At 69.8% G+C, this 57,671-nt stretch carries 43 protein-coding genes and 3 pseudogenes (1 of these 46 running past the window's edge); 19 read left to right on the forward strand and 27 right to left on the reverse strand.

Annotation, left to right across the window (positions count from 1 at the left end):
* Both AB0333_RS07925 and AB0333_RS07930 read right to left on the reverse strand, forming a co-directional pair.
* A protein-coding gene (locus AB0333_RS07925) for an ABC-three component system protein (RefSeq protein ID WP_366218150.1) crosses the window boundary here: on the reverse strand, positions 1-493 show its 5' portion. It extends 476 nt beyond the left edge of the window; 493 of the gene's 969 nt are visible here — the first part of the coding sequence; it begins with the start codon at positions 491-493; its stop codon lies beyond the left edge, outside the window.
* A gap of 175 nt (positions 494-668) precedes the next feature.
* Positions 669-1,679 carry a DNA-processing protein DprA gene (locus AB0333_RS07930; protein ID WP_366218151.1) on the reverse strand — a complete coding sequence of 337 codons (1,011 nt, stop codon included), beginning with the start codon at positions 1,677-1,679 and terminating at the stop codon, positions 669-671.
* A gap of 206 nt (positions 1,680-1,885) precedes the next feature.
* On the opposite strand from AB0333_RS07930, the gene AB0333_RS07935 reads away from it, so the two are divergent.
* The 3 genes and pseudogenes from AB0333_RS07935 to AB0333_RS07945 all read left to right on the forward strand — a co-directional run bounded on the left by AB0333_RS07935 (position 1,886) and on the right by AB0333_RS07945 (position 2,672).
* Complete coding sequence (locus tag AB0333_RS07935; protein ID WP_059281023.1) at positions 1,886-2,257, forward strand: hypothetical protein; 372 nt, start codon at positions 1,886-1,888, stop codon at positions 2,255-2,257.
* A pseudogene (locus AB0333_RS07940) lies at positions 2,254-2,466 on the forward strand (recombinase family protein); the annotation flags it as partial. The gene AB0333_RS07935 and the pseudogene AB0333_RS07940, both read left to right, overlap by 4 nt.
* Before the next feature lie 17 nt (positions 2,467-2,483).
* Positions 2,484-2,672, forward strand: coding sequence for a hypothetical protein (locus AB0333_RS07945; protein ID WP_366218355.1), 189 nt, complete (start codon positions 2,484-2,486; stop codon positions 2,670-2,672).
* Positions 2,673-2,763: 91 nt separating this feature from the next.
* Here AB0333_RS07945 and AB0333_RS07950 read toward each other — a convergent pair whose 3' ends face one another.
* From AB0333_RS07950 to AB0333_RS07975, 6 genes and pseudogenes are all read right to left on the reverse strand, one after another.
* Positions 2,764-4,575 carry an ABC-F family ATP-binding cassette domain-containing protein gene (locus tag AB0333_RS07950; protein WP_366218152.1) on the reverse strand — a complete coding sequence of 604 codons (1,812 nt, stop codon included), beginning with the start codon at positions 4,573-4,575 and terminating at the stop codon, positions 2,764-2,766.
* 134 nt (positions 4,576-4,709) lie between these two features.
* A pseudogene (locus AB0333_RS07955) lies at positions 4,710-6,047 on the reverse strand (ABC-F family ATP-binding cassette domain-containing protein); the annotation flags it as partial.
* Positions 6,048-7,016 (reverse strand): 4-(cytidine 5'-diphospho)-2-C-methyl-D-erythritol kinase, encoded by a 969-nt coding sequence (locus tag AB0333_RS07960; protein WP_366218153.1) that lies wholly within the window; start codon positions 7,014-7,016, stop codon positions 6,048-6,050.
* Positions 7,013-7,936, reverse strand: coding sequence for a 16S rRNA (adenine(1518)-N(6)/adenine(1519)-N(6))-dimethyltransferase RsmA (gene rsmA / locus AB0333_RS07965; protein WP_366218154.1), 924 nt, complete (start codon positions 7,934-7,936; stop codon positions 7,013-7,015). The genes AB0333_RS07960 and rsmA overlap by 4 nt, the downstream gene beginning before the upstream one ends.
* A 104-nt stretch (positions 7,937-8,040) precedes the next feature.
* Positions 8,041-9,075: a transglycosylase family protein gene (locus AB0333_RS07970; protein ID WP_366218155.1), complete on the reverse strand. Its 1,035-nt coding sequence runs from the start codon at positions 9,073-9,075 to the stop codon at positions 8,041-8,043.
* A gap of 157 nt (positions 9,076-9,232) precedes the next feature.
* Positions 9,233-10,252 carry a TatD family hydrolase gene (locus tag AB0333_RS07975; protein WP_366218156.1) on the reverse strand — a complete coding sequence of 340 codons (1,020 nt, stop codon included), beginning with the start codon at positions 10,250-10,252 and terminating at the stop codon, positions 9,233-9,235.
* Between the two features lie 288 nt (positions 10,253-10,540).
* Between AB0333_RS07975 and AB0333_RS07980 the strand changes: the two genes are divergently transcribed.
* The 3 genes and pseudogenes from AB0333_RS07980 (at position 10,541) to AB0333_RS07990 (ending at position 17,001) form a co-directional block, all read left to right on the forward strand.
* The gene (locus tag AB0333_RS07980) at positions 10,541-11,053 is read left to right on the forward strand and encodes a recombinase family protein (protein ID WP_366218157.1); all 513 of its coding nucleotides are present in this window, start codon (positions 10,541-10,543) and stop codon (positions 11,051-11,053) included.
* An 86-nt stretch (positions 11,054-11,139) separates the two neighbouring features.
* Positions 11,140-14,619 carry a DEAD/DEAH box helicase gene (locus tag AB0333_RS07985; protein WP_366218158.1) on the forward strand — a complete coding sequence of 1,160 codons (3,480 nt, stop codon included), beginning with the start codon at positions 11,140-11,142 and terminating at the stop codon, positions 14,617-14,619.
* Positions 14,620-14,748: 129 nt separating this feature from the next.
* Positions 14,749-17,001 (forward strand): annotated as a pseudogene (locus AB0333_RS07990) (AAA family ATPase).
* A gap of 80 nt (positions 17,002-17,081) precedes the next feature.
* On the opposite strand, the gene AB0333_RS07995 reads toward AB0333_RS07990, so the two are convergent.
* The gene (locus AB0333_RS07995) at positions 17,082-17,459 is read right to left on the reverse strand and encodes a type II toxin-antitoxin system death-on-curing family toxin (RefSeq protein WP_366218159.1); all 378 of its coding nucleotides are present in this window, start codon (positions 17,457-17,459) and stop codon (positions 17,082-17,084) included.
* Positions 17,456-17,659 (reverse strand): hypothetical protein, encoded by a 204-nt coding sequence (locus AB0333_RS08000; protein WP_366218160.1) that lies wholly within the window; start codon positions 17,657-17,659, stop codon positions 17,456-17,458. Before AB0333_RS08000 ends, AB0333_RS07995 begins: the two co-directional genes overlap by 4 nt.
* A 391-nt stretch (positions 17,660-18,050) precedes the next feature.
* On the opposite strand from AB0333_RS08000, the gene AB0333_RS08005 reads away from it, so the two are divergent.
* A complete protein-coding gene (locus AB0333_RS08005) occupies positions 18,051-18,668 on the forward strand; it encodes a hypothetical protein (RefSeq protein ID WP_366218161.1) in 618 nt (205 codons plus the stop codon).
* Between the two features lie 13 nt (positions 18,669-18,681).
* Here AB0333_RS08005 and pth read toward each other — a convergent pair whose 3' ends face one another.
* Positions 18,682-19,254 carry an aminoacyl-tRNA hydrolase gene (gene pth, locus AB0333_RS08010; protein ID WP_366218340.1) on the reverse strand — a complete coding sequence of 191 codons (573 nt, stop codon included), beginning with the start codon at positions 19,252-19,254 and terminating at the stop codon, positions 18,682-18,684.
* A gap of 80 nt (positions 19,255-19,334) precedes the next feature.
* Positions 19,335-19,940: a 50S ribosomal protein L25/general stress protein Ctc gene (locus tag AB0333_RS08015; RefSeq protein ID WP_366218162.1), complete on the reverse strand. Its 606-nt coding sequence runs from the start codon at positions 19,938-19,940 to the stop codon at positions 19,335-19,337.
* A 301-nt stretch (positions 19,941-20,241) separates the two neighbouring features.
* Between AB0333_RS08015 and AB0333_RS08020 the strand changes: the two genes are divergently transcribed.
* The 5 genes from AB0333_RS08020 to AB0333_RS08040 all read left to right on the forward strand — a co-directional run bounded on the left by AB0333_RS08020 (position 20,242) and on the right by AB0333_RS08040 (position 25,479).
* Positions 20,242-21,186, forward strand: a complete 945-nt coding sequence (locus AB0333_RS08020; RefSeq protein WP_366218341.1) for a MoxR family ATPase — start codon at positions 20,242-20,244, stop codon at positions 21,184-21,186.
* Positions 21,187-21,567: 381 nt separating this feature from the next.
* Positions 21,568-22,398 carry a DUF58 domain-containing protein gene (locus AB0333_RS08025; RefSeq protein ID WP_366218163.1) on the forward strand — a complete coding sequence of 277 codons (831 nt, stop codon included), beginning with the start codon at positions 21,568-21,570 and terminating at the stop codon, positions 22,396-22,398.
* Positions 22,395-24,830 (forward strand): transglutaminaseTgpA domain-containing protein, encoded by a 2,436-nt coding sequence (locus AB0333_RS08030; protein WP_366218164.1) that lies wholly within the window; start codon positions 22,395-22,397, stop codon positions 24,828-24,830. Before AB0333_RS08025 ends, AB0333_RS08030 begins: the two co-directional genes overlap by 4 nt.
* Before the next feature lie 95 nt (positions 24,831-24,925).
* A complete protein-coding gene (locus AB0333_RS08035; RefSeq protein WP_366218165.1) occupies positions 24,926-25,210 on the forward strand; it encodes a type II toxin-antitoxin system Phd/YefM family antitoxin in 285 nt (94 codons plus the stop codon).
* Positions 25,207-25,479 (forward strand): type II toxin-antitoxin system RelE/ParE family toxin, encoded by a 273-nt coding sequence (locus AB0333_RS08040; protein WP_366218166.1) that lies wholly within the window; start codon positions 25,207-25,209, stop codon positions 25,477-25,479. The genes AB0333_RS08035 and AB0333_RS08040 overlap by 4 nt, the downstream gene beginning before the upstream one ends.
* Here the strand turns inward: AB0333_RS08040 and AB0333_RS08045 are convergent.
* The 7 genes from AB0333_RS08045 to rsmI form a co-directional block, all read right to left on the reverse strand.
* Positions 25,467-26,918, reverse strand: coding sequence for a TIGR02679 family protein (locus tag AB0333_RS08045; protein WP_366218167.1), 1,452 nt, complete (start codon positions 26,916-26,918; stop codon positions 25,467-25,469). The genes AB0333_RS08040 and AB0333_RS08045 overlap by 13 nt on opposite strands.
* Entirely contained in the window at positions 26,915-31,045 is a 4,131-nt protein-coding gene (locus AB0333_RS08050; RefSeq protein ID WP_366218168.1) for a TIGR02680 family protein, read from the reverse strand. The genes AB0333_RS08045 and AB0333_RS08050 overlap by 4 nt, the downstream gene beginning before the upstream one ends.
* Positions 31,042-32,289, reverse strand: coding sequence for a TIGR02678 family protein (locus AB0333_RS08055; protein WP_366218169.1), 1,248 nt, complete (start codon positions 32,287-32,289; stop codon positions 31,042-31,044). Before AB0333_RS08055 ends, AB0333_RS08050 begins: the two co-directional genes overlap by 4 nt.
* Positions 32,286-33,920, reverse strand: a complete 1,635-nt coding sequence (locus AB0333_RS08060) for a TIGR02677 family protein (protein WP_366218170.1) — start codon at positions 33,918-33,920, stop codon at positions 32,286-32,288. Before AB0333_RS08060 ends, AB0333_RS08055 begins: the two co-directional genes overlap by 4 nt.
* 177 nt (positions 33,921-34,097) lie before the next feature.
* A complete protein-coding gene (locus tag AB0333_RS08065) occupies positions 34,098-35,591 on the reverse strand; it encodes an NAD-dependent succinate-semialdehyde dehydrogenase (protein ID WP_366218171.1) in 1,494 nt (497 codons plus the stop codon).
* Between the two features lie 176 nt (positions 35,592-35,767).
* Positions 35,768-36,139, reverse strand: coding sequence for a VOC family protein (locus AB0333_RS08070; protein ID WP_366218172.1), 372 nt, complete (start codon positions 36,137-36,139; stop codon positions 35,768-35,770).
* 40 nt (positions 36,140-36,179) lie between these two features.
* A complete protein-coding gene (rsmI, locus tag AB0333_RS08075; protein WP_366218174.1) occupies positions 36,180-37,055 on the reverse strand; it encodes a 16S rRNA (cytidine(1402)-2'-O)-methyltransferase in 876 nt (291 codons plus the stop codon).
* A 441-nt stretch (positions 37,056-37,496) separates the two neighbouring features.
* Here rsmI and AB0333_RS08080 point away from each other — a divergent pair, with 441 nt between their 5' ends.
* Complete coding sequence (locus AB0333_RS08080; protein ID WP_366218175.1) at positions 37,497-38,795, forward strand: potassium transporter TrkG; 1,299 nt, start codon at positions 37,497-37,499, stop codon at positions 38,793-38,795.
* Positions 38,788-39,558, forward strand: a complete 771-nt coding sequence (locus AB0333_RS08085) for a TrkA family potassium uptake protein (RefSeq protein WP_366218176.1) — start codon at positions 38,788-38,790, stop codon at positions 39,556-39,558. Before AB0333_RS08080 ends, AB0333_RS08085 begins: the two co-directional genes overlap by 8 nt.
* A gap of 132 nt (positions 39,559-39,690) precedes the next feature.
* On the opposite strand, the gene AB0333_RS08090 is transcribed toward AB0333_RS08085, so the two are convergent.
* A complete protein-coding gene (locus tag AB0333_RS08090) occupies positions 39,691-40,086 on the reverse strand; it encodes a hypothetical protein (protein ID WP_366218177.1) in 396 nt (131 codons plus the stop codon).
* A gap of 389 nt (positions 40,087-40,475) precedes the next feature.
* Here AB0333_RS08090 and AB0333_RS08095 point away from each other — a divergent pair, with 389 nt between their 5' ends.
* Both AB0333_RS08095 and AB0333_RS08100 read left to right on the forward strand, forming a co-directional pair.
* Complete coding sequence (locus AB0333_RS08095; RefSeq protein ID WP_366218178.1) at positions 40,476-42,056, forward strand: phospholipid carrier-dependent glycosyltransferase; 1,581 nt, start codon at positions 40,476-40,478, stop codon at positions 42,054-42,056.
* A gap of 32 nt (positions 42,057-42,088) precedes the next feature.
* On the forward strand, positions 42,089-43,903 hold the full coding sequence (locus tag AB0333_RS08100; protein ID WP_366218342.1) for an AMP-dependent synthetase/ligase: 1,815 nt from the start codon (positions 42,089-42,091) through the stop codon (positions 43,901-43,903).
* A 136-nt stretch (positions 43,904-44,039) separates the two neighbouring features.
* Here the strand turns inward: AB0333_RS08100 and AB0333_RS08105 are convergent, their stop codons facing one another.
* Both AB0333_RS08105 and AB0333_RS08110 read right to left on the reverse strand, forming a co-directional pair.
* Positions 44,040-45,485, reverse strand: coding sequence for a TIGR01906 family membrane protein (locus AB0333_RS08105; protein WP_366218179.1), 1,446 nt, complete (start codon positions 45,483-45,485; stop codon positions 44,040-44,042).
* A 111-nt stretch (positions 45,486-45,596) separates the two neighbouring features.
* A complete protein-coding gene (locus AB0333_RS08110) occupies positions 45,597-46,589 on the reverse strand; it encodes a stage II sporulation protein M (RefSeq protein WP_366218180.1) in 993 nt (330 codons plus the stop codon).
* Between the two features lie 94 nt (positions 46,590-46,683).
* Between AB0333_RS08110 and AB0333_RS08115 the strand changes: the two genes are divergently transcribed.
* On the forward strand, positions 46,684-47,487 hold the full coding sequence (locus AB0333_RS08115; RefSeq protein ID WP_366218181.1) for an RDD family protein: 804 nt from the start codon (positions 46,684-46,686) through the stop codon (positions 47,485-47,487).
* A gap of 111 nt (positions 47,488-47,598) precedes the next feature.
* Here AB0333_RS08115 and ahcY read toward each other — a convergent pair whose 3' ends face one another.
* Positions 47,599-49,152, reverse strand: coding sequence for an adenosylhomocysteinase (gene ahcY / locus AB0333_RS08120; protein ID WP_366218182.1), 1,554 nt, complete (start codon positions 49,150-49,152; stop codon positions 47,599-47,601).
* Positions 49,153-49,244: 92 nt separating this feature from the next.
* Positions 49,245-49,685 carry a DUF3499 domain-containing protein gene (locus AB0333_RS08125; RefSeq protein WP_366218183.1) on the reverse strand — a complete coding sequence of 147 codons (441 nt, stop codon included), beginning with the start codon at positions 49,683-49,685 and terminating at the stop codon, positions 49,245-49,247.
* Between the two features lie 177 nt (positions 49,686-49,862).
* Here AB0333_RS08125 and AB0333_RS08130 point away from each other — a divergent pair, with 177 nt between their 5' ends.
* Positions 49,863-50,405 carry a metallopeptidase family protein gene (locus AB0333_RS08130; protein ID WP_366218184.1) on the forward strand — a complete coding sequence of 181 codons (543 nt, stop codon included), beginning with the start codon at positions 49,863-49,865 and terminating at the stop codon, positions 50,403-50,405.
* A gap of 73 nt (positions 50,406-50,478) precedes the next feature.
* On the opposite strand, the gene AB0333_RS08135 is transcribed toward AB0333_RS08130, so the two are convergent.
* The 3 genes from AB0333_RS08135 to AB0333_RS08145 are packed head-to-tail and all read right to left on the reverse strand — an operon-like array spanning position 50,479 to position 56,464.
* A complete protein-coding gene (locus AB0333_RS08135) occupies positions 50,479-52,218 on the reverse strand; it encodes a DUF5719 family protein (protein ID WP_366218185.1) in 1,740 nt (579 codons plus the stop codon).
* The gene (locus AB0333_RS08140) at positions 52,215-55,829 is read right to left on the reverse strand and encodes a glycosyltransferase (protein ID WP_366218343.1); all 3,615 of its coding nucleotides are present in this window, start codon (positions 55,827-55,829) and stop codon (positions 52,215-52,217) included. The genes AB0333_RS08135 and AB0333_RS08140 overlap by 4 nt, the downstream gene beginning before the upstream one ends.
* Positions 55,826-56,464 carry a WhiB family transcriptional regulator gene (locus AB0333_RS08145; protein ID WP_366218186.1) on the reverse strand — a complete coding sequence of 213 codons (639 nt, stop codon included), beginning with the start codon at positions 56,462-56,464 and terminating at the stop codon, positions 55,826-55,828. The genes AB0333_RS08140 and AB0333_RS08145 overlap by 4 nt, the downstream gene beginning before the upstream one ends.
* 340 nt (positions 56,465-56,804) lie before the next feature.
* On the opposite strand from AB0333_RS08145, the gene AB0333_RS08150 reads away from it, so the two are divergent.
* Positions 56,805-57,659 carry a TIGR03089 family protein gene (locus AB0333_RS08150; protein WP_366218187.1) on the forward strand — a complete coding sequence of 285 codons (855 nt, stop codon included), beginning with the start codon at positions 56,805-56,807 and terminating at the stop codon, positions 57,657-57,659.
* Positions 57,660-57,671 lie beyond the last annotated feature (12 nt).

Raw genomic sequence — 57,671 nt, forward strand, 5'->3', positions numbered from 1 at the left:
GGTTTACCCCGGCCAGTTGCGCCAGCCGTGGTTCCATTCGAAACGACTCGTCTAGAGCCTCGATTCCACAAAGATGCACGCTCTCACTGGGGATGCCCGTCTCAGCTGAGACCATCTCGATGATTCTTTCATTGGCGTTCGCTGTGAGATATCGGTTCGAGTAGAGCAGGTAGTTATTGAGCTTTCCGTTCTCGTAGAGCTTCTTGGCCCTCGGAAGCTCATTGGCCAGCACCGAACTGGCGGCTCCACCGCTAAAGTCAGAGTCGCTGAAATAGCCGTACGACATAGTGTGCTTGGCCTGGATGATAGAAATCCCGTCCCACGGTCGTGCCGCACTGGGGAAGCCGTCTGCAAGCCCCTCAAACCGAGCATCCCTGCCACCATCCACGCCTGTGGCAAACCCCTGAACACCCCTGCCCAGGAGTAGTTTCGCAGCCTGGACAACGAGGGCCTCAAATTGAGCCTCTGCTAGGTCTTCGTACGGATATCCCACACCTGATGGTACCAAGCGCGCCGCCTCCGATTGAAGGCTGACACGACGTCACAGTAGTTCCTTGTGCAGGTTGGACGCTCTCGGTGTCGGTTCCTGCCGTACACGCCGGGAGATGGCTCTCTGCTGACTTGTTCCTCCAAGTCTGAGCCCGAGCCCGTCAGGATCATGAGGCGCACTACAGGCGCGGCCCCTCCTGCGGCGCCGTGTTCTGCGGCAGGGTATCGAGCTGCCGGCCAGGTGTCTGGCGGTTCAGTAGCCGGTCCGGATCATGCAGCGAGTCCAGAAGGGCGGTCACGTCCGCGGTATCGGTGATGATCTCGGCGCGTCCGCGCTTGATGAGCTCATGCGGACCCGCACTCGCCGCCGACGTGACCGGGCCAGGGACCGCGCCGACGGCGCGGCTGTGCCGGTGCGCTTCTGTCGCCACCAGCAGCGATCCCGACCGGAAGCCCGCCTCCGGGATCACCGTCGCGCCCGAGAGCGCACCCAGCAGACGGGCGCGGGCCATGAACCGCCACCGGGTCGGCGTCGCCCCCGGAGGAGCCTCGCTGGCGAGCACCCCCAGATCACCGATCCGGGCCAGCAGATCAGAGTTGCCGCGCGGATAAGGGCGGTCAACGCCGCCGGCCAGCACCGCGATCGTGCTCCCGCCTGCGGTCAGCGCGGCGCGGTGTGCTGCGGCGTCGATGCCATAGGCGCCACCGGCGACGATCGTGCGCTCCTGCTGCGCGAGATCGCTCGCGAGGTGCCCGGCGACCTGCACGCCGTACTCGCTGGCGGCTCTGGAGCCGGTGATCGTGACCCGATCCGTGAGAGCACCGGAAAGGAACGATGTCGCCCCACGCGTCCACAGCAGGTACGGGGCGCGGGGGCCGAGGTCGTTGAGCGAGTGCGGCCAGTCCGTATCGGTCGGGATGAGCGTGGATATTCCGGCTCGTTCCGCATCCGCGACACGGGCGGGGATGTCGCCCTCAATGCGCGGGGCGACGCGGTTGCGCCAGGCGATCGCATCGGCGCGGTACATCTCCGGCACTGTGGCCTGGTCGTCTTCGAGCAGCCGCAGCGTCTCGACCCCGCCGACTCGGTGCAGGACGCGGCCGGTGGCCGCGTCGTCGGGCTCGGCGATCATCGACAGCATCATCCGCGCCTGCTGCTCACCCTTCGCCTGCTCTGCCAGCTTCGCCATGATCTGTGCCCCTTCCCAGACAGTCACGGGCAAGGTGCACCGCCAGCGACCGAGCACGGCCGACGGGGGCTACCGCGTGTCGTACGTGCGGCGTAGAGTGAGAAGCACCGAGGCAGATTCACCCCTCACCATGTAGGCCCCCCGGGGCCGTCCTCCGGGACACTCCACACGTACTGCCTCACCACAGTTACGTGCTTGGAGGCATCATGTTCCGACTCATCTGGTTCGCAAGCATCCACATCCGCATCTTCATGCGCCGATGGATGCCGACCAACATCGTGCTCGACAAGGTCCGCACCCGTCACGGCCTCAAGTGGGGCCTCCCGGCAATGCTGCTCGCGATCCCATACTTCTACACCGCGAGCCTGCTGACCGTCATCATCCGTGACGGCGGGCCGGGCTGGCTCAACCTCATCGTGCTCATCGCGATCTGGTCAGCGTTCAAGATGCTCTGGATCGGCCCCGTCAGCCTGGTCCTGCTCGCGCGCGTGCGCATCCACGAGCACACCGAGCGACGCCAGCGGCGCCAGGCACAGGGCGTCTCCTCCGCCCCGATCATGGCAGGGGGCGCGTCATGACCAAGGCGGTTCTCTACCTGCGCAGCGCGACCGGCAGCGAAGCGCAGACCAACCAGCAGGCAGAAGACTGCCGGGAGTATCTGCACGAGCGAGGCCTGACCGAGGACGGCGTGTTCACCGATGCCGGCCACACAGGCCCCGGTCTCGCCCAGCTCCTCGACCAGGCCGCGAAGGGCGAGGTCACCGACGTGATCGTCGCCGAGATATGGCGCCTCGGCCGAGCCCCGTGGCCAACCTGCGCACCGACGACGCTCTCGACCGAGCCGGGGTCACCGTCCACGTCGCCACAGGCATCCTCACCGGCCCCGTCCTCGACGACTGCGTGCGAGGGTCGATGTACGAGTTGAGCATCGCCGATGCCCGGCGCATCGACGGCGATGCCGAGACCGAGAAAGACGATCCGCCCTTCGACTAACCACCCGACCTTCCCCGATACACAGTTCGCGCCTGTCACTCACGAAGCGGCAGGCGCGAACCCATGTATGCGGGACGGAAGCCCTGGCCCGTCAGGAGATCGACTCGGACAGCTCCAGCCACCGCTCTTCGAGCTCGGCGACCTCGTCCTCTGCCTGGCGCAGCTCATCGGTATGGCCTTGCAAGCCCTCGTAGTCGCTCTGGTCGTGGTCGGCGAGACGCTGATGGATGCGCTCGATGCTTCCCGACAGCTTCTCCAGCCGGCGCTCGATCGCGCCGATTTCCTTCTGCACCGCCCGGCGCTCCGCCCCCGACAACTCCGAAGCCGAAGACGACGCCGCCGTCTTCTCCTCGCTGCTCTGAGCGCTCACCGGCGACGGGGTCACGGCCTGCTGCTCCTGTGCGGCTCGCAGCCGCAGATACTCATCCACCCCGCCGGGCACGTGCCGCAACCCGCCGTCGAGGATCGCATACTGCTGGTCGGTGACCCGCTCCAGCAGGTAGCGGTCGTGAGAGACCACGATCAACGTGCCAGGCCACGAGTCCAGCAGGTCCTCCAGCGCCGCGAGCATGTCCGCGTCAACATCGTTCGTCGGCTCATCGAGAAGCAGCAGGTTTGGCTCGCTGAGCAGCAGCATCAGCAGTTGCAGCCGCCGCTTCTGCCCGCCGGAGAGGTCATCGACCCGTGCCGAGAGGTGTTCGCGGGCGAAGCCGAGCCGTTCGAGCAGCTGCGCCGGCGTGAGGTCCTTGCCGTCGATCTGGAACGTGGTCTTGGTGCGTGCCAGGACCTCGCGCACCCGGTCGCCGCCGATGTCGGCGAGCTGGGAGAACTGCTGATCAAGGATGCCGACCTGCACCGTCTTGCCCCTCTTGACCCGACCCTCGGACGGCTCCAGAGTGCCGCAGATCAGCCCGAGCAGTGTGGACTTGCCCGCCCCGTTCGCGCCCAAGATGCCGGTGCGCTCACCCGGAGCGATCCGCCAGGTCACGTCATCGAGAATCTTCCGATCCCCGAAGCTCACGCTCACGTCCTCCAGGTCCACGACCTGCTTGCCCAGCCGGGCCACCGCGACCCGCTGCAGCTCGATGGGGTTGCGCACCGGCGGCACGTCAGCGATCAGCTCATTGGCCGCGTCGATCCGAAACTTCGGCTTCGACGTCCGCGCCGGAGCACCTCGGCGCAGCCAGGCCAGCTCCTTGCGCATCAGGTTCTGCCGCTTGCTCTCGGCCGCTGCCGCCATCCGGTCGCGCTCCACCCGCTGGAGCACGTACGCGGCATAGCCGCCCTCGAACGGCTCGACGGTGCCGTCATGCACCTCCCAGGTCTCGGTGCAGACCTCATCGAGGAACCAGCGATCGTGCGTGATGACCAGCAGCCCACCGGAGTTCTTGGGCCAGCGGCGCTTCATGTGCTCGGCCAGCCAGGCGATGCCCTCCACATCAAGATGGTTCGTAGGCTCATCTAGCGCGATGAGCTCGTAGTCACCCACCAGCAAGGCGGCGAGGGCTACGCGGCGCCGCTGACCTCCGCTGAGCCGGCCGATCACGGCATCCCAGGCGATGTCCGAGACCAGCCCGCCGATCACATCGCGGATGCGGGCATCGCTGGCCCACTCATGCTCCGGAGCGTCGCCGACGATCGAGTACCCGACCGTGGCCTCCGGATCGAGGTCGTCACTCTGACCGAGCACGCCGAACCGCACGCCGCCGCGCCGGGTGACCCGACCCGCCTGCGGCTCGATCTGCCCCGAGAGCATGCCCAGCAGGCTCGACTTGCCGTCACCGTTGCGGCCGACGATCCCGATCCGGTCGCCCTCCTCGATCCCGACCGAGAGCGAGTCGAAGACCACCCGCGTCGGGTACTCCAAGTGCAGCCCTTCGGCTCCCAGAAGCGGTGTAGCCATCAGCGACCACCCATCCCCGCCAGCGCAGCGCGGCATCGCACGCCAGACCGCCTCCCACGGGCCCGATGTCGAGCATCAGGGCGTGACGCCGCCCAACCACGACGGTAGAATCGAGGTGTCCGGAACGAACAACCCATCGAATTGTTGGGTTCGTCCAGCATGAGCACGTTCGGGGAGCCGACCATCAGGCGCAGCAGCTGCAACCGGCGGCGCTCGCCGCCGGAGAGGTCGGCCACCGGCGTCCACTGGCGGGAGGTGCCGAAGCCGAGCTGCTCCAGCAGCTGCCCCGGGGACAGGTCCTTGCCGCCCACCTGGAAGGAGTTGCCCTCCTGGGCCATGACCTCGGCCACGCGCAGGTGCCGCACCTCGTCGAGTTCCGTCACGTCCTGGGTGAGGATGGCCGTCTGCACGGTCTTGCCGCGGCGGATCCGCCCGGAGTCCGGGGTGAGCTGGCCGTCGAGCAGTTGCATCAGCGTGGACTTGCCGGCGCCGTTGACGCCCACGATCCCCACCCGCTCGCCGGGGGCCAGCCGCAGCGTGACGTCGTCGAACAGCGTGCGGCTCCCGCCGCCGTCGGGCACCGGGACGGAGTAGGTGACGTCCTCCAGGTCCAGCACGTCCTTGCCCAACCGGGCGGTGGCCATCTTGGAGAGGGAGACGGAGTCCCGGGGCTCGGGGACGTCCGCGATGACGGCATTGGCCGCCTCGATGCGGAACTTCGGCTTGGCGGTGCGGGCCGGGGCGCCGCGGCGCAGCCAGGCCAGCTCTTTCTTCACCAGTTGCTGGCGCTTGCCCTCGATCACGGCGGCGGCGCGGTCCCGTTCGGCGCGGGCGAGCATCCAGGCCGCGTAGCCGCCGTCGAAGGGCTCCACCGTGGCGTCATGGACCTCCCACGTGCGCGTGCAGACCTCGTCGAGGAACCAACGGTCGTGGGTGACCACGAGCAGTCCGCCGTCCGTGGCGCGCCAGCGGGTCTTGAGGTGTTCGGCCAGCCAGGCCACGCCCTCCACGTCCAGGTGGTTGGTGGGCTCGTCCAGGAAGATCAGGTCGTCGCTGCCGGCCAGCAGCCGGGCCAGGGCGGTGCGGCGGCGCTGGCCGCCGGAGAGGGTGCCGACGGTGCGGCCCCAGTCCAATCCTCCGAGCAGGCCGCCCATCACGTCCCGGATCTTGGGGTCCGAGGCCCATTCATGGTCCTCCGCGTCCCCGACGACGGCCCGCTGGACCGTGTCCTCGGGGTCCAGGTCGTCCCTCTGGTCCAGGACCCCCAGGGTGGTGCCACCGCGGCGGGTGACCCGGCCGTCGTCGGGATCCTGCTGGCCGGCGAGGATCCGCATCAGCGTGGACTTGCCGTCACCGTTGCGGCCGACGAGGCCGATCCGGTCCCCCTCGTCCACGCCGATCGAGACGGCGTCGAGGACGGTACGCGTGCCAAAGGAGATGCCGATGTTCTCGGCGCCGAGCAAATGAGCCATTTACAGCACTCTAGCCCCGTGGACCGGCCCGTGGACGGCCACGGCGGCCACCCCGGTGCGGTCCTCGATGCGGGCGGCCAGCTGGAAGCTCTCCTCGGCGCTGCGGGCCAGGAACATCACGGTCGGGCCCGAGCCGGAGACCTGGCCGGCCAGGGCCCCCTCCTCGAGACCGACGTCCAGCATCTCGGAGAGCTCCGGCACCAGGGTGGCGGCGGGGACCTGCAGGTCATTGGCGAGCAGCAGGGCCAGCTCCTCGGCGTCACCGGACGTCAGCGCCTGGACGAGGTGGGGGTCCACCTCCGGGTCAGCCCCGGGCTGCGGCAGTGCGCCCTCCTCGCGCAGCTGGTCCAGCAGCCCGTAGACCTGCGGGGTGGAGAGTCCGGTGGTGGCGGGCACCAGGACCAGGTGCACCGGGTGGCGGGCCAGCAGGGGCGTGAGCTCATCGCCCACCCCGAGCCCGACGGCGGCCCCACCCATCACGGCAAAGGGCACGTCCGCGCCCAACGGCGCGGCGATCTCGGCCAGGACCTGCCTGGACAGGCCGGCGTCCCACAGGGCCGCGCAGGCCAGCAGGGCGGCGGCGGCGTCCGCGGACCCGCCACCCATGCCCCCGGCCACCGGGACCTGCTTGGTGATCTCCAGGTGCACGCCGTGGGTCTGCGGGTCCCGGCCCAGGTGCTCCCGCAGGCGCAGCGCGGCCTGTGCGGCCAGGTTGGAGGTGTCCACGGGGATGGCGTCCGGGTCCACGAAGGCACTGGACTGCTCGGAGAGGGACACCGAGATCTCGCCGTCCTGGCGGGGGGTGGCCGTCACCTCCTCCAGCATCGAGACCGCGAGGTAGACGCTGGCCACCGGGTGGTAGCCGTCCGCGCGGGGGGCGCCCACGCGCAGGGAGAGGTTGACCTTGCCGGGGGCCTGCGCCGTCGCGTGACTGAAGAGCCGGGTGGTCGAGGGGGCAGGAAGGCTCACAGGCCGGCTCCTTCAGTGGGGGTCTCGGTGGCGGAGCGGTCCACCCGGTGGGCGGCGATGCGGGCGAAGTCCTCGATGCCGAGCACCTCACCGCGGGCCCGGGGGTCGACTCCGGCGGCCCGCAGGGTGGCCTCGGCGGCGGTGGGCGAACCGGCCCATCCGGACAGGGCCGCCCGCAGGGTCTTGCGGCGCTGCGCGAAGGCGGCGTCCACCACGGCGAAGACCTCCTGGCGGCTGGCCGTGGTCTCGGGCGGCTGCCGACGGGTGAAGGCCACGAGCCCGGACTGGATCTTGGGGGCCGGCCAGAACACGTTCTTGCCGATGGTGCCGGCCTTGCGGACGGAGGCGTACCAGGCCGCCTTGGCGGAGGGCACGCCGTACGTCTTGGAACCCGGTCCGGCGGCGAGCCGGTCCGCGACCTCCTCCTGGACCATGACCAGGCCGTGCTCCAGCGACGGCAGCTCGGCCAGCAGGTGCAGCAGCACGGGCACGGCCACGTTGTAGGGCAGGTTGGCGACCAGTGCGGTGGGAGGGCCGGAGGCCGCGGCGGGACGGGCAACCTCGAGCTCCGCGGCGGAGACGTGCATGGCGTCGGCCAGCACCACGGCCAGGCGAGGGCCGGCCTCCGGCCGGAATTCCCCGACGGTGCGGGCCAGCCGTCCGGCGGGCACGGGGTCGATCTCCACGGCGGTGACAGCCTCGGCCGCGTCCAGCAGCCCGAGGGTCAGCGATCCCAGGCCGGGACCGACCTCGAGGGCGTGCTCGCCGGCACCCGTGCCGGAGACGGCCGTGATCCGCCGGATGGTGTTGGGGTCGATCACGAAGTTCTGACCCAGGGTCTTGGTGGGCCGCAGGTCCAGCTCCGAGGCCAGGCGCCGGATGTCGGTGGCGGAAAGCAGGGGGGCGTCGGGTGCGGTCACACGGTCCATCCTACGGGTGGGAGAGACGCCAAGGGCCCGCCGAGGCGGGCCCTTGGGGATAACGGCGTCCTGCTGACGCCGGTGCGGCGGTGCGCGTCAGGCGCTCAGCGCAGGCCGAGCTGGGAGGAGCAGTGCGGCCAGTGGCCCCAGCCGCCGTTGGCCCGCAGTTTCTCTGCGGTGGCGATCTGCTCGGCCGGCGTGGCCTGGTGCGGCAGCGGCGCATACTGGGTGCCGCCGGCACCGGCCCACGAGGAGGCCGAGAACTGCAGGCCGCCGTAGTAGCCGTTGCCGGTGTTGATGGACCAGTTGCCGCCGGACTCGCACTCGGCCAGGGACTGCCACACGCCGGAGGTCGGGGCACTGGCCTGGGAGGCGGACGCGGTGCCGGACGAGTCAGACGGCTCAGACGAACCGGACGCACCGGCGGAGTCCGAGGAGGAGCTGGCGGAGGAGCGGGTCGGCTCCTGGGTCCCGACGGCGATGCGGCGCTCGGCCGGCTCGCGCACGGTCTCGGTGGACGCGACCTCGCGGTCCGTCTCCTCGCCGTCCACGGTGGTGATGGTCCAGGTGGTGGTCTTCTCGCCGGGGCTGCCGGCGGCCAGGACGGAGGTCTTGCCCTCGGCCAGGTCCTCGTCCTCGACCTCGACGGTCTCGAACGGCACCTCCTCGGAGGTGGTCTCGGTGCTGGTGTCCACCCGCTGGACGGTCACGTCCACGTCCTGGGTGATCTCGGTGTCCAAGGCCGGTGAGACCTGGTCGTCCGCATCGAAGGACACCTCGTTCTCCCGCAGGGCCTGTTCGATGGTCGCGGCCTGGGTGGCGAAGCTCGTGGTCTCCCCGCCGGCGGTCACGGTGACCACCTTCGGCAGGTCCACGGTCACCTGGGACGCGCGCTCCAGCTGGAGGACGGATTCGCCGAGGCCTTCACCCGGGGCGCCCGCGTCCTGGCCGGCGTCCCCGGCGGAGACCTGGCTGGCGGCCTGCTCCGAGGCGGTGACCTCGGCGCCACGCTGGGTGGCCACGAAGGCCACCAGTCCGCCGACCACCAGGGCCAGGGCTGCTACTTGGGCGATCACCTTGGCCAGGCGGCCCTTCATCACTCGTGCCATATCCGTCCAGACGTTGTCATCTCCGGTCACGGGGCTTCAGGGCCAATGGCACAGGCACGCTGAACGGCCCGATCCGGCCAATTGAGGGACAACAATAACGGCAAGATAACAAATATCTCAAATTGATCACGGCGAACGGGGGGTCCGGGGACGGCTCCGCTGTGCCGCAGCGAGGTGAAGGCGCTGGTCAGAAGCCCCCGTAGACGCGCCTCGTGTTGTTCGCCACAGCCGCGGCCAGCACGTCTGCGTCCAGCCCACGGGTCTCGGCCATGCCGCGCAGGGTCAGCGGCACCAGGTAGGGGGCGTTGGGCCGGCCGCGCCAGGGGTGCGGGGTCAGGAAAGGGGCGTCGGTCTCCACCAGGAGCAGGTCCTCGCGGGCCTCTGTCAGCGCCGCGCGCAGGCCGTCATTGGCCTTGAAGGTCACCGGACCGGCGAAGGACATGTACCAGCCGTGCTCGTTGCAGATCCGGGCCAGGTCCGCATCGCCGGAGAAGCAGTGGAACACCACCCGGTCCGGGCGCCGCGGGGTGTCCAGCAGGATCCGGACCACGTCGTCATGGGCGTCCCGATCGTGGATCTGCACGGCCTTGCCCAGCCGGTGCGCCAGGTCCAGGTGCCAGCGGAACGACTCCTGCTGGTCCTCCACCCCCTCGGGGCCCGTGCGGTAGTAGTCGAGGCCGGTCTCCCCCACGGCACGCACCCGGGGGTGGGCCGCGAGCGTCTCGATCTCCGCCAACGCGGCGTCCAGGTGGCCGCGGGAGGCCAGCCGGGCGGCGTCGTTGGGGTGGATGGCCACGGCCCCCAGCAACCGGGGCTCGGCCTCGATGGCCTCGATGGTGAAGCGCGCCGACTCCACGTCACAGCCCACCTGAATGGCCCCGGCGACCCCGGCGGCAGCCGCCGCGTCCATCGCCTGGTGCACGTCCACGGAGACCAGGCCGTCGCGGAAGTCCAGGTGGGTGTGGTTGTCCACCACGGGCACCCCCAGCGGCTCGGGCGCCGGCGGGTACTCCAGCCGGCGCTGACGCTTGGACTTCTCCTCGTGTGGTTCCCGACGCCGGCCGGCTCCCGAAACGTTCGTCTCGTCTGCGCCGGTGGGCGGGTCGCCGGGCAGGCCGAATGTCTCGTCGGCGGCCGGGGCCGGCCGGTAGGCCTCGGGGACGATGGACTCGGCATCGGCGGACGGTGTGGGTGCTTCGGAGACCATGTCCTCCATGCTGGCACATCGGGCGAGTCAGCCCTGTGTGATCAGCCCTGTGTGAGGGGGCATTCCGCCACGCAGTCTGCCGACGGCGCTAGACACGTCGTGAACGCCGAGGTGGCCGGTGTCCGTGCTGGTGTTGACCCAAGGCGACGCTTCGGTTGACGACGCCGATCACCTTCACTGGAAACTACGACGCCGGGAGAATATTGGACAGGACGTTGGCCTGAACTGCCAATCCGTCCCGCAATAGGATTCCCTTACAGCGTAGGTTCGACGTCCCCAAGTCGATCAGTGAAGACCACTTCCGACATCAGTGCTGTCGGCTTCCGAAAGCGACACCGGGAGGGTGACGATATCGTGGTGCACACCCTGGACAGGTTGGGCCGCACCGTACGGGACACGCTGATCCTCATCCACGACTTGGCCGACCGCGGTATCGGGGCGAAGAACCTGGCCGACCCCATCCGGGTGGACTCATCCAACCCCGACGACCCGATGTCCCAGTTGGCCGTGGTGATGCTCGCCCTCTTCGGTCAGATGGAACGCACATACGCCATCGAACGCGCCGCCCACGCCCGGGCCGTGACCACCGCCAAGGGTCGGCGGGTTGGTCGGCCCAGCGTGGTCAACCCCAGCAAACTGGCCTACGACGAGCACCTACGAAACGAGGACCACACCATCGCCCAGATCGTGGAGAAGACCGGCATTACCCGCACCACCCTGTACCGGCACCCCCCCCGCCCACCACAGCCCATCACGGCCGAGGACCAATGGAACAGCCAAGCCGAGATTCGGCAGGCGTGACCGGCGGGTTGAGCGGCGGTGAGCTGACGAATCTTCTTACGCGCGTGATGAGGCGTTGGTTAGTCATCGTGGCTTAGGACTGCCGCTTGCCACTGGCCAGCTGGAACTATTTATGTAATCTCGAAGGGGACGATAACCGCAAGTCATGCGTTATTTTCGAACGGCAAAGAACATCACTAGAACGATTCTTGGCGCTCAACGAAGAGGCCGATTCGACTGAGGAGACCGAGATGGCAGGCACCGGGTCAAACGAGATCGTTCTGACAGACGAGTTCAGGGCGGCGCTCTCGCTGCTTGAGCAAGGCGAGAGCATCTTCCTTACAGGTAAGGCCGGTACGGGTAAGTCGACGTTGATCCGTGAGTTCCTATCCCGGACGTCCAGGAACGCGGTAGTCGCCGCACCAACTGGCATCGCCGCATTGAATGTCGACGGATACACGATCCACCGATTGTTTTCCTTCACGACCACGGTGACTGTCGAACACGTTCGGTCCGAGGACTACTACCCGAGGAAATTCGGCAGGGTGCTGTCGAAGATCGACACACTGATCATCGACGAGGCGTCCATGGTGCGCGCCGACATTTTCGACTGCATGGCGACCGCCCTGGAGCGCTTCGGTCCTCGCCCAGGAGAACGCTTCGGCGGCGTACAGATCGTGCTCGTGGGCGACCTGTTCCAATTGCCTCCCGTGGTCACGGAACCAGAGAAACACTATTTCTCCGAGGTCTACGACTCACCCTTCTTCTTCTCGGCTCGAAACTACGAGCGTCACCGATTTCCGGTGGTGGAGCTGACAACGGTCTTCAGGCAGGTCGGCGACTGCCAATTGGTCGACATCCTCAACTCCGTCAGGGACGGATCTCTGGGCGACACGGATCGGGATGTGCTCAACCAAAGGGTGGACCCGGCGTTCGAACCGCCGCTGGACGAGTTCTGGCTGACCCTCACCACCACCAATCGGATTGCCACTGCCCGAAACAAAGCCATGCTTGACCAGCTTCCCACGAAGGAGGTGACCAGCCTCGCGGAGATCAACGGCGACCTGGATGGGTTCGAGATTCCCACTGACGAGAAACTGGTGTTCAAAGTTGGGGCCCAGATCATGCTCCTGACCAATGACAGTGGGAATCGTTGGGTCAACGGCAGTATCGGCAAGATTCTCGAGATTTCCTCTGAGGGAAAGGACCCGTCGGTCGTTGTTCAGTTGAACGACGGGGAGGTAGTCCAGGTTGATCGGCAGGTTTGGCAGGTCACCCGGCCTGTCGTACATGGTGTGCGTCTCGAGCATGAGGTGGTGGGGTCGTTTACTCAGCTGCCCTTTCGACTTGCGTGGGCCATCACCATCCATAAGAGCCAGGGGCAGACCTTGGATCGCTGCCGTGTCGACCTGGCGGGCGGTACTTTTGCGGACGGCCAACTCTACGTAGCACTGAGCCGGTGCACCTCGTTGAACGGCCTGGTGCTCTCCCGAGCCGTGGAACCAAAGCACCTTCGGGTCAACCAGCGGATTCGGCGTTTCCTTGATACGGGTGGCCGGTTGACGACCTCTCGGGGAGGGGCCTATCTCGGGGTGTCCTTCGTGGGCGATGTCGGCCGGCAGTGGAAGCCCCGAGTTATCGAACTCGCGGTGGTGACTGACGACGGGCACGAGGCCACGACCCTGGTGGCTCCGGGCCGGGACGTCGGAGACTCCCGCCAGGAGTACGGGATCACGGCAACGGACGTGCAATTGGCCCCGGCGCTTCCCCAAGCATGGAACGCGATCGCCCCGTTGCTGGAGGGCAGGACTCCGGTCGGTGTCCGAGTGGACGAGACCCTGGAGTACATCGACTTCGAGCTCAAGCGCGGAGGGATGGTCGCCCATATCCCCGTGGGCGATGACGTCGCAGAGCTGTTGCCCGACGAAGAAAGCGCGACCTTCGACTCGCTCTCGGCCCTCGAGAAGGCGAGAACCGTCCGGGAGCTGGCTATGAGGAGCGAGACTACGTCCTCATCGGACGTGTTCGCTCCAGCGAAACCGGCGGCCGGCTATCTCCTCGGCCGAAGCCGTAACGGCAAAGACTTCCAAGTCCGGTGCTCTGCGTCCGAGAATGCCACCACGGTTCTCGCTGAGCTGCTGAGCGAGCGGCCCCAGCTTGCCAGCAGTGGTGGGCCCGAAACCTTGGGAATCCTTCGGAAGCTTCAAGAAGAGTCAGGCGTCGCCCTCGTCGCCACGGCACAAGGCGACGTGGGGAAGGGCTCGATCTTGGAAGTACTTCAGCCGGGGACCCGGGTCTGTTTCACAGGAACGGCGACTGACGGCCTGGGAGGCCAGATCGATCGCGAGGATCTGAAGGGGCTAGCTTCCTCGAGAGGCCTGGAACCGGTGGAAACCGTCACGAAAACCAAATGCGACGTGCTCGTCGTGGCTGAGCGAGGAACCCAATCGGTTAAGGCTCGGCAGGCTGAGAAATTCCATAAGCCGATCTTCACCGTTGAGGAGTTCACTGACTGGCTAGAGGGAAACGTTGCTTCCCACGGGGTCCCGGCCGATGGCGCGATGCAGTTCATGGTGGAACGGTTATTCGCCCCAGAGATGGAACACCAGGAGTCCGCCCAAGGCACCTCCGGGTCCTTCGACGGGGACATCCCGGCCTCCCGCCCACTCGAGCCGGCCCACGCCACTCCACCGGCAGAGGAGCCACAGGCAACTACATCCTCTGAACAGGTCCCGTCGCAGACAACTACGCCCTTGGTTGAGAACAACACCGGGAACAGCGACCCTCTGACCGTTTCATACGCGATCGAAGAGCTGGGAGAACTTCTTCGACCGGGTTCGACGATCGCCTTCGCCGGAATCGTCACTTCTGCACGCACCGGAGACAGACTCACCCGGCCCCAGCTGGCCGCGCTGGTGGAACCCAAGGGATTCATCGTCGAGGCCGCAGTGACGAAGACAAGGACCGATGTCCTCATCGATGCCGGCGCCAGCCCAGATTCAGTCCAAATCCGGACAGCGATCAAGTATGACAAGCCGATAGTCCCGGTGGACGACTTCTTTGCGTGGCTGGAGCTCGCTGAACCAGGTTCGCCTGGCCAGCAAGACGTTCCAGATGTGGCTCTGGACGAACAAGAAGCTCCTTTAATGCCGTCCGCAGCGACGCAACTTGCGCCGAGGGCTAACTCGATCCCATCAATCGACCCCGCGCTCACAACTTTCTCTCGCGACCGCCTGCAGCCAACCCGAGCTGAATACACACGCGCAGCGGCCCAGCCTCAGCCCGATGAGCCACTCCGGCCGACTCCACAGGGGCCCCGACGCGCAGTTCGCCGTTTCCATCTGAAGATGCTCAGCCTCCTGCTTGTTCTGGTGGTCGCGCTGCCGTTCGTTGGTGCATTGACTGCCGTCACCATTCCTGCAACGGATACAGTCATGGCGATACTCGTCACCGTCTCGCTCCTGGCAGGCGTACTGTTCATTCCGGTGTGGATCATTCTGGCCATCAGCCGTGCACAGAAACGTCGTCAGCAACAATCCAAATCTCCACGCCAGCCTTCAGCGAACGGCGACAAACTGACTGACTAGGCCCTAGTCCTGTGCTTCTAGGACCAGGACCATCTCGTACAGTGGCGCCCTCATTATCAGCCGACTACAGCGTGACCATTAGCATCGAGACTGTGATTATCGTGAATGCCCTTGTGGCGGGAGAGTCTGGTGCTTGAGTCGCTACACCTGAGAGGTGCTCCCGCCTTTGACCCAAGCTTGGGAGTCACTATTGGTCCTCTGACGCCGGTCAACTTCTTCTTCGGCCCAAATGGCTCCGGTAAAACCACGATCAGCCGGGCACTCGAAGACCCGAATCGTTTCCCGGGTACCGCGCTCGTGTGGGCTTCGTCCAAAGGCGCTCTGGGCATCAAGGTCTACAACAGCGATTACGTCGCCGAAACGCTCAAGCAGGCGGCGAATCTTCCCGGAGTGTTCCTACTGGGCAAGAAGAACGCAGAGATCCAAAGTGAAATCGAGGAACTGGCTGGCCCTTCAGGATCGATTGCCGCACTGAATAAGCGCCTCGGATTTCTTCGCGAATCTCTTGATGAGAAATTGGCTGAAATTCGATCCACGCGGGACGAACTTAAGGAGGCGGCATGGGTTAAGCGTTCAGCGGTCCCGGTCGAACTCCAGGAAATGTTTCGCGGTGTCAATGCGGCAAAGGACAAACTCCTCCTTCGCCTCCTGGATGCTGCGGCCGCACATCCTGCGACCCCTGACGACTTCGATACCCTGGCGTCAGAAGCGGCGGCTGTACTGGCGGATGATGCCGTCGAACTGACGGAGCTTCCGCTCGGCCGATATATCCGCCTGGAGGACGCGCCCGGATTCGAACTGCTCGCTATCCCAGTCGTCGGCAGCGGTGACGTGAGGCTTGCAGCTCTAGTCGAACAGCTTGGGAACGCGGACTGGGTGCAACAGGGGAGGCACTACCTAGACCAGACCGGCCGGCTGTGTCCGTTCTGCCAGCAGCAGGCGCCGGAGGACCTCGTCGAGCAAATTGATGCTTACTTCGACAAACGATACACGCAACAGATCGAGCAGTTGAAGGAGCTTCAGGAGTACGTTCAATCCTGGGTAGAGGCCTGGCGTATCTACTTCGGCGAAATCTTCTCTCAGGCGGGGGCAACGGATCACCTCGACGCGGTGAAGTTTCAAGCGGCTCGACTGCAACTTGAGCAGGCCAGTGGGAAACTGACGTCGACCATCACGGCGAAGCTCGACAGGCCATCCACGATCTTTTCTGTCGAAGACCCGACCGCCCAAGTAGAGGCGGTGAACGCACTCGTGGTTGAGGCCAACGCCTCCATGAGGACGTTTAATCGACGGCTGAAGAATCGAGCCAGCGCCAAGAAAGCGTTGCTGGATCGCTGCTGGGCGTCCTTCGCTCGGCAGACCCTTGCAACCGAGGTGGGGCACTTCGAGGGTGCGCTGCCGGCCCTGGACAAGGGAAAGGCCAGTCTGGAAACTACGATCGAGACACATGCGTTGGAGTTGAAGGCGAAGGAAGTGCGTCTCCGGGAACTGCAGGCGCAGACAACCTCTAGTAAGCCAATCATCGCTACCATTAATCGCCTTTTGGACTCTGTCGGTTTCCATAGCTTTCGGCTAAAGGAGTCCACCGTCATGCCAGATGGTTATTCTCTGCTTCGCGAGAACGGTGAGATCGCGGCAGACACTCTTAGCGAAGGCGAGCGAACCTTCATCACGTTCCTATACTTCACGCAGTCCCTCCAGGGCACACCACAAGAGCGTGGCGAATTGAACGATCTCGTCGCGGTCATAGATGATCCGATCTCCAGCCTGGACAGCGATGTCCTCTACGCCGTGTCGACAATCGTGCGGCGCATCGTCGCAGATATTGCTGCCGGTGCCGGCTGAGTGCGACAGCTCCTGCTGTCCACCCACAACGCACACTTCCATAAGGAGGTCACATACCCGGCGCCGGGAGACAAGACAGGTGGGTGGCAATACGGCGTCGTCCGGAAGCGAAGCGGACTACCCAGCGAAGTCGTAATTACCAAGGACAACCCGATTCAGACTGCATATGCCGCTCTATGGGACGAGGTCAGGCGGGCGTCTGAAGACCCTTCGGCCTCAACAGTCAGCCTGCAGAACATCCTGCGCAGAATCCTCGAAACATACTTCAAGCTTCTCGGAGGCGTGGACAATGTTGACCTAATTGCTAAGTTTGACGGGGATGACCAGAACATCTGCCGAGCACTGTTCTCTTGGGTCAATGCTGGTTCACACTCGATCTTTGATGACCTGGATTACTCACCCACCCGCACAACAGTCGAAGCCAATCTCCGAGTGTTCCGTCAGATCTTGGAGGAACAGGACCAACTGGGCCACTACCTCATGATGATGGGCGATTCGGACGACGCTCCAGCTTCGGTAGGTGAGGCGGCTTCCTAGAGTTGCGGGCTGACACGTGGAGGCTTGTCCGATTGGGGATCCTCGTACGACGCCCCACGCAACCGCGGGACTCGGCGGGCCTATCGAGGGTGGCTCCCGCCCCGGATCTGTTCCGCGAGCTCGGAGATCTCATTGAGCTGACCCGTGACTACCGCCATGACCAGCTCGTACGCCTCGTCATTGGTGAGGCTGAGTCGCGCACCATTGATCCCGAGGAAGGCGATGGTGGCCGCCAGGGCCAGTCGCTTGTTCCCGTCCACCAGTGCGTGGTTACGCGCGAGCGAGTGCAGAAGAGCGGCGGCCTTCTCCTCGAGGCTGGGATATGCATCGCCCCCGAACACGGAGGCCTGCGGACGCGCCAGAGCAGACTGCAGCAGCCCGTGATCCCTGACGGGCGCCGCGCTGCCAAGAGTTCGCTCGGCGACGTGCAACAACTCAGCCAGCGTCAAATAGATCACTGACCGAGTCGCTCCAGAGCCTCTGCGTATCGGGGCAGTTCCTCGTCGAGAACCCGGTCGAGCAGCTCGGTGCGACTGTGGTTCTCGATGTATTCGCGTACCGCCTGCCGGGCGACGTCCTGCATCGAACGAGCCTCGCGTTCGGCGCGCAGACGCAACGCGTCGGCTTCGTTATCGGACAGTCGCAGAGTCATCGCCATGAACCCATGGTATCACCAGTGACACCACCAAGGGATCCTGCTTGAGGGTCCCGCGTCGGCTTGCGATGGTCACGCGGAGCGTTCCCGTATGAGGAACCCCCACCGGACACACCGTCCGCTCACCTGGAGAAACTGCAACGAGTCGTGCGGAGCGTGCCGTAGCACCCGTCCCATGATCTGTCCGGTGAGGGGGGTATCTGTCGAAATCCCACGCCGTGGTTGCCCTGCATGGATGGATACCCTCGCCCGAGAGAACCATGAATCTGGCCCTGTGGCACAGTGAGACCCTACTGGAAATCAATCCGCTGGATCAGGTGGATGCGAGGATATCCGCCCCGTTCACTACCATGGACAGTTGCACCCGTCACCTGCGAAAGGCCCCCTGAAGAGAATGACCGATCAGCAAGCCACGGTGCTCTTCGTGTGCACGGGCAACATCTGCCGCTCCGCCTACGGCCACCACATGCTGGCCCAGCGGCTGGAACAGGAGGCCCCCGGCCGCTACCGGGTCATCTCGGCGGGCACCCAGGTCAACCCCCGCCTCACGGTCCCGCAGCAGATCCACGGGCTTCCGGGCGCCTCCGGCCTTCTGACGCTGGGCGCCCACTCCCCCACAGCGCTCAATCCGAGGACGGTGCAGCGGGCGGATCTCATCCTCGCGGCCACCGAGGACCACATCGCCAGGATCCTGCGGGACACTCCGGGCGCGTTGAACCGGACCTTCACCATGACCGAGTTCGGTTCGTCCGCCGAGGCCCTGCAGAACGGGACCTTGCCGGCGTGGGGCGGGCCGTCGTCGGGCGCTGGGTCTTCCGAGGACCTGCCCGAGCGGGTCCGGTCCCTGGCACGACACCTGGCCCGGCACCGCGCGGTGGTCCGCGGCTCGCTGGAATCGCTCGACCTGCCGGACCCCTATGGCCGTGAGGATGCCGCCTACCCGGCCATGGCCGAGGTGCTGGAGCCGGCGGTCGGGCACATGGCTCAGTTGCTGGCGGACCTCGCCCGCTGACAGCGGGGCCGACTCAGCGCGTCGGCGCGGGGTGGAACTTCTGCTGGGCCTGCTCCAGGGACGCGGTGGCCAGGTCGACCACGGCGTCGGCGGCACGGTCCAGGTGCAGGGGCAGCAGCTCGCGTTCGGCGGCGCTGAAGGGCCGCAGGACGAAATCGGCGGCGGGCTGACGTCCCGGCGGCCGGCCCACGCCGACGCGGACGCGGAGGTAGTCCTTGGTGCCGAGCACCTGGGAGATGGACTTCAGCCCGTTGTGGCCGCCCTCGCTGCCACCGATCTTCAGTTTCAGCGCGTCGAAGGGGATGTCGAGCTCGTCGTGGACCACGATGATGTTCGCCGGGGCCACGGAGTAGAACCGGGCCAGGGCGCCCACGGGGCGCCCTGACACGTTCATGTAGCTGGCCGGCTTGGCCAGCAGCAGCTTGGGTCCGCCGGGTGCCGTGTGGGCGGTCCCGACGGCGGCGCCCGCCTTGTGTGCGGTCAGGCGCGTCCCGAAGCGGTCAGCCAGTTCGTCGATGACCATCTGGCCGACGTTGTGCCGGGTACGGGCGTAGTCGGGCCCGGGATTGCCGAGCCCGACCACCAGCCAGGTGGAGGCACCTGAGGCTGACGGGGAGGCCGGAGCATCGGCCCCCCGCGCCGTATCCTGCGTTGTCACGAGACGAATCAGCCCTCGGTGGGCTCGGCGGCCGCGGTCTCTTCGCCTTCACCCTCGGTCTCGCCCAGGTCCTGGACGGTGAGCTCGGAGATGGTGGCGATGACGTAGTCGTCGGCCAGCTCCAGGGTGGAGCCGGCGGGCAGCTGGACGTCGGCACCGAAGACGTGCTCGCCCGCGGTGCGGCCCTCGATGTTGATGGTGACGCTCTCCGGCAGCTGTGTGGCATCGGCCAGCACCGGCACGGAGGCCTCCTCGAGGTTGAAGGTGGTGCCCGGGGCGGCTTCACCCTCGACGTGCACCCACACGTCCACGACGACCTTCTCGCCCCGCTGGACCACGATGAGGTCCAGGTGGTCGATGGTCTGCTTGATGAAGTTGCGCTGGATGGCCTTCGGCAGCACCAGGTGCTCCTGGCCGTCGCGGACCACGGTCAGCAGGGCGTTGGGGTTACGGACGGCCAGGGAGGTCTGCTGGGCCGGCATCAGCAGGTGCACGGGGTCGCCACCGTGGCCGTAGACGACCGCGGGGATCAGCCCGTCGCGGCGGGCCTGGCGGGATGCGCCCTTGCCGAAGTCCTCGCGCAGGGTGACCTGGATCTTGGTGTTGTCGCTCATGGTGTTCCTCCTGTACTTCTTCATCCGCGGCCACGGTGGTGGCGGCGGGCCTTCCAGGCAGGAAAACAGCCGTGCAGTACGGCGGCCTCGTCGATCACGGAGCTGGAAGCTCCCTCGCCTGGGCAACGCCGACCATCCTACCAGTAGGCTGGGCTCCCGAGGGGCCCGCACCAGCGCAGGAGGATCCGTGGACGTGTCAACCGCCAGTCAGGAGCACGAGGACGGAGCCGGCCCACGGCCCCACGGCGGGCCCGGGAGCGGCCCGCACCAGGATGACTCCTGGGCTGCGGGCGGCGAGCGGCTGACGGCCGCCACGGCGACGATGCTCGACGCCATGGACTCCGTGGTGGACGGCAAGCACCAGGCGGTCCGCACCGCTCTGCTGGTCCTGCTGGCCGGCGGGCACCTGCTCGTGGAGGACGTCCCGGGCGTTGGCAAGACCCTGCTGGCCCGGGCCCTGGCCCGGACCGTGGGTGGGAAGGTCAACCGCATCCAGTTCACCCCGGACCTGCTGCCCGGGGACGTCACCGGCGTCTCGGTGTTCAACCAGGATCGCCACACCTTCGAGTTCCGCCCGGGAGCCGTGTTCGCCAACATCGTCATCGGGGACGAGATCAACCGCGCCTCGGCCAAGACCCAGTCCGCCCTCCTCGAGTGCATGGAGGAGCACCAGGTCACCGTGGACGGGACCACCCACCGGCTCGAGGAGCCGTTCATGGTGGTGGCCACCCAGAATCCGGTGGAGTCCGAGGGGACCTATCCCCTGCCGGAGGCCCAGCGAGACCGGTTCATGGCCCGCATCACCATGGGGTATCCGGACCCGGAGGCCGAGCTGCAGATGCTCCGCACCCACCAGGGTCCGCTGCCCTCCTCCGCCCCCGTGAACCGGTTGGCCCCCGTGACCACCACCCAGGACGTCCTGCAGATGATCGAGGCGGTGTCCCGGGTGCACGTCTCCGAGGCCGTCGCCCGGTACGTGATCGCCCTGGGCCGTGCCAGCCGCGAACACCCGGACGTGCTCGTCGGCGCGAGCCCCCGGTCCCTGCTGCAGCTGCTGCGGGCCGCCAAGGCCGAGTCCGCCATCAGCGGCCGGTCCTTCACCACGCCCCAGGACGTGGCCGGCGTCGTGCCCGTGGTGTTCCCGCACCGGCTGATGCTCCGGCGCCGCTCCACGCAGGAGGCCGCCCAGGCCGACGCCACCACGCAACGGATCCTGCACTCGGTTCCCGTACCGGCCGGGCCGTGATGTCCTGAGCCGCTCCGAGACGACCCCCTCCGCCATGGCCCCCGCCCTCCCCTCCCCGCGCACCTCCGCCCGACCCTCTCGCCGTACCTCTCGCCGCGCCGCTGCCGGCGCCTCCTCCCCGGCAGGGCCGCGGCCGACGCCGCGCGGACTGGCCCTGACCGTGGCGGCGGCCCTGCTGGTGGTGGCAGGACTGGCCCTGGGCCGGCGCGAGGCCGTCGCGCTGGGACTCTTCCTGGCCGTCGTCGTGGGAACGTCCTGTGCGGTGCTGGCCGTCCGGACCGTGCTGGCCCGGCGCATCCGGCTGACGCGGTCCGTGGTGCCGGCGCCCTGCAGGTGGGCGGCAGCGCGCAGATCACCGTGGACGGCGGCAGGCCCGGGCTGGTGGACGCGCTCCCCGGCGGCCGGCCGGTTCCCGTCCCGCCGAGCGGCTACCGGTGGCAGGCCCGCGAGCGCGGGGTGTTCGACGTCGGCCCGGCCCTGGCGCGCCTGTCCGGCCCCTTCGGCCTGTGGTCCGCCCGTGCGCAGGTCGCCGGGACGAGCCGGGTCGAGGTCGAGCCCCTCCCCCTGGAGGACGACGAGCTCGACCGCGTTCTGCGGGCCGGCGTCGGTGAACACGACGCCGCCGACCTGCTGGGCAGCCAGGCCGCCCCAGACGACCTGCTGGTGCGCGAGCACCGGGACGGGGACGCCCTGACGCGCATCCACTGGGGTGCGACCGCCCGGACCGGCCGGCTCATGGTGCGCCAGGAGGAGTGGGCGCACGACCCCTGGGCGGTGGTGGTCCTGGACTGCCGCGCCGTCTCCTTCGCCGCCGGGCGGTTCGACGTGGACGGCGGTGCCGGCCGCCACTGGCAGAGCTCCCCCGGTTTCGAACGGGCCGTGCAGGCTGCGGCCGCCCTGATCCTGCGGCTCCAGGACGCCGGCCACCAGGTGCTGCTGCTGGACCAGGACGGCCACGCCCTGGACCCGTCCCTGGCACCGGCCGTCCTCGAACCGTCCTTCCGGGAGGCCACGTGGCCGGCCGCGCTGCCCGGTGAGGCCGCCGCCGTCGTCGCCCTGCTCGGCACCGCCGCGGGGCAGGACCTCCCCGTGCTCGCCACGGTGCCCCACCACCTGCAACGGGTGGCGGTCCTCTTCGGGACCCAGGGGCGTCGGGACGCCGCCGAGCGGTTGGAGGCCGGCGGCTGGCTCGTGGCGGAGGGTGGGTCATGACCGAGCAGCAGACGGTGTCCCCGCCGGCACCCCCCGCCGCCCCGCAGCCCGCTCGGACCGCCCCGTCACGGCTCCGGACCGTGTGGTGGCCGGCGGTCCTGGTGGCCGTGCTGGTCCTGTCCGCCGCCGTGGCCCTGGACGCGGCCTTCCGGTCACCGGTGACGGAGTGGCTGGGGCCCGCCTCGGGACCGGCCGTGGTGGGGCTCGGCGCCGCGGCGGTGGTCCGCAGCCTGGGCCCCCGGATGCTGCGCCCGCTGCTGGCGGGGCTGCTGGCAGCCGGGTGGTTCTGGTGCCGGCAGTGGTGGCCCGAGACCCTGATGGTCGGGCTGGTGCCGCAACCGGAGACGCTCACCGCGATCGCCGCCTCCACCGCGGACCTGCGCGAGACGATCTGGACGGGCACCATCCCGGTGGAGACCAGCGCGCCGCTGCTGGCCGGCGTCGGCGCCGTCCTGGCCCTGACCGCCCTGGTCACCGATGCCATCGCCGTCGGCCTGCGCTGCCCGGCCATCGCCGGGCTGCCGCCGTTGGCTCTGATCGCCGGAGCCTCCGCCATCACGGCGGGGGCCGCCCCCTGGCCGGCCCTGGCGCTCGCCGCCACGGCCTGGCTGGGACTCATGGCGGCGGACGCGGATTCTGCTGCGGTGGCGACCGGGGCACCGGCCGGAGGGGGCTGGGCGGCCGGAGGGGGCTGGGCGGCGGGATGGGGCTGGGCGGCGGGATGGGGCACCCTGGCCGCGGCCGGCGTCGCGGTGGGGGCCCTGGTCCTGGCGCAGCTGACCCTGCCCTTCCTGTCTGCGGGCCTGGCACCCGAGGGCCAGCGCTTCATCCTCGGGCAGGGCACCGGGCCGGTGAACCCGGCGGCGGATCTGAGCCAGCAGTTGCGCAGCGGTCAGGGATACGCGGGCATCACCTACGAGACGGACGACGGCTTGGGCGTGTATCTGCGCACCGCCGTGGTGGACGACGTGATGGCCTCCCCCTGGGATGCGAACCCGCCGCAGTACGGCGGCGATCCGACGACCACCTCCTTCTACCCGGCCGCGGCCCACCTCGCCGAGATCGAGGACGCTGACACCGGCGGGGCCGAGGACGCCGGCGATACCAGCGGCAGCCCGGACGGTGATGCCCCGCCGAACGGAAACCTGGTGTCCCTGTCCCTCGACGGGTGGACCGGGAACTGGGCCCCGCTGCCGGACCAGACCGTGGCGATCGAGCCAATCGTCGGCGAGTGGGGCTGGCAGGTGGACCCCACCACTTTCAGCGCGTACCGCCGGGAGGCGAGCCCGGTGGACCTCTCCTACCAGACCGCGGTCCTGCCGCTGGATCTCACGTTCGAGGAGCTGGCCGACCGGGCCGGAACGATCGCCCCGCAGGGCGTGTACAACCGGTGGGGCGCGGATCCGGCCCTGGAGGGCTCCGCCGTGCAGGAGCTCGCCGAGGACCTCACCGCGGGGACGGACAACCCTGTGGAGCAGGCCGTGGCCCTCCAGAATCATCTGCTCTCGGACGACTTCACCTATTCGGAGACCGCTCCGCTGGAGCAGGGCTATGACGGTTCCGGCCTCGAGCTGACGGAGCAGTTCTTGGAGGCCGGCGCCGGGTACTGCATCCACTTCGCCTCGGCCATGGTGATGATGGCGCAGTCCGTGGACATCCCGGCCCGCGTGGTGGTGGGGTATGCCCCGGTCGGCGCTGTGGACGGGCGTCACCGGGTGACGGCGGACCGTGCCCACGCCTGGCCGGAGCTCTACATCGACCAGGTCGGCTGGGTGCCCTTCGAACCGACCAAGAGCGTCGGCCGCGTGCCGTCCTACGCCCAGCCCGAGGACACCGCGGAGCCCAGTGCCTCACCCGATCCCTCGGTGCCGGACCAGGGGGCCTCCCCCTCCCCGTCCGCCACCGAGGAGCCGGAGACCCCGGGCGACGACGGCCCCGGTGCCACCGTCGGGTCCGGCACCCCGGGTGCCCCCGGAGTCCCGGTCGGGGCATTGCTCGGTGTGGCCGGGACGCTCCTCGCGGTGACGCTGCTGCTGGTCCTCCCCCGCGGGCTGCGGCACCGTCGGCGGCGGGCACGCTGGTCCTCCGGGTCGGTGTCCCGGGCCTGGGCCGAGGTGGAGGACACCGCCCTGGACCTGGGCCTGGGCCGGCAGCCGCATGAGTCCGAGCAGGCGTTCGCCTCGAGGCTGACGGCGGTGGCTGCGATGGCAGGAGGTTCACCGGACATCGCGGCCGCCGCGGACACCCTGGTCAAGGCGATCACCTGGGCCCGCTACGCCCCGGAGGGCACGCCGGCCCCACCTGGCACCGAGGACGTGGCTGAGGCCGCCCGGGTGATCACCGCGGGACTGGAGGAGGCCACGGATCCGGCCGGCCGGCGTCGTGCCCGGTGGTTCCCGCGGTCCCTGGTGCCAGAGCCCCTCCGCCGCTGATGCGGCCGACTCCGTTGATTCAACGCTGAATCGATCCTGACGATGGTGCTTCGAATACATGCTACATTTGCGGCCATTGCGCTATGATTATGTACATGACAACACTTCCTGTTGCGGATGCCCGAGCTCAGCTTTCACGACTGATCGACGAGGCCACCACGACCCATGAGCGCTTTGAGATCAGTCGCAATGGACGCCGGGCCGCCGTCCTGCTGTCCGCGGACGACTACGACACGCTGCAGGACATGATCGCAGTACTGTCCGACTCGGAGCTGCTCACCGCCCACTTGGAGGGGCGATCGGCCATCGACGCGGGCGACTACCTCGACGCCGATCAGCTCGCCCACGCCATGCGCAAGGCCGGACGGCTTCCCCGGTGAGCAAACGCTACCGGTTGCGCATCGCACGACCGGCAGCCAGGGCCCTTGCCGAACTGCTTCCCGAGAAGGTGGCGACGGCCGCCTACGAGTTCATCTGCGGCCCGCTGCTGGACAACCCACACCGGGTCGGCAAGCCCCTTGACCCGCCGCTGGCGCCCGCTTGGACCACCCGACGAGGCACCTACCGCATCCTCTATCTCATCGACGACATTCACAGCGTCGTCGAGGTCACCGCCGTACGGCATCGCTCTGATGCTTACCGGACATGATCCGCCAGCACGTCAGCCGCCAGCAGCTCCGCCACGGCCTCTTCTTCGATGGCAAGCCCGGATTGAGCCATCGACGCCGCCAACTCCGGGTCCCAGGGGGATTCCGCGGGGCGACCGGTCAACACAATCGAGGGTTTCCGTTCCCGCACTGCCGCACGGTAGTCCGCACCAGTGAATCGCCACGGCGTCCAGGTCACGTGTCCGGACAGTGACCGGGCGATCCTCAGGCCGGCCCAGTCGAAGTCGCCGTGATACCGCACCTCGGCACCGGCGGCCGACAGGTGGCCCAACAGCTCGACGACGGCAGCGCTGGGCTGGCCCGACGTGCACACGAGCACGGGACTGATGGCACCCATGGCAGGGGAGCCAGGAGTGATCTCGTTCCCACTGGGGGTGGCTCTGCCCTGAGCGACGACCGATCGTGCCCACCGTTCGGCCACGACTTCGACGACCGTCGGGTTCTCGCAGACGTGGAGGACGCTAGCCGGCGGAAGCTGCCGAACGCCGCCGGAACGCACCTGGTCCAGTGTCAGGACCACGGGCATGCGTGCGGTCCGCATGGCCTCGAGCGTGGCCGCCGTCGCCGCCCGGGACGGGCGGTAAGCACTCGCGGCAGGATCGCCTGCTGCCCCGGGGACCCCGAGGCAGAGCACGGTGGAGGCCACGTTCGAGAGGACGACGCCGGCGGCCGCCCATGAGTCACGGGCGGACAACTCTCGCTCCGTGGCGACAGGCACGAACGCCACCCGGACCACGGCGGCCGCGAGCCGTCCCAGCGGCCGGGATCCGTCCAGGCCATGGGCGTCCCCCAAGGCTTCGCGAGCCAGAATGGCCAGGGGCAACTCGGCCGAGGGCAGCTTCTCCAGCACTGCGGCCAACTGGACCACCAGGCCGGCTCCCACTGCGGCGGAGGCACTGGTGGCCGTCCGGGAGGCCTCGGCCCGCGCCGCCCGCTTGAGGCCGCCGGCCGCGCACCAACCGGTCCACCACTGGGCGAGGTGCGGGAACCGGGCGGCTTCCGGGGCCAGGAGGTCGCGGGCAGCCTCCCAGGCGGCCGCGTCTCGTGCTCGCTCCTCTGATCGATCAACGACCGGCCCGCTGAGCGTCTCGATGGCATCGGCCAGTCCGGGGGGCCATGGACCGCGGCGCAGGATCTCCTCGACGACGGCGAGGTCCACGCGCAGTGCCGCGCCGGCCCGTTTCGGCGCTCCCACCAGCCGCACGGCGGCGGCACGCTGTTCGGGCGTCGGATCCCGCAGCTGGACGACTCCGCGGAGCGGTTCGTTCCCGGCCTCCAGGATCCGCCCTCGGGCCCGGGCGACGAACCACGCCATCGCGTCAACGCCCAGCAGTCGCTCCAGTGCGGCCCTGTTCCCGGGCCGGGGTGGATGCTCGCTCTCGTCCACGTGGCCTTCCCGGCCAGCATCTTCCCCGGTCATCCGAACAGGGTCGCCGCGTCTTCAGGTCCCGGTGACTCGCCTCCGGCCCTCGCCACGGCGTCCACCTCCGCGTCCCGGTGCCGCAGGCGGCCATCCCACCGCCATCTGGTGACGCCGACGGCATCGACTCCCTCTATCCGGGACAACTGGGCGATCGAGAGCCCGGGGACCTGTGGGTAGCAGCCCCACTCGCGTTCACTGGTCATCACGACGTCGAGGTCGAAGGTAGCCAGCAGCCCCAGCGACTTCGCCCGCGAGTCGTCGTCCACGCCGGCGAAGGCCTCGTCCAGCAGGATCAGACGCGGGGCGTGGCGGCCGGCCGAGTTGTAGTGCGCCGAAGCCGCGGCGAAGAGCGGCACGGAGACGGCCAGTGCCCGCTCCCCGCCCGAGGCCGGGCCGGAGGCCGAGCGCCACTGCCCGTTCTGCCACCGCTCGACGACGAACGTGTGCCACTGCCGGTAGTCCAGGGCCTGTTCCAGGTGCTCCTGCCAGCCGCCGGTCGGATCGCCCTGGCGCACCTCGGCGATCTGCGCCTGCAGGAAGTCCCCGATCGCGGAACGGTCTTCGGGCGTCCAGGTGGCGTCAGAACGGATCATCAGGCCCCGGGCCGCCGGCAGTCCGGCGGGACCGTCCCCACGCTCCCGCCACCGGACGCGCAGCTGCATCCCGGTGGAGGTCTTGCGATCGGCCAACTCGCGATTCATCCGGCCGAGTTGTTCCTCGGCCGTGAGCAGCAACTCGTGCAGGTGGCCTGCCACCTCGTTGACGAGGTGGTTCTCCAGGATCTCCCGCTCACGGGCACTGAGCAGGCGTTCGCGGTCCGCGACGTCCTCCGCCAGCCGCCCCGCCAGCCGGTCGACGTCGAGCTCGTCGTGGAGATAGCGCACCCGCACCACGAGCACGTCACCGCGTTGTTCCACGAAGGCGCTGTGCCCATGGCGGCTCATCTGCCCTGTCAATTCCGTTGCCGCACCGGAGACCCTCTGCTGGGCGCGGTTCCAGGCCTCCTCGGACTCGTCGACGTCGGCCAGGTGCTGCTCGGCACTCCGGGACAGGTTCAGGGCCCCGGTGACGTTCCATTCCCCGGAGGCCTCCGTTGCCGGGACAGCCAGGTCCGGCAGGGCGACTCGGATCAGGCCTGTCGCCGCAAACACCCGGAGGGCGTCGATGCGCCCATCGCGTGCCCCGGCGGTCTCTTCGCGACGTCGCTCGAGGTCGATGACCTTCGCATCCAGGTTGCCGTGCCGCGCCGAGGCGGCCAGCTGCTCTTGGGCGATGGCCCTGAGTTCCTCGCCGACGCGGCGCAATGCGGAGGTGGTCTCTCCGAGGCGGGCCTGGAGCTCGGCCACCGAGGCGCCGACCGTGGCCTGCATCTCATCGAACGTCGCCCGCAGGCCGGCGGCCTCCGTGCGCGCCGCCCGGTGCTCGGACTCGCGCCGTTGGCGCAGTGCGACCGCGTCGGCGGCGCGTGCTGCCGCCTGCTCATAGGTGGCCGACGCATCGCCCACGGTGCGCACGGCCCGCCGGGACTCCACCAGGGCCACCTCGTAGCTGGAGACGGCGGCCAGGGCGTCGTCGGTCTCACCGGCCGTCGTGCCGACCCCGAGCTCCTCGGCCTGGTCGGTGAGTTCCTCTGCGGCCTGCTGGGCTGCCGTTGCGGCATCCTCCCAGGTCTCCTGCGCCGCCGTGGCCTTGTCCTGAGCCCGTTCCAGCTCCTGCTGAGCCGTGGCGGCACGATCGTGGGCGGTGTCCAGCTGGCGCTCCAGCCGCGCCGGATAGCCGGCCCGTTCCTGGCGTACCCGTTCGGCCCGGCGGTCGGCGGCCGTGACGCGCCCCTGGGCCTCGGCGAGCTCGCCGTCCAGTGCTGTGGCCCTCGTGTGGAGCGCTGCGAGCAACTCGCGGCGGTGGGCATCACGCGCGCCCGCGCCGAGGAACTCGGCCCGCTCCTTGGTCCAGGAGCCGCGGGCCGGGCCGGCGCCCCAGCGTCCGTCGCCGGCCACCCACACGGAGGCGCCGGAGGACTCACCCCACCCGATCCGGTCCAGTACCGCCCCGATCGCGTCGTCATCGACCGGCCCGTCGGAGCCGGCATCCACCACCAGGACCGCGGCGAGCGAGTCCGCCACCTTCGGTCCCACAGGGCCGAGCACCACGTCGCCGGTGGTCTCCAGAGTGCCGTCCGGGAAGACCCAGGCGTCCAGTAGACCGGCTGACTGCAGGGCCGCCTCCACGCCAGCGCGCTGGGCATCCGGCAGTGCCTCGGCGAAGTCCGTGAGCCACCACAGGGGGGCGCCTTCACGCCCCTCGCGGGCCTGGCCGTCACGCCACGGTGCCGGCAGCGGTTCCGGATCATGTCCGGCCTCCAGATCGGCGATCTCGGTCTGGACGCCGGCCAGTTCACCGGCCAGCCGATTCGCCTCGAGCACGGCCCCGGACCGCTCCCCGCCAATCCGGTCGAGCGCCGCCGTGGCCGCGGCCTCCAGCACGGCCGGCACGGGCGGTTCACCCGACAGACTCCTTCCCCACTCCTCGGCCAGATCGGCAACCTCGTCCACTCCCTGGTCCAGGACGAGGGCCGTCAGTGACGTCACGTGCTCCCGGACTCCGTTCCGATAGTCCCCCACGGCGGCCTCGACGGCGGCGTGCGCTGCCCGGAGTCCCTCGGCGCGGCCAACGGCATCGCCCTCGGCTGCGTCCAGCATCCGGCGTTCCCGGTCGGACTGTGTCTCCGCGTGCTGAGCGGCATCGATCAGGCGGCGGACATGCTTGACCTGCTCGCGCCGGCGGTCCAACGCACGGGCGGTCGCCTCCGCATCGCCGGCGATCTCCGCATGCTCCGCGTGGAGACCCGCGGCTGAGGCCAGCCGCGCCGCCGTCGTCTCGTGTCGCCCGGCCTCGGCGGCCGCGTCCTCGTGGCGACGCTTGGCCACGGCCTCGGCCTCAGAGTCCTTGCCGGCCATGGCGGCCGACCGTTCCGCCTCGTTGCCGGCCTCCGTGGCACGGCGCTCGGCCTCCGAGGCCACCCGCGAGGCCTGATCGAGCCGGTCCGCATCCCGCATCTCCGGGCTGGTCCGCAATGCCTGTTCCTGCCCCTGCAGGGTCCCCTGCCGTCCGGTAGCCTCCTCGTGGTCCCCGGCGAGCCGATCGACCTCCCGCCCGGCCGCCGCCAGCTGTTCCTCGGCCTCCCGCAGGTCCCGTCCGGCGTGCTCGTAGGCGGAATTGGCCAGACGGACGGCGGTGGTGTGCCGCCGGGACGCGACCTGGGCGTAGACGCGGTAGTGCCGCAGGAACCCCTCGGCCGCGCCGAGCGTCTCCCGGGCCTCGGCGATCCCGGCGCGTTCGTCCTCCAGGGAGCGGAAGGATTCCGCGACGTCGGCGACCACGGCCTGGTCCAGCGGTGCGAGGGCCTCGGTCAGCGCCGTGGAGAGCGCCTTCTCGTCCGGTTTCTTCGACAGCTGCGGCTGGCGCAGCTGGATCAGCAGGTCGATGAGCGCGGCGTACCGGACCTCCCCCAATCGGAACATCGCCTCATCCACCGCCCTCCGGTAGGACTCCTGGGTGGTGTAGACCTGGCCGGACACGGAGGAGGTCAGCTCCTCGCGAAGGCGTTCGGCGCTCAGTACCGTGCGGTTCTCATCCAGCAGGCGGAGTTCCCCGATCCGTCGCATGCTGGTGAAGTACCAGGTCTTGACGATGCCGCGGCCCGCCGCGGCCTTGAGGCCGATCCCCAGGGTGGTGAAATGTTCGATGCCGTCGTCGTCCACGCGACCGAACTCCACCCACGAGTAGCCGGTCCGCTCCGGGTTCGGATGGGCGCCGCCCAGCAGCAGGTTCCACTCCATCCGTTTCTTGGGGTCGGCGTCCGGTTCCACGCGCCGCGGGGCGATCGAGCCGTCCAGCAGGAACGGCAGCGTCAGGGCCAGGACTTTCGACTTCCCGGTCCCGTTGTTTCCCCGCAGCAGCAGGCGCCCATCGTGGAACCAGAACTGCTCGTCGTCGTAGTAGAACAGGTCCACCAGGCCGAGCCGCAGGGGCTGCCAGCGCTCACTGGTGGGGCGGGGCAGCGCACCGTCGGTCTCCGTGCCGGACGGGTCGGTTTCCTCTCTGCCCACCTCGGGACTGCTCATCGGTTTCTCCTGTTCGTGATGGTCGGCGCGGTCACAGCAAAGCGCCGCAATGCCGGCAGTGGATGGACGATGGCGTCCGGACCGTTGCCGGTGAGTCTCACCAGGCCGAGTCCGACCAGGCGGTCGAGTGCATCGGCGACGATCACATTCTCCGCACCGGGTTCCCGGGCCGTCTTGCGCCAGTACCCGGCATGGTCCCGGGCGAGCTGCCTCACCCGGCGCCGCAACGCCGTCACGTCAGTGGCCCCGGCGGCGGCCAGCTGCTCGGCGAGCAACAGGGTGGCGTGGCCGTCGGTGCCCTGCTCCGGCATCCGCATGTCGGTGAGCTGGTCGTCGGGGTCCACGAGGGCGATGCCCTCGGCCCGCAGCTCGGGCACCAGACCGGTGGCCTCGGCCAGGCGCCGAGTCAGCTGGACGCGCTGGCCCACGAGGTAGTTGCGCTCGTCGTCGGGCAGCTCGTCGTAGTAGACCACCGGGTCACACAGCAGACGCCGCGAGACGGCGTGGCGCAGCCGACGGGTGGTCTCCTCGTCCGTGTACGCCGACGGCGGCTCGTGCAGCGCCGCCTCGATCTCGCCGATCGCCGGGGAGGGCGGCAGGCCGGCACCGACCAGGCCCGGCCCGTGAGTCGTCGAGAGCATGGTTCCAAGCACCCGCCGGTCGACGTCATACAACGCGTCACCGTCCGCCGAGACGTACGACTCCTCGTCCCCGGCCACCCGGAGCAGCACTCCATAGCCCAGCAGCAGCCGAATCGCCGCCACGAGGTCGGAACGCTCCTCGCGGCCGGCCAGGGTGAACGCCACACCGTCCAGGCCCGGCTGCCGGGCGGCGAGCACGATGTCCTCAGCCAGCCGGCCGAGGGAGATCTGGGCGTCGGACCGCTCCAGCACGGCCAGCGCCAGGCAGAGCAGGACGTAGCGGCGCCGAGTGAACGGCGGGTCACCCCTGCGGCCGCGGGCGGGATGGTGCTCGGCGACGGCGACCGCCGTCCGGCCGTGGGGCACATAGGAGGTGAGCAGGCGCACCGTCTGGGATTCGACGACCAGCCGCCAGCCGGTCTCCCGGTCGAACCAGTTCCGCAGGGTGTCGGCATGGCGGCGGGCCTGCCGGAACAACTCGCCATCGGCCTGCGCCCGCAGCACCGGTCGCACCAGCAGCGCCCTCAGCACCCGGATGCGGCCCTCGGCCTCCCGTGCCTCCAACGCCCCCGAGATGCTGGGACCCAGGTCGATGCGGCTCATGCGTACACCTCCGGAGCCTCTCCGAGGGCACCATCCGGTTCGGGCACGTCCACGGCGGAGGCGATGTCAACGAGATGATCGGGGCCGGACAACTCGCCGTCGGGCGTGGTGATCACCATGGTTCCCGCGCCCGGGATCCGGGTGAGGGTGACAGTGAGCTCGCCGTCGGAGGTGTGTACCTGCGCTGTGTCCGCCTGCGGCCCCATGGCGGCCAGCGCATCGCCGAGCAGGCCGAGGAACAGGCGGAAGGCCATCGGCTCCAGTTCCCCGAAGGCTGACAGGGGTTGAGGCCCCTCGGTGAGGATCCGGCGCCGTGCCGCCGCGGTCTGTTCGGTCTCCTGCCGGGCTTGCTCGATCAGCATCCGCTTCGCCTCGGTCCGGTCGGTGACCCGCACCGATTTGCCGCGGCGCTCGTAGGATCCGCTCCGGCGCAGCTGCGGGCTGACCTGCAGAGACGGCGCATCTGCCCAGGGTGTGGTGTTCCCCAGCTCGGCGGAGGACCAGGCGTCCTCGGTGGCCGCGGTGACGCTGAGGTGGCGCACGGGAGTCAGGGCGAAGGCCGACCGCCACAGCCGGTGGCGGTCCGCGTCGGTGGGGAGGGCGGCGAACCACCTCGCCAGGGTCAGGAAGTCCTTGGTCCGGTCAGTGCGGCCACCCGCCTTCTCGTGCAGCGCCCGCACCACGGCCAGCAATGCCGGGATGGCTGCCCGGGCCCGGGCGCGCAGCAACTTGGACTCGCTCTCACGGTCCGGGGTGCTGACGAACCAATCGGTCAGGCCGGACCATTGCCGCAACCAGTTGTCCCGCACCCTCACCCGCGCCGTCTCGGCCTCTCCCGGCGCGGCGTCGATGGCCTCACGTTCGGCCGCGGTGGAGGCAAGGAACCACACGCCCTCGTCTGGGATGCTGACGAGAAGCTCGGCGATCGAGGCCCCCCGCGTCAGCAGGTCGTGGATGAACCGCTCCAGGTAGGCAATCAGCTCCTCCTTGTACGCGAGGAAGGCCTCGACGTCCGCATCGTGGAGGTCGATGGTTCGTTGCATCGACCCCATGAACGCGACGGCGTTCTCCGCCAGCTCGACGAAGCGCTCGCGCAGGCTGCGGAGCGTCTGGTGGGCCAGGGCAGTGTCCACCGTCTCCCCCGCCGCGTGGGCGACGACGGTACCCCGGAGGTTGGTGAGCAGCACCGCGATGTCCTCGAGTGCCACCGACTGGAGCGCGCCGCGGCTGCCCAGCGCGGCGTCGTACTGGGCCAGCGCTCGCTCGGCGGCCTCCCCCTGGCGCGACATCTGGAAGAGCATTCGCCGCCGGTAGAAGTCCTCCAGGGCGGTGACCCGGCTCGAGTCCGGAAAGGCCAGCACGTTCCCCCAGCCTGGCTGGGCCAGCCGCTCCAGAGCCTCGGAGACCGCCCGCTCTTCGACCGGCTCCTCACCGTCCGCGTCGAGCGCCGCGTGCACCTGCTCCGGACGCACGTGCACCGTGAAGCGTTCCTTCTCCGCCATCAGCGCCCGCATGATGCGCCGGTAGAGCGGAGCATTCGGGGTGCTGAGGTAGGCGAAGGGACCGTAACTGCCAGGCACGGCCACGGCCTCGACGTCTGCCTGCCCTGCCTCGATCGACGAGTCCGTCATGTCACCCGATCCTTCCATGGGCTGCCGACACCGTCGGAGGTGGTACACCGCGACGAGTCGGGGACCACCATGCATTGAGACCCGATGATCGTGACGATTCCCAGTGATGATCACGGGGAATCGTCACGATCGGTGGGTCAAGAGTGAGTCACCAGCGCAAGGTCCTGACGTCAGGTGCTACCTCTGGGCGGCGTACGGGTCGGCCATGCCGATGTACTGCACCGTGGTGTACTCCTCGATGCCCTCGGCGCCGCCTTCACGGCCCAGGCCGGACTGCTTCACGCCGCCGAACGGGGCGGAGGCGTTGGAGATGACACCGGCATTGAAGCCGACCAGGCCGAACTCGATCTGCTCCGAGACGCGGAACATCGTGTTGACGTCCTTCGTGTAGATGTACGAGGCCAGCCCGTACTGGGAGGCGTTCGCCAGCTCGATGGCCTCCTCCTCGGTGGCGAAGGTGGTCACGGGGGCCACCGGGCCGAAGATCTCCTCGGAGAGGATCGGGTTGTCATTGCCCACGGAGAGCAAAGTCGGGAGGTAGAAGTAGCCGTCCCCGTCCTTCGGCTGGCCACCGGTGACGACCTCGCCGCCGGCGGCCACGGAGTCCTGCACCAGCTGGTGGATGTCGTCGCGGGCGCCACCGTCGATGATCGGGCCCACGGTGGAGTCCGCCTCGGTGCCGCGGGCCGGGTTCAGGGCCTGGAGTGCGGCGGCGAACTTGGCCTTGAACTCCACGGCCACGTCCTCGTGGACGAGGAAACGGTTGGCGGCGGTGCAGGCCTCGCCCATGTTGCGCATCTTGGCGGCCATCGCGCCCTCGACGGCGGCATCCAGGTCCGCGTCCGCGAACACCAGGAACGGGGCGTTGCCGCCGAGCTCCATGGAGGTGCGCAGCACGTTGTTGGCGGCGTCCTGCATCAGCTTCACGCCCACCGGGGTGGAACCGGTGAAGGAGACCTTGCGCAGGCGGGAGTCCTTCATCAGCGGGCCGGAGATGGCGGAGGCCGAGGAGCCGGCCACCACGTTCAGCACACCCTTCGGCAGCCCGGCCTCCTGCATGACCTCGGCGAACAGCATGGAGGTCAGCGGGGTGAGCTTGGCGGGCTTGAGCACCATGGTGCACCCGGCGGCCACGGCGGGGGCGACCTTGCGGGTGGCCATCGCCAGCGGGAAGTTCCACGGGGTGATCAGCAGGGACGGACCCACCGGCTTGTGGGTCACGATCATCTTGTTCTTGCCCTCGGGCGAGGTGAAGTAGCGGCCGTAGTGGCGCACCGCCTCCTCGGAGAACCAGCGCAGGAACTCGGCGCCGTAGGCGACCTCACCGCGGGCCTCGGCCAGCGGCTTGCCCATCTCCAGGGTCATCAGCAGGGCGAAGTCCTCGGCCCGTTCGGTGACCAGGTCGAAGGCGCGGCGCAGGATCTCGGCGCGCTCACGCGGGGCGGTCAGCGCCCAGTCGTGCTGGGCGGCCGCGGCGGCGTCCAGGGCAGCCATGGCGTCATCGGAGTTGCCGTCCTGGATGGACAGCAAGACCTTCCCGGTGGCCGGGTCATGGACGTCCAGGGTCTTGCCGGAGCTGGCGTCACGCCACGCCCCGTCGATCAGCAGGCCGGTGGGGACGGACTGCAGCAGTTCCTGCTCGCGTTCGGCAGAGACAGTGGTGACAGTCATGGGGAACCTCTTTTCCGGTCAGTCGGCTCGGTCGGGCCAGCCTGTGGCGTCCTGAAGGACACCGGACGGCTGGACACCGTCGTCCTCAGCCTACTGGCCGGCCCCGGCCGGTGACGTGCGCGGGTCACTTTGCGACGAAGCCCTGGTGCACAGCCGGCCGGTGAGGTGCGCGGGTGTCAGGACCGGCAGAGGCAGAACAGGTGACCTGCCGGGTCGAGGAAGACGCGGAAGCTCTCCCCCGGCTGGTGGTCCGTCTTGGTGGCCCCCAGTTCGAGGACGGCCTGCTCCCCGGCGTCGAGGTCCTCCACCATCACGTCGAGGTGCATCTGCTGCGGGTTGTCCTGCCCCGGCCAGTCCGGCGCGCGGTAGTCCTGGACCCGCTGGAAGGAGATGCAGTTGCTGCCGTCGGCGGGACGGAGGTCGAGCCAGTGGTCGTCACCGTTCGCCTGGTCCTGGACCTCCCACCCGAGCAGGGCGCCGTAGAACCCCGCCAGGGACGCTGGATCCGGACAGTCGATCACGAACGTGGGAAAGCGTGCGATTGCCATGGGCGCCACCGTACTCCGCCGGAATCGGCAGGCCGAGGCCTCAGGAGCGGGCGGCCAGCACCGCCTCGTACAGGTTCCGCTTCGGCACGCCGCGGGCGGCGGCGACGGTGTTCACCGCCTCCTTCAACCGGGTTCCGGAGGCCACCAGGACCTCGACGTCGGCCACCTGGCCGGCCGTGTCCGTGTCCGGTTCCGCCTCGGTCCCGCCGGTGACGATGACGATCTCGCCGCGGATCTCCTTGGAGTTCGCCCACTGCACCAGGTCGGCCAGCGAGCCCCGGGCCACCTCCTCGTGGAGTTTGCTCAGTTCCCGGGCCACGCAGGCGGGCCGGTCTGCGCCGAAGGCGTCCCGCAGCGAGGCCAGCGAGGCAGCCAGCCGGTGCGGTGACTCGAAGAACACCAGGGTGCGGGCGTCCCGGGCCAGCTCGGTCAGCAGGCGGGCTCGCTCCCCCTCCTTGCGGGGCAGGAAGCCCTCGAAGGCGAAGCGGTCCGTCGGCAGCCCGGACAGCGCGAGCGCCGTGGTGACGGCGCTGGGCCCCGGGGCACAGGTGACGTCCACGCCCTCGGCCGCGGCGGTGGACACCAGCCGGTAGCCGGGATCGGACACCAGCGGCATCCCGGCATCGGTGACGACGGCGACGACGGCGCCTCCCCGGGCGGCCGCCAACAGTTCCGGGGTGGACTCGCGTTCGTTGTGCTCGTGGTGGCTGACCACCTTTCCGGTGATCCGCACGCCCAGCCCCTGGGCCAGGTGATGGGCCCGCCGGGTGTCCTCGGCGGCCACGATGTCCGCGGTGGCCAGCAGGTCCTTGAGCCGCTGGGAGGCGTCGGCCAGGTTTCCGATCGGTGTGGCCGCCAGCACGATCTGACCGGTGGTTTCGCCGAGCCGGTCCTCGGGAGTCTGTGTAGGCGCCATCCCCTCATGCTAGAGGTCTGCCCGAGGACTGAGTCCCCGACCGGCTGACTCGCCTCAGCCCTGGCGGGCTTTCATCCGGGGCTTCTTCTGGTCGATGACAAACGTCCGCCCGCAGCACCGCGTCAATGGAGGCCAGTTCCTCCATGCGGAAGTGACCGGTCTCGATAACGCAACACCCACACTGAGAACCCACCGCGCCAGGGGCAGTGTCACCTCCGTGGCACCTCCGTGGCACGCGTCGAGGGAACGGCATCCATTCAAGAAACGGCCCCCCCTTCAAGATATGACGGACGGCAGCATCGTGTCGCTGGTCAACACGGTTCGTCGGGAGTAGCTTGTTCCCTCGTGACCTTGCCCCCGCTTCGGCGGAACCTTCTCCGTTCGGCACGTCGGCCGGCCTCGAGACCTGTGCCCCGCCGGCCTCATTGGAAACCGGCCCAGGTGATCGTCCTGGGGTTCCTGGCCGCGATCGTGGCCGGCACCGCGCTGCTCATGCTCCCCGTGTCCTACCAGGACCGCGCCCCAACCCTGACCGAAGCCGCCTTCACCACCACCAGTGCCATTACCGTGACGGGTCTGGCCGTCGTGGACACCCCGGTGTTCTGGACCTTCTTCGGTCAGCTGGTGGTCCTCGTCCTCATCAAGGTGGGAGGGCTGGGGGTGATGACTTTCGCCACGGTGCTGGGCCTGCTCATCTCCCGCCGGTTGGGGCTGTCCCGGAGGTTGGGAGCCGCAGCGGAGGCCAGGGCCGAGGGCATCGGCGATCTGTCCCGCATCCTGCTCGGCATCGTCAAGGTCTCCGCTGTCATCGAATCGGCCGGTGCGGTGCTGTTGTTCCTGCGGTTCTGGCTCGGACACGGACTCGACGTCGGCACGGCGGCCTGGCACGGTGTCTTCCACGCGGTCTCGGCCTTCAACAACGCCGGTTTCGCCCTGTACTCGGCCAGTCTCATGGACTTCGTGGACGACCCGTTCATCTGCCTGCCCCTTGTCGGATGCATCATCCTCGGCGGCATCGGCTTCCCGGTCCTGGTCCAATTACGACGCCACTGGCGACTTCCGCACCGGTGGACCATGAACACACGGCTAGTCCTTCTCGGCACCGCGCTCCTGCTGGCCGGAGGCACCACGATGTACCTGGTCTTGGAGTGGTCCAACCCGAAGACGCTGGGCCCGCTGGATCCGGCCGCCCGCGTCCTGGCGGCCTTCTTCCAATCGGTCACCACCCGAACCGCCGGGTTCAACTCCCTGGATTTCGGCCAGATGGACCCCATCACCCTGCTGGGCACCGACATCTTGATGTTCATCGGTGCCGGTCCCGCCGGGACCGCCGGCGGACTGAAGATCACGACCTTCGGCGTACTGTTCTTCATCATGCTCACCGAGTTGCGGGGGCAGTCCGCCGTCAACGTCCTGGGACGCCGCCTGGCCCGGTCGGCGCACCGCGAGGCCATCACCGTCGTGCTGCTCTCGGTCGCCGCCGTGACCGTCGGCACGGCCGTCCTCATGGGCCTCAGCGAAGAGACCTCTGACCGGCTGCTCTTCGAGGCCGTCTCTGCCTTCGCCACGGTGGGCCTGTCGACCGGCATCACCGCCACCCTTCCCGAGGCCGGCCAATGGGTCCTGATGGTCCTGATGTTCCTGGGCCGGCTCGGCCCCGCCACCGTCGCCGGCGCCCTGGCGCTGCGCGAACGCAAACTGCTCTACGAACTCCCAAAGGAAAGGCCCCTCCTTGGCTGACGTCCCCGCCACTGACCCTCGCGATCCCGCGCGCAGTAAGCCGCAACGCTGGACCCGGCACCGGGTCGTCGGCACCTTCACCCACCCGTTCACCGGCCCGGCCTCCACCCGTCCAGCCGGACAAACCGTCGTCGTCCTGGGTCTAGGCCGGTTCGGAGCCGGATTAGCCCTGGAACTCATGGAGTCCGGGTGTGAGGTCCTGGGGATCGACATCCGGGAGCAACCAGTCCAGGCCCTCAACGGTCAGCTGACCCACGTGGTGCGCGCCGATACGACCTCCGAGGAGGCTATGCGCCAACTCTCGGTCCACGAGGCCGATCGGGTGGTCGTCGCCATCGGAACCCATCTCGCTGCCTCGATCCTGACGACCTCACTGATGATCCGGTTCGGCATCGACAACATTTGGGCCAAGGCCAACGACGACGCTCACGAGACGATCCTGCGCCAACTCGGCGTCCAACACGTGGTCCACCCCGAACGGGACATGGGCCGCCGTCTGGCCCACCTCGTACGGATTTCCATGGAGGACTATGTGGAGGTCGAGCCCGGATTCGCCATCGTCCGCACCGGCGTCCCCCGGCGATACGTCGGGCGGGAACTGGCCGAGACCAGGCTCCGGGCCGAACGGGGCGTCTCGGTCGTCGCCGTGAAGGACCAGGGCGAATGGATCTACCCGGACCGTGACTACCTCCTCCAGGCCGATGACACCCTGCTGGTGGCCGGACCGACCCGCAAAGCTGAGGCTTTCGCGCAGCTGGACTGAATGCCAGTCCGGCCAACCACCCCCTGCGAAGATCGGTCGCTGAGGAGTAGCTGAGGAGCAAGCGAAGGTGCCCTCACGCCGGCGGTCCACCATCCTCCTCTCCCCTGCCCAGTCGAGGCCCTGAGACTGCCCTCAGCCGAACACCATCGGCAGGAGGGACAGCACGAACCCGCACACACCCAGTCCCACGAAGGTGTATCCCAAAGCCAGGCAGACGCTGGTCGCGGAGGTGCGGCGCTCGAACCGCACCCCGGAGGGGTCACGCCGGCTCACATAGCCCCGGCACACGTCCTGGCCGGCCAGGTGCGCGCGTTCCGTGCCGCTCAGGGGCCGTTCCTGGAACTCGCCGGCGGAGAACCAGCGCGCCCACAGCATTCCGCCGTCCGCCACGAGGACGACCTCGGTGGGGACCAGGCCCTTCTCCCTCGCGCGCAGCAGCAGTCCCACGAGCAGGACGGGCAGCCCGAGGAGCAGCCCGATCCAGGAGATCAAGTCCCCCGCGACCCCGGCCCCTTCGAGGCCGTTCACGACGCGGATCCGGCCGGCAGGGTGGCGACGGTGGGCAACAGGATCACGATGCTCTGGAAGGAGCGTTCCTCGACGGTGAGAGCACCGGGCAGCATCCGATCCGACTGTCACCGGGAGTAGGCATCGGGTTCCTCTCAAGACATCAGAAAAATCCACGGCCGTCGGCCGCAGACTGCCAAATCATCCCAGCTTGATTGCCTCCGCGCAATCAAACGACGCGATGAACAGCGGAGCGAGATGTGCGCCCACGTTCGCCCAGTCCGGGGCACCCCGATCCGGCCCCCGCCTGCACGTACGATGGCAGGGTGCTTCAGTCCACCCCCACAGCGCAGTCGGTGCAGCCGGTGCAGCCAGCACCTCGAACGCCCGTCCCGACCTCACCCCGGTGGTTGAGCACCCCCGCAGCCGCCTACACGGACGCCGCCCTGCGGCTCAGGCTGCTCGGCGAACGCTTCCACCCGGGCCGCTGGGGCTGGATCGTCCCCCTGGTGGTCACCGTCCTGGCCGGCGTCCTGCGCCTGATGCGGCTGGACCACCCGCACCAGCTGATCTTCGACGAGACCTACTACGTCAAGGACGCCTTCACGCTGCTGCAGTCCGGCGTGGAGATGAACTGGCCGGAGGACCACAACGAGCAGTTCGCGGCCGGAAACCCGCAGCCGGAGAACACTCCCGAGTACGTGGTGCACCCTCCGTTGGGCAAGTGGCTGATCGCCCTCGGCATGGCGGTGTTCGGTGCAGACAACGGCACCGGCTGGCGGTTCTCCGCGGCCGTGGCCGGCACCCTGTCCGTGCTGCTGACCGCCCTGATCGCCCAACGGCTCTTCCGTTCGGTCTTCCTCGGCGGCATCGCCGGTCTGCTGCTGGCCGTGGAGGGCCATCACCTCGTGATGTCCCGCACCGGGCTGCTGGACATCTTCCTCTCCTTCTTCGTCCTGGCCGCCTTCGGTGCGCTGCTGCTGGACCGCGCGGACGGCCGGCGCCGACTGGCCGAGCGGCTCGCGGCCGCGGCCGCACGTCACGGTGGGGCGCCGCCGTCGTCCCTGCTGAGGTACGGGCCGTGGCTGGGATGGCGCCCCTGGCGCCTGGTGGCCGGGGTCCTCCTGGGCGCTGCCTGCGGCGTGAAGCTCTCCGGGCTGGCCTTCGTGGCCGTCTTCGGGCTGATGACCGTGCTGTGGGACATGAACGCCCGGCGCGTGGCCGGCATCCGCCACTGGGTCCGCGCCGGCGTCACGCATGACGGGCTCTACGCCTTCGTCGCCGTCGTCGGCGTGGGCGCCCTGGCCTATCTGGCCACCTGGACCGGCTGGCTCGTCACCGGCAACGGCTACAACCGGCAGTGGCACACCACCCATCCCCCGCAGTCCTGGTGGGAGCATCTCGTGCCCGGCCCGCTGCGCTCGCTCGGCGACTACCACCGGCAGTCCACCCAGTTCCACGGGGGCCTGTCCTCCGGCCACGACTACGCCTCGAACCCGTGGACGTGGCCGTTCATGGGCCGGCCCACCTCCTTCTACTACGAGGGCTACGACGACGGCGCGAACGGCTGCCCGGTGGACACCTGTTCCGCTGCCATCACCGATCTGGCGAATCCGGTCATCTGGTGGGCAGGGACCCTAGCCATGCTGGCCCTGGTGTTCCTGTGGCTGGGCCGCCGCGACTGGCGCGCCGGAGCCTTCCTCGGGGTCTATGCCGCCGGCCAGCTCGTCTGGTTCCTCTGGCCGGAGCGGACCATGTTCTTCTTCTACACGATCGCCTACACACCCTTCCTCATCCTCGCGCTCACGCTCTGCCTCGGGGCCCTGATGCGTTTCGGCGGCCCCGCCAACCGCCGCCGGAACACCGTGCTGGTCCTCGCGTTCGTGGCGGTGGCCGTGGCCACCAGTGCGTTCTTCATGCCGGTCTGGACCGGCGAGATGATCCCCTATGACCAGTGGCGGCTCCGGATGTGGATGAGCAGCTGGATCTGAGCCCGACCTCAACGGATAGGCTGAGTCCCATGATGCAGGAAGCCCAGACCGACCAGGTCGCCGACCTCCCCGCCGAGACGAACGTGACGGACCGGTTCCTGGCCGTGGCGGCCGAACGACCCCACGCCCCCGCCTATGCCGTGCGCAATGGGTCCGGTGGCTGGCTGGATGTCTCCTACGCCTCCTTCCTCGACCAGGTGCGCTCCGCCGCCAAGGGTCTGATCGCCCTCGGCGTGCAACCGCAGTCCATGGTGGGCATCATGGCGCCCACCTCCTACGAGTGGGCCGTGATCGACCAGGCCATCTGGTTCGCCGGTGCCGTGTCCGTCCCCGTCTACGAGACGTCCTCCCCGGTGCAGGTGGAGCACATCCTCGCGGACTCCGGCGCCCGCCTGGTCTTCACCGCCGCCGCCCGGCACCGCACCGCCGTGGAGCGTGCCGCCGAGCAGGGTGGTTTCGAGGTCTCCGTGGTCCCGCTCGATGCCGCCGGGCTGGCCGAGCTGGGCCGCGCCGGGCGAGACGTCACGGACGAGGCGCTCGAGGCCGCGCGGTCCTCGAACTGCCTGGCCGACGTCGCCTCCCTCGTCTACACCTCCGGCACCACCGGCAAGCCCAAGGGCGCCAGGATCACGCACGCGAACTTCGCCGTGGGCGCGGCCAACATCCTTCCCTTCGCCCACGGGATTGTGGGCGGCGGCGAGCAGCGCACCCTGATGTTCCTGCCGCTGGCGCACGTGCTGGCCCACGCCGTGCAGTACATCTGCCTGGTCGGCGGGATCCAGATCGCCCACGCCTCGGATTTGAAGACCCTGACCGCGGACCTCTCCTCCTTCCACCCCACGTGGCTGCTGGCCGTGCCGCGCGTGTTCGAGAAGCTCGACGCCGGCGCTGCCGCCGCCGCGCTGGAGGGCGGCACTGCGAAGATCTTCGCCGCCGCCCGCGCCACCGCGATCGAGTACTCCGAGGTCCAGGACGCGCAGGCCCGGGGTGAGGGCAACGGGCCCGGCGCCCTGCTGCGGGCCCGCCATGCGCTGTTCGACCGGCTGGTCTACCCGAAGATCCGCCGGATCCTCGGCGGCTCAGCGAAGTACACCGTCTCCGGGGCCAGCGCCCTGAACCCCGAGCTGGCCCACTTCTTCCGCGGCGCCGGGCTGGGGATGCAGGAGGGGTACGGCCTGACCGAGACCACGGCCCCCGCCACCCTCAACATCCCGGGCCACACCCGCATCGGCTCCGTGGGCCTGCCGGTGCCGGGCACCACCGTCCGCATCGCCGAGGACCAGGAGATCCTGATCCGCGGCACCATCGTCTTCGACGGATACCACGGTCAGCCGGAGTCCTCCGCCGCCGCGCTGGATGAGGACGGCTTCTTCCGGACCGGGGACATCGGCCGGCTGGACGAGGACGGGTACCTCTACGTCACCGGCCGCAAGAAGGAGATCATCGTCACCGCCGGCGGCAAGAACGTCTACCCGACGCCCCTGGAGGAGACCATCCGCTCCGCCGGAGTGGTCTCCCAAGTGGTCGTGGTGGGCGACGGCCGTCCCTTCGTGGGCGCCCTCATCACCCTGGACACAGACGGACTGGCCCAGTGGGCCAAGGCGCAGGGCCTCGGGCCCCTCTCCCTGGCCGAGGCCAGCAACCACGAAGGCCTGCGGGCCGAGGTGCAGAAGGCCGTGGACCTGGCCAACGAGGCGGTCTCCCAGGCGGAGTCCATCCGGAAGTTCACCATCCTGGACACCGAGCTGACCGAGGAGTCCGGCCACCTCACCCCGTCCCTGAAGCTGCAGCGCAACGTGGTCATCACCGACTACGCGGGGGCCATCGAGGAGCTATACCGGAAGTAGGGTTGGACGGCCGTCGGGCACGAATCATTCGGCCGCCCGGCACCCGGCCACCAGACCGCCAAGGCCCCGGGAACCACCACGTGGTGGTTCCCGGGGCCTTGCGGTCGCCCGGGCTGTTTCCCGGGCCTGCGGAGTCTCAGGCCTCCTGGGCGTCGTACCAGTCGTTGCGGCGCTGGATCAGGTCCATCTGGGCCAGGCGGGACTCGTGCCGGCGGCGGCGGGTGGGCCAGGTGCAGATCAGCGTGACGATGAGGGTCACCAGCACCAGGGCGGCGATGCCGATGCCGGCGTCCATCCAGAACTGGTTCGGGTAGAGCCGGATCAGGGCGTCCGTGATCTGGAAGGTCCAGGTGCCGTCCGCGAAAAACAGGCTGTGGAAGGTCGCGAAGAACTGCTCCCAGCCGAGCACGGCCAGCACGGCCAGGGCGATCAGGGCCACGAGCATCCAGACCGATCCCGCGAACAGGGAACGGCGGATGCCGCCCTTGGCGGTGCGGGCCAGCACGATCATGAAGATGATGCACACGAGGCCCAGGACGGCGCCGACGGCCATGCTGATGAGCATGACGAGCTTGACGTCCGCCATGTGGGAGACCTCGGTGTCCGTGAACAGCTGGTTGCCCTGGTGGGTCAGGTCGGACAGGTACCGGGGCGGGGCGGCATTGAAGAGGAAGTCCATGCCCGCGGAGCCGTAGGTCAACCGGTCCTCGGTGGTGAAGCCCAGCTCGTCGGCCGGGAAGCCGGGGCGGTGGTACTCGATCCACAGGAACAGCGGGGAGGCCACGGCGCGGACGGCGGCGATCAGCACGACGATCGGGAAGAAGATCGCCAGCAGCACCTGCAGTACCTTGGGTGCGGTCGAGGGGCCTTCCAGCGCCTCATCCCTGGCCGCGGCCCGCGCCTCGGCACCACGCAGGTCCCGACGCCGGTCCTCAGCGTCCGTTGCGGGCGCACCGCTGGCGAAACCCCGGTACTCGTTCTGAGCGGCCTGGGGGGCCGGGCCGGAGGTCCCGGCAGCAGCTCCAGCAGCAGCTCCAGCACCAGCGGCGGTCGAGCCAGCCACGGCACCGTCGTCCCACAGGGTGCCCGTTCCGGCTCGGCCGGACTCAGGATCGGGCTCCGGCGTCGCGGTGGCGGTCACGGCCTCCGGAGGGAGCCCGCCCCTCTCGCCCCGCGCGCGGGCGGCCGGGCGGTCCCGCGCCGCGGAGTCGCCGGCGGCCCAGGCATCCAGCTCGGCCCGGTCGATGGACTGCGTCGACTGGGTGCCCGGATCCGCACGGTGTTCGGCGTGGGCCGCACCGTCGGGTCGGTCGATGGACTCGGTCGGCTGGGTGCCCAGATCCGCACGGTGTGAGCCGCCGTCACTGGAGTCCAGGGCGTCCGAGGTCACCGGCGCGGTGTCGGGGTTCGCCTCGGCGGTCGGATCAGCGGCCTCCGCCTCGTCGTCCTCCATGAACGCCGCGTAGTCCAGACCGCTCTCGAACTCGGGGGTGTCCGCGTGCTCCGCTGCACGCCCGTCCCGGTCCCCGTTCATGCCGGAGGAGGCATTCGTGCCGTCCTGTGACCTGTCCTTGCCAGCCATCGTCCTGCCTTCTGTTCGCGCGTGATGAGACGTGTCCTTCCGAGACTAGTGCCGGTGCGGCCCGTGGCGGTTGGGCCACGCCCACGCGCCTTCGGGGCGCCCAAGGTGACCTCAGGCCGTGAGCTGGCGGGCGCCGGCGTCGTGCGCCTCGAGGTCCCCGGTGGCGCCGGCGGCGACCGCACGGCGGCCGAGGATGAGCGTGTAGGCCCAGTAGCCGGCCAGCACGAGCAGGCCGATGCCCAGGCGCAGCCAATGCGGCAGCCCGGACGGGGTGACGAAGCCCTCCACCACACCGGACACCGCGAGGACGAGGACCAGCCCGGCGGCGACGGTGAACAGGGAGCGGCCCTCCGCGGCCAGGGAGTCGAGCCGGGTCCGTTGCCCCGGGGCCACCCAGGCCCAGAAGATCCGCAGCCCGGCGGCACCGGCGATGAAGATCGCCGTGAGCTCCATGAACCCGTGCGGGAGGATGTACAGGAAGAAGGTGTCCAGCTCACCGTGGGCCGCCATGACTCCCCCGGAGATCCCGACGCCCTGCGCATTGACGAAGAGCACGTACGGCACGAAGTAGCCGGTGATGCCGAACGCCACCTCCTGCGCGGCGATCCAGGCGTTGTTGGTCCACACCTGCCCGGCGAAGGACGCGGCCGGGTTCTCGGAGTAGTAGCCGGTGAACTGTTCCTCGGCGTACTCGCGCATCTGCTCCTCGGTGCCCAGGGAGGCGAGCACCTCGGGTTCGCCGTTCACCCAGAATCCGAACCAGACGGCCACGAGGCAGAAGGCCGCCCCGAGGATCACGGTCAGCCAGCGGATCCGGTAGAACGCCGCGGGCAGCTGTTCGAGGAAGAAGCGGGAGAAGCCGGCGGAGGCGCTGGAGGGCGCCCCCGTGATCCGGTTGCGGGCCCGGGCCAGCACCATGGACAACCCGGCGGCCTGCGGACCGTCCGGGTCCTGGGCCTGCACCACGGACAGGTGGGTGGAGGCCCGGCCGTAGAGCTCGAGCAGCTCGTCGGCCTGCCCGGCGTCGAGCCGGCGGGTGCGCGCCAACGAGTCCAGCCGCTCCCACGTGGGGCGATGTACTGAGGCGTAGGCGTCCAGATCCACGACTTCAGGCTACCGGCCGCTACGCTGGGCGGGGCACACGACGGGCCGCATGACCCGTCCGGCACAACTGCGGAACCGGATCAGGGGGTAGGTCATGGGCACGACGGTGGTCACCGGCGAGGCGGTGGTGCTGCAATTGCGGCCGGCGTCGTTCGTGATCCGGGCTGCCGGCGCCCTCATCGATGCCATCGCCCTCGTGCTGGTCTTCCTCGCGGTGATCTGGGTCCTCGCCCAGACGATCCTCGAGGAACTGGACCCGGCTGCCGCCCAGGCCACGGTGCTGGCCCTCGTGGTCGGCCTGCTGGTGGGCGTCCCCCTCGCTGTGGAGACCCTCAGCCGGGGCCGCTCCCTCGGCAAGCTCGTTTTCGGGACCCGCGTGGTGCGGGACGACGGCGGCGCCATCCGCCTGCGGCACAGTCTCGTCCGCGTCCTGGTCGGGATCATGGAGCTGTGGATGACGTTCGGTTCCGTGGCCCTGATCGCGTCCATGCTGAACGAACGGGGCAAGCGTCTGGCGGACATGGTCGCCGGCAGCCAGGTGGTGGTCGAACGCCAGCGCGCCGTCCCGCCGCCGTTGCCCGGTGTGCCCGAGTCGATGCGGCCGTGGGCCGAGGTGGCCGACGTCGGCCGTCTCCCGGATGCCCTCGTCGCCTCCGTGACTCAATTCCTGCGCAACGCCCGCTCCGTCCCGCCCGCGGTCCGCCACCAGACCGCCGGCCGACTGGCAGCGCAGGTGGCCCCGTTCGTGGCTCCGGGCCCGCCGGCCGGGGTGCTCATGGAGGACTTCCTGCTGGCCGTGGTGGCCGAACGGCGCAACCGCGACTTCCGGCTGTTGAGCCGGCAGCAGGAGAGGGCGGACGCCGCCGCCGAGCGCCTGCACTCCCTGCCGTTCTCCTGATCCCCACCGCCACCCCCAACTGAGTCTCACGAATTGCCCCTGTTTCCGGCGAATCCGGGGCCATTCGTGAGACTCAGTTGTACGAGAGTTGCATGAGTGCTGGGGCCGAGGTCAGTAGCGGTAGTGGTCCGCCTTGTACGGGCCGGCCACGTCCACCCCGAGGTACTCGGCCTGGCTCTTGGACAGCTCCGTCAGGTGGGCGCCGAGAGCATCCAGGTGCAGACGGGCGACCTTCTCGTCCAGGACCTTCGGCAGCACGTAGACCTGCTTCTCGTACTCCAGGCCGGTGATGGAGCCGTGACGGGCGAAGAGCTCCATCTGGGCCATTACCTGGTTGGTGAAGGACGCGCTCATCACGAAGGACGGGTGGCCGGTGGCGTTGCCCAGATTCAGCAAACGCCCCTCGGACAGCACGATGATCGAGCGCTCGTCCGCGGTGCCGGAGTCGAACGTCCACTCGTGGACCTGCGGCTTGATCTCGGTCTTCGTGATGCCGGGGGTCCGGGCGAGGCCGGCCATGTCCAGCTCGTTGTCGAAGTGGCCGACGTTGCCCACGATCGCCTTGTCCTTCATCCGGGCCATGTCCTCGGCCATGATGATGTCCTTGCCACCCGTGGTGGTGATGAAGATGTCCCCGGAGGAGACCACCTCGTCGAGGCGGACCACCTGGAAGCCGTCCATGGCGGCCTGCAGGGCGTTGATCGGGTCCACCTCGGTGACGACCACGCGGGCCCCCTGGCCGCGGAAGGCATCGGCGGCGCCCTTGCCGACATCGCCGTAGCCGCAGACCACCGCCGTCTTGCCGCCGATCAGCACATCCGTGCCGCGCATGATGCCGTCCGGCAGCGAGTGGCGGATGCCGTACTTGTTGTCGAACTTCGACTTGGTGACCGCGTCGTTGACGTTGATCGCCGGGAACATCAGCTGCCCCGTGTCGGCCAGCTGGTACAGGCGGAGCACGCCGGTGGTGGTCTCCTCGGTCACCCCGCGGATGCCCTGGGCGATCCGGGTGAAGCGCTGGCCGTCCGTGGCGAGTGAGGCCCGCAGGGTCTCGAGGATGACCTGGTACTCCTCCGGGTCCTCCGCCGTGGGGCTCGGCACGGCGCCGGCGGACTCGAACTCGACGCCCTTGTGCAGCAGCATCGTGGCGTCCCCGCCGTCGTCGAGGATCATGTTCGGGCCCAGCTCCGGGTCCTGGTCGGCCCCGGGCCAGAGCAGGATCTGGGAGGCGGTCCACCAGTAGTCGGTGAGGGTCTCGTTCTTCCAGGCGAAGACGGGGACGCCCTGGGGAACCTCCGGAGTGCCCTGGCCGACCACGATCGCGGCAGCCGCCTCGTCCTGGGTGGAGAAGATGTTGCAGGAGGCCCAGCGGACCTCGGCACCGAGCGCGGTGAGAGTCTCGATCAGCACGGCGGTCTGCACCGTCATGTGCAGGGAACCGGCGATCCGGGCCCCCTTGAGCGGCTGCTCCTCGCCGAACTCGCGGCGTAGGGACATCAGCCCCGGCATCTCGTGCTCAGCCAGGCGGATCTGATGGCGGCCGGCCTCGGCCAGGGAGAGATCCCGGACGGCGAAGTCGAAGGTGGCCCCGGGAACGGTGACGCGGTTGGCGTAATCCGGGTCGGTGGCAGGGCTTGGAGCGCTGACGGCAGGGTTCTCAGTCATGGATCCAGCCTAAGGCAGAGCACGTCCCGACCGGCACGGACGTGTCCCCGGATGGCGCTGTTCGCCCGTTGGCCAGACTCGCCGGAAAGGTATCAGGAGTCGCGCAGCAGGCGCAGGGTGGGACGGCCGGGGCGGGCCGGTGCGTCACCGTTGACGGAACCGGTCGGCTCCGGGCGGGGGCCGGCGTCGGGCGACGTACCGCGGCGTCCCACCAAGGGTGCCGACGACGACGCCGGACGGGCCGACTCGCTGCGGACCGACGGTTCACGCACCGCGTGGGCTAGGGCCAGCAGGTCGTCCGGTTCCTCCGGAACGGGGCGTTCGGAGCCCTCTGGCGGCTGGATGCGCAGCACCTCCCAGCCCTTCGGCGCGGTCATGCTGCGGGCGTGCTTCTCACACAGGTCATACGTGTGGGGTTCGGCCAACCGGGACATGGGGCCCAGGACCACGGTGGAATCGGCATAGTTGTACGTCAGCGTTGCCAGAGCCGCAGATTGGCAGCTGGTCTTGGAGCACTGTCGCATCGATCCCACGGCAGACCACCCTACCGCGCTGGGTCCGGGAAGCCGTGCACTGCCCCGCCGCGACGCGTGTCCGGCGACGTCCCGGCTCTCGTCCGGTGGCCGAGCCTCCATGCCCGACGACGGCCTGCCGGTGTTCCGGTACCGGCTCCGGTACCGGCGTGTCCCCTCGGGGTCTAGCATCGAGTCATGACTTCCTTCGAACCCGTTGCCGTGGAACACGGCGTGGCACGGGGTATGGGGCAGGATTCGGGCGCACCCCGCACGCCCAGCACCTCAGGACCCGCGTCCGGGCTCGCGACGCGGCCGCCCCGCCGGGACCGCCGCGGGCGGGGCCTGCGCGGGCCGCTGATGCCGCCGGGTCTTCCCGGCGCGCGCAGCCGCAATGAGGCCTTCTCCGATCACCTGGCCGCCGCGGTGTCCCGGCTGGCCGAGGTCTGCGGCCCCGCCGTGGAACAGGCCCGTTTCCGCATGACGATGGTCCCCGAGGACCTGGAGAACCGCCTGGAACTGGTGCGGGCCTGGGGTGCCGACCTCGTGGACGATCCCACCGGTTCCACGCGCCGCGACGCCCAGGGCACGGCGGTCATCACCATCCACCGGCGTCCGCTGGAGGCCCGCTGCCCGGCTCCGTCACTGCTGCCGGACCTCGTCTACGGCGCGGTCGTGGAGCAGTGGGCCGAGCTGACCGGCCTGGCACCCGAGGCCGTGGACCCGGACTTCCACTGGTAGACGGCGTCGACGGCCGGCACTCGCCCTTCGCTCTGGTGCCGGCCACAGCCGGTGCCAAGGTCCTGCGGGCGGCTCAGTACCCCACGCGCACCGGGACGCCGGAGACCTGTTGCTGCTGCGGCACCACCGGGTAACCGGAGATCCCCTGCTCGCCGCGTACCTCCACGGCGGCATGCACCTGCCCCTCCACGGTCTCCAGCAGGGCCGCCGCGGGGACGGCACCTTCTCCGCCCGCCAGGTCCGCGAAGGACAGCGCCCGGGTGGACTCCGGGCCGAGTTCCTGGACCCGGGACTCCCCCAGGCTGCCGTCCTCTGAGACGGGGGTGATCTCCACCGCGCCGCCCTCCGCCGAATACAGCACCAGGTTCGCGGTGGTGTTCTCGGGCCGGGACACCAGCCGTTCCAGGCCCAGCGGGTCCACGGCGGACACGCTGGAGAAGTCGATCGGTTCGCCGGCCTGGCCGGAGAGGCCGCGGGCGCTGGCGGCCACGGGGGCATCGGCACTCACGGTCACGGTGTAGACGCCGTAGTCCAGCCCGTCGAGGGGGAAGCGCACGGTGGAACCGGCGCCGATCTCCACCAGGCCGCCCTCCGGCAGATCCACGGTGCCGTCCGGGCCGCTCACGGTGATCTCGGCGGTGGCCGAGCTGGTCGGCGCCGCGAGGGAGAGGGCCGGGCCGGCCTGTTCGTATCCGTCCTGGCCGGTGATCTCCTCGGTGACCGCCTGGTTCGGCACCACGAGCCCGGGCATGACCGCATCCTGGGACGGGCTCGAGGTCGGCTGGATGATCTCCACGCCGCCCGGCGTGATGCCGAAGAGCCGGTACTGCTGGGCCGTGGCTCCGACCGCGCCGCCCTGGGCCCTGACGTGGACGGCCAGGTGCTCCTCGTCCGGGGCCATGCCCCCGAGCACGATGGACCGGGTCTGGCCGGGCGCCAGGACGATGCCGGCCGTGCCCGGTGCCTCGACCGGGCCCTCGGCCCCGTAGAGGGTCAGGTCCACGGTACTGGCGGACGCCGAGGGGTTCGACAGCACCAGGATCGAGGTCGAACCCACCGTGGTGGTCATGCCGGTGAGCCAGTGCTCGTGGGCGGGGGCCACGCAGGAGCTGGCGTCGGTGCCCGCCAGGTCTCCATCCGTGGCGGAGTACAGGGACACTGCGTCGGAGGGCATCGCCTGCCCGCCGATCGGCTCGACCGTGACGGCCGTGGCCTCACCCGCCTCGCCGCCCGGGGACTCCAGGTGGTCCACGGCGGACTCACGGACCGGGACGCCGTCCGCTCCGGCGGTGGCCGGGTCTCCCTGTTGGACCTCTTCCGGCTGGGACTCGGTCAGGTCCACCGGTTCAGCACCCCCGTCGGAGTCGCCGTTCTCGGCCGACTGCAGGGTGCTGATCGAGCTGCCGGGGAACCGGCCGGCCAGATCGGAGAGCAGCACCGAGGTGACCCGGGAGACGGCGGACGTGGAGACGGGGCTGAACTGCGTGTCCGTGCCCTCCTCGGCGCCGGCGGGCAGTCGCGGCGGGCCGGCGCAGACCGTCCGGACCGGCACCGCATTCAGCGCGGCGGGCGCGGCACCGCCGTCCACGTCCGGCGTGGCGGGCGGTACGAGCGTCCCGGCGGTGACCGCGGCGGCCACCAGGACCACGACGCCGGCCCCGGCCAGGCCCGCGGTCATCGGCGCCCTGCGGAGGGTGCCCCGTTGGTGCGCCTCGAGGGCCGCCTGGCGCTTGAGGTCCCGGGCCGCTGCGGCCCGCTGGCCCTTGAGCTGTCCCCGCGAGACCGGCTGCTGATCGTGGTCCTGTCCGCTCATCGTTGCTCCGTCCGCGCTGTGTCATCAACGGTGTCGCCCAGGGGGCCGTCAACGGCGTCATCCAGGGGGTCACCAACGGGGCCGTCAACGGCGTCGTCCCCGGCCGTCCGGGCTCGGGCGTCGGTGCGCCGGGTGGGCGAGGGGATGGCCAGCAGGGCGGCGAGGACGAGCAGGAGGCCGGGGATCCACCAGGCCCAGGCCGCGGCCGGGGAGGAGTGCCACACCCGGAGCTGACCACCGTCAGCGGGCAATTCAAAGGTCTGGGCCCAGCCGGTCGCATCATCGGTGTGGGCGTCGAGCGGCTCACCGTCGAGGGTGGCGTGCCAGCCGGCGTCGGCCCGTTCGGCCAGGACCAGCCGGCGCTCCCCGCCCTCTGCCGCGTCCTCGGCGGCCGGAATGAGGGTGTCCACGGTGGTGCCGGGCCGGGCCACCAGGTGGGTGGTCTCGCCGTCGCCGTCGACGATCCGGACGCGCGCCGTCGAGAAGCCCATCCGGTCCTCGAGGTCATGGGTTCCGGCCACGGGGATGCCGCCGGACTCCTCGGGAAGCACCCGCCACAGCCAGCCCGAATCGGTCAGACCGACGGGGGCGAGGCCCGGGACGGCGTCGATGGAGGCGGCGGTGCTGAGCTCTCCCCCGTTCGGATCCCGCAGCACGACGAATCCGGCCCCGAAGTCCTCGAGGGCGGGCCGCGGATCCGCGTTGGCCCCCGAGACCAACTGGGCTCCCAGGCTGCGCAGTTGTTCGTCGGCACGGTCGGGGGCGGCCGCCGTCGGGCCGGACAGGGGGCCGGTCAGGGAGCGGGCCGTCCACCCGGCGCTGAGCCGGTCCAGGGCGGGGCCGGCTCCACTGGCGAGGCTGACCTGCAGTTCGTCGGCACGGCGTTCCAGGACCACGGTCCGGGTCGCCAGCGCACTGGCGCCCTGGTCGGCGGCGGTCGCCGGAAGCAGGCGGACGGGGGTGGACTCGAGGACGCTGCCGGTGCCCAGCGTGGACAACACGGCCTCGGCCTCGCCGTCCGCGGTGCGGGAGGCCAGGGCCTCGCCGACGGCGGGGTCCAGGGTCGAGCCGGGGATGGTGCGGGGCACCACCCAGAGGGTCGCGGTCACCATCACGGAACAGCTGGCCAGGACCGCCAGCACCACCACGGCGGTCCGCCGCGCCGGGCCGATGCCGGCGCGCAGCCCCAGCCGCGACACCCCGGGGACGCGGCGCGGGCCGAGGACGCCGTTGAACCCGGCGACGGCGGCGATCAGCACGCCCAGCAGCGCGGTGGAGGTGAAGGGGCCGGTGAACACCGTGACCAGGTCACCGTTGGCGTCCAGCGAGGTGGCGATCAGGGGCGCGACGGCGGCGCCGGCCAGGCCCAGCACCGTGGCGCCCAGACCGATGCGGGCCTGGGTGCCGATCCGCCCGGTCATGAAGGCGCCCACGACGGCGGCGGTCAGGACGGGGAGCCCGATGACGAGAGCCGCGACCAGGGCCCAGGGGTACCCGGCCCCACCCGGCACGGACGTGTCCAGCCACGGCAGGGCCAACAGGCCGGAGTCGGCGACGAAGGCCTCCGGGAAGCCGAGGATCTGCTGCCACAGCGGAGCCGGATCGTAGGCCTGCGGCACACCGGGATCGCCGAGCACCGCGCGCAGGTCCGTCCATTGCGCCAGGACGGTCGGGAGGAACAGGGCCAGACCGGGCAGGGGCGTCCACCACAGGGCGCGCCCGCGCTGGCCGATCAGCCCCGCGAGGAGCAGCACGCCCACCACCAGGAATGGCAGCAGCAGTGGTGCGGCGGTCCCCAGGGCGGCGAGGAGCAGGGCGGTCCAGCCCGAGGCGGTCCAGGAGATCACCCCGCGGTGCCCGGGGCGTTGCAGGGCACCCAGGGTGTCCTCCGTGACGCCTTCGGGGTCAGGACGCCGCAGGGCGGCCGAACCCGTGGCGCGGATGACGGCCAGGGCCAGCCAGGGCAGGCCCAGGTGCACCAGGAGTGCCCCGGGGCGGCCCTCACCGGCGGCGGTCAGCAGTGCCGGGGACAGCCCCCAGAGCAGGGCCGCCAGCAGGCGCACGCCGCGGCTGCGGGCCACGGCACCGGCGGCCATCCAGGCGCCGACGGCCGCCAGGGGCATGGCCAGGATGGTCAGCCACACCAGTGCCAGCGACCCGTGGCCGGTGACGCCGAGGACCGTCAGCGCCAACCCGAAGGGGCCCGGCTGGACGGGGGCCCCGACTCCGGCGGGCGCCCAGCTGGCGGTGGCATGGTGCCAGAGTTCGGCGGCCGAGGCGGACAGCGGCAGCAGGGAACCGCCGGTCAGGGCCGGAGCGGCCAGCAGATCGCGCAAGCCCACCAGGGAGAGCCCGCCGAGCAGCAGCAGTGCCAGGACCAGGCCGGTGCCCACCCAGTTGCGTGCCGGGGTGGCCAGGGCGGCGAAGTCGTCGTGGCCACCGGTCGCCTCACTGGAGACCATCGTGGACCCGGTGCCGTCGCCGATGATCTCCTCCGGCGATTCGAGGTCCAGGACGCTGCGCCGGTAGGTGCGCACCTCGGAGCGGGAGGCCTTGAGCGGGGCCACGATCGACCGGGGCGCCCGCCGGGTCCGGCGGGACCGGCGTCGGGCCGCCGCCAGGGGCAGGATTCGCACGAGAGTCCGCACGGTGCCGGCCAGGTGGGCGCCGCCGCGGCCGGGTTCCTTGGCCAGCAGCGAGGCGGCGAATCCGCCCAGCCCCGTGATCAGTCCCCAGATCCACAGCACCGGCACCGCCCACGGCCGGGCGTGCTTGAGCCGCAGCCACAGGGAAGCCTCGCGGAGCGCCGAGGTCCCGGCGTCCAGGCCCTCACCGCGGCCGTCGTGGCCGATGACCGCCTCGGGGACCACGACCACGCGGTGTCCGGCCAGCCGGTTGCGCCAGCACAGATCCACGACGGCGGCCGCGCGCGGCCCGGACGGATCGAAGCCACCCAGCGCGGTCCAGACGTCCTGGCGGATGAGCATGCCGGGGGCGGACACTGCGAAGGTGTCCGTGCGGGCGTTGTATTGCCCCTGGTCCAGTTCGCCGGGCTCGACGAGACTGATGGGCTCGGCGGCAGCGGTGATGGTCAGACCCACGTCCAGCAGGTGCCGGGGGCGGCCCAGCTCGATCTGCTTGCAGCCGGCGATGGTCACGGAGGGGGAGGTCTCCACGACCGTCATCAACCGCTGAAGCGCGTCCGGGGCGGGCCGCGAATCGTCGTGGATCCACCACAGCCACCCGGTGTCCCCCGCGCCGGCGGTGGGATCAGGATCGGTACCGCCGCAGAACGCGCTCCACGAGTCGAACGCGGCGAAGGAGAGGCCGGCGTCGTCCACGAGGTCGGCGAGGTGCTGTCGAAGGTCCCCGGCCGAGTCGGCACCGGTGTCGGCCTGGGTCTCCACCGTCCCGGCCTCGGCGTGCTCCTCGGAGGCCCCGGCGAAGACGGCGACGATGCGGTCCGGGTGCCGCTCCTGGTCGAGCACTGCCTGGACGGCCTCAGCGGTCAGGTCGGGCCGCCGGTCGACGACCACGACGGCGGTGACGTGCTGGGACGCGGGTCCGCCGGTGATGGCGGCCGCAGGCAGGGTGGCCGGAGCTGAAATCAGACTGACCGTTTCCGCAGGCGGCGGCGCTCACGCTCGGACAGGCCGCCCCAGATGCCGAACCGCTCGTCGTTGCCGAGGGCGTATTCGAGGCATTCACTGCGAACGGTGCAGGCGGAGCAGACCTTCTTGGCGTCGCGGGTGGACCCGCCCTTCTCGGGGAAGAAGGCCTCGGGGTCCGTCTGGGCGCACAGCGCGTCGACCTGCCAGGCGAGCTCGCCGTCCACGTCGAGGGGATCGGCCAGTCCGGGCAGTCCCAGCCACACGGAGGGCTGGGCAGTGCTGGTGGAGCCCGCGTCGAGCGCCTCTCCGGGGTTCATGCCGGGGTTCACGCCCGGGATCTCCAGCGGATTGACCGTGCCGGGGTGCAGGGCGGTGACCGTGGCGGTGACGTCGACAGCGGCCGGGGCGTCGGCGTCGGCATGATCCGCCAGGAAGGCGGTGGCTTGGTCCTCGAGGGATCCCAGGGAGGTGCCGGTCTCGAGGCGGCGTGCTGCGTCCGGGTCGGCCGGGTCGAGGAACCAGTCGGCGGGTACGCTGCGGCCCCGATGGGGGCCGTCGGTCGAGGGTTGGCCGGACAGTCCGGACTGGTTGGCTTCGGACTCGTGGATCTCGTCGAGGCGCTGGGCGTTCTCCATGTGATTCCTCCCCGTTCTCACGCTGGTCATCCCGTCACCGGAGGTTCCGGTGTCTGCGGATCGGGCAGGGCTCCTGACACGCCTTCCGACCACGTCCCCCGCGGCGCCGGGCGCGCCCGGACCGATTCCGTCTGTACCGACGGCAGCGGGGAACCAGTGGTGGGCGGTGGGAAGCGCCGTGGTCACCATGACCGTTCCAGAGTGAATTACACCGGTGTAACTCTGCTTTAGTCAAGCGGAGACGGCACAATGTGAGGCGGGGAACGGCCCCGGACCTACCGACACGCCGCCGCGCCGACACGCGGAAGTGGGCGTGTTGCCTCACGGTGAAAGGACATCCATGGTCAACCTCGGAACGAATCTACCCGGTGGAGCGGCGGGAGGCGGAAATCATCCGTCCGGCCGGCGCCTGACCTGGTTCGAGGCCATCGCGACCTCCCCCCGTCCGGCCGTGGTGGACCACGCCGCCGGCGGCGACCGCGTCGAGCTCTCCGGGCGGGTCCTGGCCAACTGGGCCGCCAAGACCGCCAACCTGTTGGACGTCGAGGGCCACGGCCCCGGCTCCACGATCCTGGTGGACCTGCCCCTGGGCTGGAAGTCGTTGGCCCTGCTGCTGGGGGCCGCACGCGCCGGCGTCCAGGTGCGGTTCGCCTCCGTCTCCTCGTCCGCCCCGGCCGCGTCCGGTCCGGTGGACGTGGTGGTGTCCGGGACACCCGGGGCCTGGTCGGAGCATCCCGCCGACCTCTGGGCGGTGTCCCCGGGGACGCTCAAGGCCTCGGCGGCGGTGGACGAGGAGCTGCCGTCCCATGCCCTGGACTATGCGGCCGAGGTGCAGATGCAGGCGGACCAGTGCCACCTCCCCCTGCCGGGGAGGAGCCTGCCGTCGCTCATCGAAGCCTGGGAGGACCTGGCGTCCCCGCCGCCCGCAGAGCGGGCCCCCGGGCAGCGCAGCGAGCAGCAATCCGAGCCACACACCGTCGACGCCGGCGCATCCCTCCCCCGGTGGTCCCACCGCGAGCGGGGGCTGGTGGTGGCGGCCGCGGGCGGGCGGCTGGATCGCGGGACCGCGCTGGCCGTCGTCGAGACCTGGGAGCGGGGGCACCCGGTGGTGCTGGTGCCCGAACGGGACACCGACCTCAGGGGGCCCTCGGCCCGGCTCGTGGACGCCGAGCGGCTGGGCAGCCCCTCTCGGTGAGGGGTCAGCCCT

Origin of the sequence: Citricoccus sp. NPDC079358 (assembly GCF_040702545.1) — a bacterium.
In the GTDB taxonomy this organism is placed as follows: Bacteria; Actinomycetota; Actinomycetes; order Actinomycetales; family Micrococcaceae; genus Citricoccus.

What these genes read in the sequence shown, in the direction of transcription:
- AB0333_RS08115 (WP_366218181.1), top strand. Translation starts at nt 46,684, where the DNA reads ATGGGCACGACGGTGGTCACCGGCGAGGCGGTGGTGCTGCAATTGCGG.
- AB0333_RS08060 (WP_366218170.1), bottom strand. Translation starts at nt 33,920, where the DNA reads ATGACGGACTCGTCGATCGAGGCAGGGCAGGCAGACGTCGAGGCCGTG.
- AB0333_RS07935 (WP_059281023.1), top strand. Translation starts at nt 1,886, where the DNA reads ATGTTCCGACTCATCTGGTTCGCAAGCATCCACATCCGCATCTTCATG.
- AB0333_RS08035 (WP_366218165.1), top strand. Translation starts at nt 24,926, where the DNA reads ATGACAACACTTCCTGTTGCGGATGCCCGAGCTCAGCTTTCACGACTG.
- AB0333_RS07975 (WP_366218156.1), bottom strand. Translation starts at nt 10,252, where the DNA reads ATGGTCTCCGAAGCACCCACACCGTCCGCCGATGCCGAGTCCATCGTC.
- AB0333_RS08150 (WP_366218187.1), top strand. Translation starts at nt 56,805, where the DNA reads ATGGTCAACCTCGGAACGAATCTACCCGGTGGAGCGGCGGGAGGCGGA.
- rsmI (WP_366218174.1), bottom strand. Translation starts at nt 37,055, where the DNA reads ATGGCGCCTACACAGACTCCCGAGGACCGGCTCGGCGAAACCACCGGT.
- AB0333_RS08145 (WP_366218186.1), bottom strand. Translation starts at nt 56,464, where the DNA reads ATGGAGAACGCCCAGCGCCTCGACGAGATCCACGAGTCCGAAGCCAAC.
- AB0333_RS08050 (WP_366218168.1), bottom strand. Translation starts at nt 31,045, where the DNA reads ATGAGCAGTCCCGAGGTGGGCAGAGAGGAAACCGACCCGTCCGGCACG.
- AB0333_RS07930 (WP_366218151.1), bottom strand. Translation starts at nt 1,679, where the DNA reads ATGGCGAAGCTGGCAGAGCAGGCGAAGGGTGAGCAGCAGGCGCGGATG.
- AB0333_RS08135 (WP_366218185.1), bottom strand. Translation starts at nt 52,218, where the DNA reads ATGAGCGGACAGGACCACGATCAGCAGCCGGTCTCGCGGGGACAGCTC.
- AB0333_RS08100 (WP_366218342.1), top strand. Translation starts at nt 42,089, where the DNA reads ATGCAGGAAGCCCAGACCGACCAGGTCGCCGACCTCCCCGCCGAGACG.
- ahcY (WP_366218182.1), bottom strand. Translation starts at nt 49,152, where the DNA reads ATGACTGAGAACCCTGCCGTCAGCGCTCCAAGCCCTGCCACCGACCCG.
- AB0333_RS08070 (WP_366218172.1), bottom strand. Translation starts at nt 36,139, where the DNA reads ATGGCAATCGCACGCTTTCCCACGTTCGTGATCGACTGTCCGGATCCA.
- AB0333_RS08030 (WP_366218164.1), top strand. Translation starts at nt 22,395, where the DNA reads ATGACCGAGCAGCAGACGGTGTCCCCGCCGGCACCCCCCGCCGCCCCG.
- AB0333_RS08105 (WP_366218179.1), bottom strand. Translation starts at nt 45,485, where the DNA reads ATGGCTGGCAAGGACAGGTCACAGGACGGCACGAATGCCTCCTCCGGC.
- AB0333_RS07950 (WP_366218152.1), bottom strand. Translation starts at nt 4,575, where the DNA reads ATGGCTACACCGCTTCTGGGAGCCGAAGGGCTGCACTTGGAGTACCCG.
- AB0333_RS08130 (WP_366218184.1), top strand. Translation starts at nt 49,863, where the DNA reads ATGACTTCCTTCGAACCCGTTGCCGTGGAACACGGCGTGGCACGGGGT.
- AB0333_RS08055 (WP_366218169.1), bottom strand. Translation starts at nt 32,289, where the DNA reads ATGAGCCGCATCGACCTGGGTCCCAGCATCTCGGGGGCGTTGGAGGCA.
- AB0333_RS08065 (WP_366218171.1), bottom strand. Translation starts at nt 35,591, where the DNA reads ATGACTGTCACCACTGTCTCTGCCGAACGCGAGCAGGAACTGCTGCAG.
- AB0333_RS08005 (WP_366218161.1), top strand. Translation starts at nt 18,051, where the DNA reads ATGACCGATCAGCAAGCCACGGTGCTCTTCGTGTGCACGGGCAACATC.
- AB0333_RS08015 (WP_366218162.1), bottom strand. Translation starts at nt 19,940, where the DNA reads ATGAGCGACAACACCAAGATCCAGGTCACCCTGCGCGAGGACTTCGGC.
- AB0333_RS08000 (WP_366218160.1), bottom strand. Translation starts at nt 17,659, where the DNA reads ATGGCGATGACTCTGCGACTGTCCGATAACGAAGCCGACGCGTTGCGT.
- AB0333_RS08045 (WP_366218167.1), bottom strand. Translation starts at nt 26,918, where the DNA reads ATGACCGGGGAAGATGCTGGCCGGGAAGGCCACGTGGACGAGAGCGAG.